Source organism: Falsiroseomonas algicola (genome assembly GCF_011040385.1).
Lineage (GTDB): Bacteria > Pseudomonadota > Alphaproteobacteria > Acetobacterales > Acetobacteraceae > Falsiroseomonas > Falsiroseomonas algicola.
This window is the reverse complement of record NZ_JAAIKB010000002.1, coordinates 280,189-336,735: the sequence shown is the minus strand read 5'-3', so window position 1 is coordinate 336,735 and position 56,547 is coordinate 280,189. Positions and strand designations below refer to the sequence as shown.

Annotated in this window: 52 protein-coding genes (2 of these 52 cut by a window edge); 20 read left to right on the top strand and 32 right to left on the bottom strand. The window is 70.6% G+C overall.

Translation table 11 applies throughout. The features are described 5' to 3' along the window. Positions 1-788, bottom strand: the 5' portion of a protein-coding gene (locus tag G3576_RS06915; protein ID WP_164693616.1) for a hotdog family protein. The gene continues 28 nt to the left of window position 1, outside the view; the window shows 788 of its 816 coding nt (coding positions 1-788); its start codon is at positions 786-788; its stop codon lies beyond the left edge, outside the window. A 9-nt stretch (positions 789-797) separates the two neighbouring features. Then, on the bottom strand, positions 798-3,173 hold the full coding sequence (locus tag G3576_RS06910) for a CaiB/BaiF CoA transferase family protein (protein WP_164693615.1): 2,376 nt from the start codon (positions 3,171-3,173) through the stop codon (positions 798-800). Positions 3,174-3,443: 270 nt separating this feature from the next. Here G3576_RS06910 and G3576_RS06905 point away from each other — a divergent pair, with 270 nt between their 5' ends. Then, positions 3,444-4,499: a LacI family DNA-binding transcriptional regulator gene (locus G3576_RS06905; protein ID WP_164693614.1), complete on the top strand. Its 1,056-nt coding sequence runs from the start codon at positions 3,444-3,446 to the stop codon at positions 4,497-4,499. 649 nt (positions 4,500-5,148) lie between these two features. On the opposite strand, the gene G3576_RS06900 is transcribed toward G3576_RS06905, so the two are convergent. Beyond that, on the bottom strand, positions 5,149-6,225 hold the full coding sequence (locus G3576_RS06900; RefSeq protein WP_164693613.1) for an LLM class flavin-dependent oxidoreductase: 1,077 nt from the start codon (positions 6,223-6,225) through the stop codon (positions 5,149-5,151). A gap of 103 nt (positions 6,226-6,328) precedes the next feature. Here G3576_RS06900 and G3576_RS06895 point away from each other — a divergent pair, with 103 nt between their 5' ends. The 3 genes from G3576_RS06895 to G3576_RS06885 all read left to right on the top strand — a co-directional run bounded on the left by G3576_RS06895 (position 6,329) and on the right by G3576_RS06885 (position 8,970). Beyond that, entirely contained in the window at positions 6,329-7,249 is a 921-nt protein-coding gene (locus G3576_RS06895; protein WP_164693612.1) for a LysR family transcriptional regulator, read from the top strand. 49 nt (positions 7,250-7,298) lie between these two features. Beyond that, positions 7,299-8,264 carry a Bug family tripartite tricarboxylate transporter substrate binding protein gene (locus G3576_RS06890; RefSeq protein ID WP_164693611.1) on the top strand — a complete coding sequence of 322 codons (966 nt, stop codon included), beginning with the start codon at positions 7,299-7,301 and terminating at the stop codon, positions 8,262-8,264. Positions 8,265-8,349: 85 nt separating this feature from the next. Then, positions 8,350-8,970 (top strand): TetR/AcrR family transcriptional regulator, encoded by a 621-nt coding sequence (locus G3576_RS06885; protein WP_164693610.1) that lies wholly within the window; start codon positions 8,350-8,352, stop codon positions 8,968-8,970. A gap of 3 nt (positions 8,971-8,973) precedes the next feature. Here G3576_RS06885 and G3576_RS06880 read toward each other — a convergent pair whose 3' ends face one another. Continuing rightward, positions 8,974-9,945, bottom strand: coding sequence for a Bug family tripartite tricarboxylate transporter substrate binding protein (locus G3576_RS06880; protein ID WP_164693609.1), 972 nt, complete (start codon positions 9,943-9,945; stop codon positions 8,974-8,976). A 359-nt stretch (positions 9,946-10,304) separates the two neighbouring features. Between G3576_RS06880 and G3576_RS06875 the strand changes: the two genes are divergently transcribed. Genes G3576_RS06875 through G3576_RS06855 form a run of 5 tightly spaced genes read left to right on the top strand, consistent with a single transcriptional unit; the run spans position 10,305 to position 16,144 of the window. Further along, positions 10,305-11,075 carry an enoyl-CoA hydratase/isomerase family protein gene (locus G3576_RS06875; protein ID WP_164693608.1) on the top strand — a complete coding sequence of 257 codons (771 nt, stop codon included), beginning with the start codon at positions 10,305-10,307 and terminating at the stop codon, positions 11,073-11,075. A gap of 3 nt (positions 11,076-11,078) precedes the next feature. Then, positions 11,079-13,199, top strand: coding sequence for an acetate--CoA ligase family protein (locus G3576_RS06870; protein WP_164693607.1), 2,121 nt, complete (start codon positions 11,079-11,081; stop codon positions 13,197-13,199). Beyond that, positions 13,196-14,386 carry an acyl-CoA dehydrogenase family protein gene (locus tag G3576_RS06865; RefSeq protein WP_164693606.1) on the top strand — a complete coding sequence of 397 codons (1,191 nt, stop codon included), beginning with the start codon at positions 13,196-13,198 and terminating at the stop codon, positions 14,384-14,386. The genes G3576_RS06870 and G3576_RS06865 overlap by 4 nt, the downstream gene beginning before the upstream one ends. A gap of 2 nt (positions 14,387-14,388) precedes the next feature. Next, entirely contained in the window at positions 14,389-15,357 is a 969-nt protein-coding gene (locus G3576_RS06860) for an acyl-CoA dehydrogenase family protein (protein ID WP_164693605.1), read from the top strand. 10 nt (positions 15,358-15,367) lie between these two features. Next, on the top strand, positions 15,368-16,144 hold the full coding sequence (locus tag G3576_RS06855) for an SDR family NAD(P)-dependent oxidoreductase (protein WP_207622696.1): 777 nt from the start codon (positions 15,368-15,370) through the stop codon (positions 16,142-16,144). 6 nt (positions 16,145-16,150) lie between these two features. On the opposite strand, the gene G3576_RS06850 is transcribed toward G3576_RS06855, so the two are convergent. Continuing rightward, positions 16,151-16,858 (bottom strand): alpha/beta fold hydrolase, encoded by a 708-nt coding sequence (locus G3576_RS06850; RefSeq protein WP_164693604.1) that lies wholly within the window; start codon positions 16,856-16,858, stop codon positions 16,151-16,153. Between the two features lie 464 nt (positions 16,859-17,322). On the opposite strand from G3576_RS06850, the gene G3576_RS06845 reads away from it, so the two are divergent. Next, entirely contained in the window at positions 17,323-18,663 is a 1,341-nt protein-coding gene (locus tag G3576_RS06845; RefSeq protein ID WP_164693603.1) for an NAD(P)/FAD-dependent oxidoreductase, read from the top strand. On the opposite strand, the gene G3576_RS06840 is transcribed toward G3576_RS06845, so the two are convergent. Then, on the bottom strand, positions 18,605-19,447 hold the full coding sequence (locus tag G3576_RS06840) for an IclR family transcriptional regulator (RefSeq protein ID WP_164693602.1): 843 nt from the start codon (positions 19,445-19,447) through the stop codon (positions 18,605-18,607). The genes G3576_RS06845 and G3576_RS06840 overlap by 59 nt on opposite strands. 69 nt (positions 19,448-19,516) lie before the next feature. Between G3576_RS06840 and G3576_RS32525 the strand changes: the two genes are divergently transcribed. Beyond that, positions 19,517-20,470 (top strand): cupin domain-containing protein, encoded by a 954-nt coding sequence (locus G3576_RS32525; RefSeq protein WP_328728590.1) that lies wholly within the window; start codon positions 19,517-19,519, stop codon positions 20,468-20,470. On the opposite strand, the gene G3576_RS06830 is transcribed toward G3576_RS32525, so the two are convergent. The 15 genes from G3576_RS06830 to G3576_RS06760 form a co-directional block, all read right to left on the bottom strand. Next, positions 20,455-20,814 carry a hypothetical protein gene (locus G3576_RS06830; protein ID WP_164693600.1) on the bottom strand — a complete coding sequence of 120 codons (360 nt, stop codon included), beginning with the start codon at positions 20,812-20,814 and terminating at the stop codon, positions 20,455-20,457. The two genes, G3576_RS32525 and G3576_RS06830, sit on opposite strands and share 16 nt — an antisense overlap. Before the next feature lie 124 nt (positions 20,815-20,938). After that, positions 20,939-21,889 (bottom strand): VOC family protein, encoded by a 951-nt coding sequence (locus tag G3576_RS06825; protein WP_164693599.1) that lies wholly within the window; start codon positions 21,887-21,889, stop codon positions 20,939-20,941. A gap of 13 nt (positions 21,890-21,902) precedes the next feature. After that, positions 21,903-22,892, bottom strand: coding sequence for a Bug family tripartite tricarboxylate transporter substrate binding protein (locus tag G3576_RS06820; RefSeq protein ID WP_164693598.1), 990 nt, complete (start codon positions 22,890-22,892; stop codon positions 21,903-21,905). A gap of 10 nt (positions 22,893-22,902) precedes the next feature. Continuing rightward, positions 22,903-24,048: an FAD-dependent monooxygenase gene (locus G3576_RS06815; RefSeq protein ID WP_328728587.1), complete on the bottom strand. Its 1,146-nt coding sequence runs from the start codon at positions 24,046-24,048 to the stop codon at positions 22,903-22,905. Beyond that, positions 24,045-25,115, bottom strand: a complete 1,071-nt coding sequence (locus tag G3576_RS06810) for an aromatic ring-hydroxylating dioxygenase subunit alpha (RefSeq protein WP_164693597.1) — start codon at positions 25,113-25,115, stop codon at positions 24,045-24,047. Before G3576_RS06810 ends, G3576_RS06815 begins: the two co-directional genes overlap by 4 nt. A gap of 4 nt (positions 25,116-25,119) precedes the next feature. Next, positions 25,120-25,347, bottom strand: a complete 228-nt coding sequence (locus G3576_RS06805; RefSeq protein WP_164693596.1) for a recombinase-like helix-turn-helix domain-containing protein — start codon at positions 25,345-25,347, stop codon at positions 25,120-25,122. A gap of 18 nt (positions 25,348-25,365) precedes the next feature. Further along, complete coding sequence (locus G3576_RS06800; protein ID WP_164693595.1) at positions 25,366-26,298, bottom strand: PDR/VanB family oxidoreductase; 933 nt, start codon at positions 26,296-26,298, stop codon at positions 25,366-25,368. A 2-nt stretch (positions 26,299-26,300) separates the two neighbouring features. Next, complete coding sequence (locus G3576_RS06795) at positions 26,301-27,983, bottom strand: thiamine pyrophosphate-binding protein (RefSeq protein WP_164693594.1); 1,683 nt, start codon at positions 27,981-27,983, stop codon at positions 26,301-26,303. An 11-nt stretch (positions 27,984-27,994) separates the two neighbouring features. Further along, on the bottom strand, positions 27,995-28,780 hold the full coding sequence (locus G3576_RS06790; protein ID WP_164693968.1) for an SDR family oxidoreductase: 786 nt from the start codon (positions 28,778-28,780) through the stop codon (positions 27,995-27,997). Positions 28,781-28,796: 16 nt separating this feature from the next. Further along, on the bottom strand, positions 28,797-29,609 hold the full coding sequence (locus G3576_RS06785; RefSeq protein WP_164693593.1) for an IclR family transcriptional regulator: 813 nt from the start codon (positions 29,607-29,609) through the stop codon (positions 28,797-28,799). Then, the gene (locus tag G3576_RS06780) at positions 29,599-30,402 is read right to left on the bottom strand and encodes an alpha/beta fold hydrolase (RefSeq protein ID WP_164693592.1); all 804 of its coding nucleotides are present in this window, start codon (positions 30,400-30,402) and stop codon (positions 29,599-29,601) included. Before G3576_RS06780 ends, G3576_RS06785 begins: the two co-directional genes overlap by 11 nt. Then, a complete protein-coding gene (locus G3576_RS06775) occupies positions 30,399-31,163 on the bottom strand; it encodes an SDR family oxidoreductase (protein WP_164693591.1) in 765 nt (254 codons plus the stop codon). Before G3576_RS06775 ends, G3576_RS06780 begins: the two co-directional genes overlap by 4 nt. Positions 31,164-31,235: 72 nt before the next feature. After that, positions 31,236-32,195 carry a Bug family tripartite tricarboxylate transporter substrate binding protein gene (locus G3576_RS06770; protein ID WP_164693590.1) on the bottom strand — a complete coding sequence of 320 codons (960 nt, stop codon included), beginning with the start codon at positions 32,193-32,195 and terminating at the stop codon, positions 31,236-31,238. 413 nt (positions 32,196-32,608) lie between these two features. Then, entirely contained in the window at positions 32,609-32,839 is a 231-nt protein-coding gene (locus G3576_RS06765) for a hypothetical protein (protein WP_164693589.1), read from the bottom strand. Between the two features lie 526 nt (positions 32,840-33,365). Next, positions 33,366-34,538: a M20 family metallopeptidase gene (locus G3576_RS06760; protein WP_164693588.1), complete on the bottom strand. Its 1,173-nt coding sequence runs from the start codon at positions 34,536-34,538 to the stop codon at positions 33,366-33,368. 146 nt (positions 34,539-34,684) lie between these two features. On the opposite strand from G3576_RS06760, the gene G3576_RS06755 reads away from it, so the two are divergent. Then, positions 34,685-36,304: an ABC transporter substrate-binding protein gene (locus tag G3576_RS06755; protein WP_164693587.1), complete on the top strand. Its 1,620-nt coding sequence runs from the start codon at positions 34,685-34,687 to the stop codon at positions 36,302-36,304. 1 nt (position 36,305) lies between these two features. Here the strand turns inward: G3576_RS06755 and G3576_RS06750 are convergent, their stop codons facing one another. From G3576_RS06750 to G3576_RS06740, 3 genes are all read right to left on the bottom strand, one after another. After that, positions 36,306-37,277: a Bug family tripartite tricarboxylate transporter substrate binding protein gene (locus G3576_RS06750; RefSeq protein ID WP_207622695.1), complete on the bottom strand. Its 972-nt coding sequence runs from the start codon at positions 37,275-37,277 to the stop codon at positions 36,306-36,308. Between the two features lie 63 nt (positions 37,278-37,340). Then, on the bottom strand, positions 37,341-38,210 hold the full coding sequence (locus G3576_RS06745; RefSeq protein ID WP_164693586.1) for a fumarylacetoacetate hydrolase family protein: 870 nt from the start codon (positions 38,208-38,210) through the stop codon (positions 37,341-37,343). 15 nt (positions 38,211-38,225) lie between these two features. Beyond that, positions 38,226-39,668, bottom strand: coding sequence for an amidase family protein (locus G3576_RS06740; protein WP_164693585.1), 1,443 nt, complete (start codon positions 39,666-39,668; stop codon positions 38,226-38,228). A 65-nt stretch (positions 39,669-39,733) separates the two neighbouring features. Between G3576_RS06740 and G3576_RS06735 the strand changes: the two genes are divergently transcribed. The 4 genes from G3576_RS06735 to hpxZ are packed head-to-tail and all read left to right on the top strand — an operon-like array spanning position 39,734 to position 43,705. Next, the gene (locus tag G3576_RS06735; RefSeq protein WP_164693584.1) at positions 39,734-40,636 is read left to right on the top strand and encodes a polysaccharide deacetylase family protein; all 903 of its coding nucleotides are present in this window, start codon (positions 39,734-39,736) and stop codon (positions 40,634-40,636) included. Then, positions 40,617-42,134: a TRIC cation channel family protein gene (locus G3576_RS06730; RefSeq protein ID WP_164693583.1), complete on the top strand. Its 1,518-nt coding sequence runs from the start codon at positions 40,617-40,619 to the stop codon at positions 42,132-42,134. The genes G3576_RS06735 and G3576_RS06730 overlap by 20 nt, the downstream gene beginning before the upstream one ends. A 12-nt stretch (positions 42,135-42,146) precedes the next feature. Next, positions 42,147-43,310: an amidase gene (locus G3576_RS06725; RefSeq protein WP_164693582.1), complete on the top strand. Its 1,164-nt coding sequence runs from the start codon at positions 42,147-42,149 to the stop codon at positions 43,308-43,310. Further along, complete coding sequence (gene hpxZ, locus G3576_RS06720; protein WP_164693581.1) at positions 43,310-43,705, top strand: oxalurate catabolism protein HpxZ; 396 nt, start codon at positions 43,310-43,312, stop codon at positions 43,703-43,705. The genes G3576_RS06725 and hpxZ overlap by 1 nt, the downstream gene beginning before the upstream one ends. A 1-nt stretch (position 43,706) precedes the next feature. Here the strand turns inward: hpxZ and G3576_RS06715 are convergent, their stop codons facing one another. From G3576_RS06715 to G3576_RS06690, 6 genes are all read right to left on the bottom strand, one after another. Beyond that, the gene (locus G3576_RS06715) at positions 43,707-44,360 is read right to left on the bottom strand and encodes a GOLPH3/VPS74 family protein (protein ID WP_164693580.1); all 654 of its coding nucleotides are present in this window, start codon (positions 44,358-44,360) and stop codon (positions 43,707-43,709) included. 87 nt (positions 44,361-44,447) lie between these two features. Further along, positions 44,448-45,437, bottom strand: coding sequence for a Bug family tripartite tricarboxylate transporter substrate binding protein (locus G3576_RS06710; RefSeq protein ID WP_164693579.1), 990 nt, complete (start codon positions 45,435-45,437; stop codon positions 44,448-44,450). Positions 45,438-45,599: 162 nt separating this feature from the next. Then, positions 45,600-46,262 carry a GOLPH3/VPS74 family protein gene (locus G3576_RS06705; protein ID WP_164693578.1) on the bottom strand — a complete coding sequence of 221 codons (663 nt, stop codon included), beginning with the start codon at positions 46,260-46,262 and terminating at the stop codon, positions 45,600-45,602. A 6-nt stretch (positions 46,263-46,268) separates the two neighbouring features. Continuing rightward, the gene (locus G3576_RS06700) at positions 46,269-47,852 is read right to left on the bottom strand and encodes a gamma-glutamyltransferase (RefSeq protein WP_164693577.1); all 1,584 of its coding nucleotides are present in this window, start codon (positions 47,850-47,852) and stop codon (positions 46,269-46,271) included. 60 nt (positions 47,853-47,912) lie between these two features. After that, the gene (locus tag G3576_RS06695) at positions 47,913-48,383 is read right to left on the bottom strand and encodes a hypothetical protein (RefSeq protein ID WP_164693576.1); all 471 of its coding nucleotides are present in this window, start codon (positions 48,381-48,383) and stop codon (positions 47,913-47,915) included. Positions 48,384-48,423: 40 nt separating this feature from the next. Further along, positions 48,424-49,191: a GntR family transcriptional regulator gene (locus G3576_RS06690; protein WP_164693575.1), complete on the bottom strand. Its 768-nt coding sequence runs from the start codon at positions 49,189-49,191 to the stop codon at positions 48,424-48,426. 205 nt (positions 49,192-49,396) lie between these two features. Here G3576_RS06690 and G3576_RS06685 point away from each other — a divergent pair, with 205 nt between their 5' ends. From G3576_RS06685 to G3576_RS06670, 4 genes are all read left to right on the top strand, one after another. Further along, positions 49,397-49,822 carry a tellurite resistance TerB family protein gene (locus G3576_RS06685; RefSeq protein ID WP_235951553.1) on the top strand — a complete coding sequence of 142 codons (426 nt, stop codon included), beginning with the start codon at positions 49,397-49,399 and terminating at the stop codon, positions 49,820-49,822. Between the two features lie 121 nt (positions 49,823-49,943). Next, positions 49,944-52,121 (top strand): malate synthase G, encoded by a 2,178-nt coding sequence (locus G3576_RS06680; protein WP_328728583.1) that lies wholly within the window; start codon positions 49,944-49,946, stop codon positions 52,119-52,121. Between the two features lie 295 nt (positions 52,122-52,416). Beyond that, on the top strand, positions 52,417-52,716 hold the full coding sequence (locus tag G3576_RS06675; protein ID WP_164693573.1) for a hypothetical protein: 300 nt from the start codon (positions 52,417-52,419) through the stop codon (positions 52,714-52,716). A gap of 27 nt (positions 52,717-52,743) precedes the next feature. After that, the gene (locus G3576_RS06670; protein WP_164693572.1) at positions 52,744-53,736 is read left to right on the top strand and encodes a S1C family serine protease; all 993 of its coding nucleotides are present in this window, start codon (positions 52,744-52,746) and stop codon (positions 53,734-53,736) included. 149 nt (positions 53,737-53,885) lie between these two features. On the opposite strand, the gene G3576_RS06665 is transcribed toward G3576_RS06670, so the two are convergent. Both G3576_RS06665 and G3576_RS06660 read right to left on the bottom strand, forming a co-directional pair. Next, positions 53,886-55,592 (bottom strand): putative 2-aminoethylphosphonate ABC transporter permease subunit, encoded by a 1,707-nt coding sequence (locus G3576_RS06665; protein WP_164693571.1) that lies wholly within the window; start codon positions 55,590-55,592, stop codon positions 53,886-53,888. Beyond that, on the bottom strand, positions 55,585-56,547 hold the 3' portion of the coding sequence (locus tag G3576_RS06660; RefSeq protein ID WP_164693570.1) for an ABC transporter ATP-binding protein. The gene runs 159 nt beyond the window's last position; only the last 963 of its 1,122 coding nucleotides appear in the window; its start codon lies beyond the right edge, outside the window; it ends in the stop codon at positions 55,585-55,587. Before G3576_RS06660 ends, G3576_RS06665 begins: the two co-directional genes overlap by 8 nt.

Below are 56,547 nucleotides of genomic sequence, written 5' to 3'. Positions count from 1 at the left end.
AGCTGCGTGCGCCGGAACCGCGCCGCGGGACGGCCATCGGCCAGCACAACCTCGTCGGTCACGACGTAGTGCTTGCCGCGCCGTACGAAGGTCTCGACGATCACGCTCGATGTCTCGAAGCGCTGGCCGGGCGTCAGGGCCGCGAAATGCCGCGCCTCGCAGCCCGTGAGCACGATGGGGCCTGGCCAGCGGAAGCTGCCATTCACCTCGAACATCGCGCGCCGCATCAGGAAGCCGGGATGCGCGATCCCCGTGCTGGCATAGATCGGATGCGTCTCATCGAAGGCCACCCGCGATTCCAGGATCTCCGCCTCCGTCGCCACCGATCCCGCCGTGCCACCCCGGCGCCCGGCAAGCCGGTCGTGAATGGTGACCGATGGACGCTCCTGCGGGAGCGGCAGCGGCAGCATCGGCCAGTCCGTCAAAGACGGCGCTTCGCCCGCAGATGGCGGCGCGATCCAGCCTTCTGCCGCCACCTGGCCATCGACGCCGATCATCGACAGGCGGATCGAGCCATCATCGCCGGGCGCGCAGGTGATGGTCACGTCGTCGCCGTTGTAGACGGGGCGGCGGAAGGTCGCCCCCATGGCACCACGGGCGATCCAATCCACGCCCCAGAGATCGACGGCGACGCGGCTGAAATGGCCATAGAGGAAGGCGCCCGGGACCAGCGCGGCGCGGTAGCCCATGCGGCGCGCCACGGCATCGTCATGCACGCTGCCGCTGTAGCGGGGATTGGCGTCCAGCCGAATGGTGAGCGCGATCGGATCGGCGATGGTGGCTGTCATGGCGTCGCCTCAACCGCCCGGCAACGGCGCGGTCGCCGTCGCCTTCGTGGCCCAGGCCAGCCTGATTTCCTCCGCGCTGAGGCCCGCGATGCGCGCCAGCACATCGTCGGTGTGCTGGCCGAAGGCCGGTGCGGCGCGGCGCTGGCTGCCAGGCGTGGCACTGAGGCGGAAAGGCAGGCCCGGATGCGGATGCTCCCCTGCATCGGGATGCGCCAGCCGATGGAAGAACCCGCGATGCGAGAGCTGGCAATCCTGCGCTACGTCGCGCGGCTTCTGCACGGCGGCGGCCGGCACGCCGGCGCTCTGCAGCTGGTCGGCGATCGCCTGCGCATCCCTGTCGCAGGACCAGGCCGCGATCACCGCGGTCAGCTCATCCTCATGCCGCTTGCGGTCGGCATGCGTCGCGAAGCGCGGATCGGCGGAGAGATCGTCTCGCCCCATCGCCTGGCACAGGTCGCGCCATTCGCGATCGTCACGAACGGCGATGGCGACCCAGGATTCATGGCCCGCACAAGGGAAGGCATCATGCGGCGCCGCATGCGGCAAGCGGTTGCCGTCACGGACGGGATCCTGGCCGGTCTCGGCCGCGGACAGGATTTCGCCGCCGATCAGATGCATCGCGGCCTCGACCTGCGGGACCTCTACATGCTGCCCCTCGCCGGTGCGCTGCCGGTGGCGGAGCGCGGTGAGGATCGCGGCCGCCGTGTTGAAGCCGCCGATGGGGTCGAGATATGAGGGGCCCGTCGTCTCCGGCTGGCCATCCCGGTATCCGACCAGGCTCGACATGCCGGCCGCCATCTCCATGGTCGGGCCAAGCGCTGCATGGTTGGACAGCGGGCCGGACAGGCCGAAGGCCGGCAGTTCCGCCACGATCATGTCGGGGCGCAGCGCGCGCAGGCTTTCATAATCCAGCCCGAGCTTGGCGAGCGTTCCGGGGCGGAAGTTGCAGATGACGACATCGCAGGCGGCGGCGAGGCGCTTCGCGATGGCGCGCCCTTCCTGCGTCTTGAGATCGAGGATGCAGGAGAGCTTGTTGACGTTCTGCGAGTTGAAGAGGAAGGAGCGGTCATAGGGCCGCTCCCCCGGCTCGCCCGCCGGGAAGTTGTCGGGGTTCGGGCGTTCCTTGTTCAGGCGCCAGGAATTCACGCGGTTCGGCGATTCGATGTGGATGCATTCGGCGCCGAGGAAGCCGAGGACGCGGCCCGCCATCGGCCCCGCCCAGGCGGTGGTCAGCTCCATCACGCGCAGGCCCGACAAGGGGCCGGTTCCGGCAGCAGCGCGCGGCGCCTGCACCAATCCCTCGCGGACGGGGCGCGGATCCCACGCAACCTTCCCCTGCCCCAGCGCAGGCGGGCCGCCGCGGACGCGGCGCGGCGTGCGCGACAGCCTGAAGGTCGGGCCGAGGATGCGCCGCCCGTCCGGCAGGCTCTCCCAGTAGCCGCGCTCTGCCAGGTGCTTCTGCACCGGCAGTTCCGTCAGTCGATAGGATTTGGCGGCGATGACGTCGGCGCGCTGCAGCCGGTCCACCAGCGCCTCGGCCTCCTCCCCGCCGAGATGCGCCTGGATGATCGCGAAGAGCTCCACCCAGTTCTGGCGGCGGATCACCGGATCGGCGAAGCGGTCGTCGGGGATGAGGTGCTGCAGCCCGACCGTCTCGCAAAAGCGCACCCAGCGGTGGTTGTAGATCCAGATGCAGACCCAGCCATCGCGGCAAAGGATCTGGCCGCAGGGATTGGTCCGATCCGCACGGGTGCGGAGCGTGCCGCTGTAGATGTGCTGGAAGGCGTGCGGGAAGCAGGTGGCCGCGGCGGTCTCGGCAGCCGTGATGTCGACATGCTGGCCGCCGCCGCGCTCCTCCCGCGCCTGCAGCGCCGCCAGCGCGCCGATATAGGCCGCGAGGCCGGCGGCGTAGGAGGAACGGTCCCCGCAGCCATAGAGCGGCTCGCGACCATCCTCGCCATTGTTGAACATCATGCCGGACAGCGCCTGGATGACGATCTCCGGCCCTGCCCAGCCCGCGCGCGGCCCTTCGCGACCGAAGGGCGTCACATCGACCGTCACGCAGGATGGCGACAGGCCGGACAGCGATCCAGGGCGCGACGACGGCAGGATCACGACATCGGCGGCGGCGAGCAGCGCCTCGCGCTCCCGCTCCGGCAGCGCCGTCAGCACAATGGAGTGCTTACCTGAATTGAGATGCAGGAAAGTCAGGGAGTCGCCACCGGTTACTGAGAAAGGCGGCTTTTGGCGGATGACGGAGCCGTCCGCCGGCTCGGCCAGCACGACCTCGGCGCCGAAATCGGCGAAGAGCCGCGCGCAGTACTGGCCGGCAATCGATTCAGAGGCATCGACCACACGGAGGCCATGCAGAGCATGGTCCGGCATTTCCTTGGCTCCCACTTCCTCCACCGTGCCGGCCGGTTGCCCCGGCTGCCGATGTCTTGCGATGACGCTAGATGAGCATGAAACCGCTTGCAACACCTCTTCTACACGCACTCACCACGAGCCGCGCAGGCCGGGACGCAAGCCATCAGCTGGCGTTTCGGGCAAATAAGTTCCGTCATGCGGCCATACTGTCGAGAATTCACGACCGATAAGTCCTGTGTCAGGCGGCCGCAGCCTTGCATCAATGATGCAATCATGGTTCATGTTGGCATGCATGAGCGCCCCCTGACCTCCCGCGATCTCGCCCAGTTGATCGGCGTGAGCCAGTCCGCCGTCTCACGCGCCTTCAACCCCGCCGCCTCCATCGCGCCGGAGATGCGTGCGCGCATCCTCTCCGCGGCCAAGCGGCTCGGCTACAGCCCCCACCCGATCGCGCGGAACCTGACGGGTGAACGCCGCGACGTGGTCGGCATCGTCATTTCCGATTTCGCCAACCCGTTCTACTCGACGCTGCTCGACCGGCTGACACAGCGGCTGCAGGAAGCCGGGCTCCAGGCCCTGCTGTTCAACGTCACGCCCGGCGCCGACGTGAAGCAGCAACTGGCCGCGCTGCGGCTGCACAACATCTCCTCCCTCATCGTCATCTCTGCGACCGTGCTGTCTGCGCGCGACTTGCTCTGGGCGGCGGAAGGGCGCCGCATGCTGCTTGTCAACCGCGTCGCGGGCGAGACGGACCTGCAATCCGTCAGCTGCGACAGCGTAGCCGGCACGCGTGACATCGCCGACCATTTCCACGCGATTGGCGTGCGCCGCGTGGCCTATGTCGGCGGGCTGGAACACACCGTCATTGCGCGCGAACGCCGCGACGCCTTCATCACTCGCATTGCCGAACATGGCATGACGCTGACGGAAGCCGTGACCGCCGGCGAATACAGCTACACCGCGGGTTGGCGGGCGGCGGAGGGCCTGTGCCTGTGGAGGCAGCCCGAAGCCGTGTTTTTCGCCAATGACATCCTGGCGACAGGCGGCATGGATGCGCTGCGGGACAGGCTTGGCCTGCGCATTCCGGCGGACATCAAGGTGGCAGGCTTCGATGATGTCGCCATGGCGTCCTGGCCACGCTACCTGCTTACTACCGTTCAGCAGCCAGTGGACCTGATCGTCGAGGAAGCCGTGAAGCGCGCCATGCCGGCCTCACCTCCCAGCGACGGTCCACAGGATCTGCGTATTCCGGCTAGGCTGATAGTCCGGCAGTCGACATCCGCCGAATCTCAAGAGACGATGCTGGGTCCGAACGGATCAGTCACAGAGCGGACGGCGCGGTGACGGCGAACGACTAGGCCACAGCGCGGAGCGGCCCACCGTTGCGTCGGAAGCGGGCCGTTACACCCCATGCGCGACCTCGGAAGACCGCGCGGCGGATGCGCTCACGGTATGAGCCTGCGCAGCCTCATCGATGTCGGTTCCCCGATGACGGATACGGCGTTGGCATGCCGTAGAAACTGAACCGTACGGGGCTTCAGCCCGCGTCATTGCAACGGCTGCCGGCACTACCGATTGTCAACGCAATGAGCGATATGCTTGGTAATTCCCGGCTGCTGCGGATGGCACCAGGAGCGACAGCAGCGGCGGAGGCGGGCCGCCCGATCACAAACCGGGCGTACCGCCTTCGTAGACGTCACGTGAGCGAAGACCCGCGCCATCGCATCGATCGGGCCGCAGCTCTGCGCAATCTCCATGCTGGCCAGCGAAGTGGTCTGGCAAGCGGCGTGCTGTCCGCCACCATGCCATCGAAAGCAGCAGGGCAGGCGGCACCGATCCCGGTTCACCGCCGCGCCGTTCGGATGGTTCAAGCCCCGGTTCCGCAGCCGCCAAACCTGTCGCACAGCGGTTGAAGCGGCTCGTCAAGAGCTGCAACTTGCCGGGATCGTCCATCGCCACCGCCCCGTCCTTCCCGATGGGGATTGGAACCGCCTCACTCCGCGGCCAGAGTCGCCACCGGCGCGTCCACGCCGAGTTCCTTGCGGATCGCGGGGATGATGCGCGTGCCCCACAGCTCGATCTGCTTCATCATGGTCTTGTGGTCGAAATCGCCGAGTTGCGTCTGGATGGCGACGTGCTTCGGTTTGAGGATGCGGATCTCCTGCACCATCCGCTCCACCACGCGATCCACGCTGCCGACCGGCAGGTTGTCGTGCATCTGGTCCAGCGTCAGGTCGTTGGGCGATTCTTCCTCCTTCACCAGGAAGCCGTCATCGGACTGGGCGCGACGGAACTTCAGTGCCTCCGAGATGCGGCGCTGGTAGCGCGCATTCTCGAGGTAGCTCATCACCTCCGCCTTGCTGTCGCTGACATAGGCGCAGCGCAGCAGGCCGAGCGTGGTGTCCTCTATCCGCTTGCCTTCCTTGACCGCGATGGCAGAGAGGTTGTCCCGCATCTGCTGGAGCCGATCGGTGCCGTTCAGCAGCGCGGTGACGAAGAGGTTGTAGCCCTCCCGGATCGTGCGGGCCTGCGTCTCGGCGTGGGAGGCCGCGACCCAGATCGGCGGCATGGGCTGCTGGACGCAGCGCATGCTGATGGAGGTCAGCGGCAGCTGGAAATGCTTGCCCTCGTAGCTGAAGCCCTTCTGCGTCAGGCCCAGCTTCATGATGTCCAGCAATTCGTGGAACATCGCGGGCGCGTCGGCGATGTCCACGCCGAAGCGATCGAATTCGAACTTCTGGTAGCCGGAGCCCACGCCGAAATTCAGCCGGCCATTCGTCACCGTGTCGCAGAAGCCCACTTCCGTGAGCAGCCGCAGCGGATGGTACATCGGCAACACGCAGATGGCGCTGCCCAGGCGGATGCGCTTCGTCTGCGACGCCATATGCGCCACCATCATCAGGGGCGAACCGCAGAGCCCGTAGTTGGAGAAGTGGTGCTCCGCATACCAGGCGGCGTCGATGCCGGCCTGGTCCGCGGCGATGGTCTGCTCGGTCGCGGCGAGCAGCACGTCGGCGGAGCTCTGATGATACCCGCGCTGCTGCATCAGGATGAAGATGCCGAATTCCATGGACCTGTCCCTCCCTTGATGGGAGGAGCCTAGGCCCTGGCCGATCCGCGCAACAATGGGTTAAGTGAGAGCAGCATCTGTGCGTTTTCGGTAAAGGTGGGCGATGCGGCGTCTGCAGGCGATGGAGCTTTTTGCCAGCGCCGTCCGGGAAGGCAGCTTCTCTGCCGCCGGTCGGCGCGCGGGGCTGTCGCCGGCTGCCGTTTCCCGGCAGGTCGCGGCGCTGGAGGCATCGCTCGGCACGCAGCTGCTGAACCGCACCAGCCGTTCCCTCGCTCTGACGGAGGCCGGCCGGGAATACTTGGCGCGGCTGGAGCCGATCCTGCAGGACATCGCGGAGGCCGAGGCCGCGGCCGCGGCGCTGCAGGCCACGCCACGCGGCACGCTTCGCGTCCATTCACGCCTCATGTTCGGCATGCGCGTGGTGGCGCCGCTGATCCCGGCCTTCCAGGAACGCTATCCCGAGCTGCGGGTGGAACTGCGCCTGGCGGAGCACGCCGCGCGGCTGGCCGAGGATGACATCGACGTCGACCTGCGCATCGGTGCGCCCCCCGAACGCCACCTGATGCAGCGCCGCCTGCTGCGCAGCGAACGCGTTCTGGTCGCCAGCCCGGACTACCTCACCCGCATGCCCGCGCTTCGCTCTCCGCGCGACCTGCTGGCGCATCACTGCCTCGCCTACTGGATGGGGCCGGAGGATGTCGTCTGGCGCTTCCTCGACCAGGGCGTGCTCGAGGAGCTGCGCATCGCGGCGCGCTTCTCCGCCAACAACGGCGAGGTACTGCGCCAGATGGCGCTGGCCGGCCACGGCATCGCGCTGCTGGATGACTATACCGTGCGGGAGGAGCTGGAGGCAGGCCGCCTGACGCGCCTGCTGCCACATCTACGCGTGACGAATACGGGCTTCGAACTCGGCATCTTCGCAGTCTTCCGCCAGACCAGCCTGCTTCCGGCCAAGACGCGTGCCTTCCTCGACTTCCTCGTCGCCGCACTGCCGCGCAGCCTGGGGCGCGCCGAGGCTGATTGACCGATCGGTCAGCTCCTGCCAAATGTCGTCCGAGGCAGGAGGAAGCGTGATGCAGCATCGCATGGGAAGGCGCGTGGCGCTGGCGGGTCTGGCCGGCCTGCCCTTGACTGGTGTGGCATGGGCGCAGGGTCGTCCGGTACGCATCGTCGTGCCCTACAGCGCCGGCAGCGGGCCCGATCTGTTTGCGCGCCGCCTCGCGCAGGGGATCGCGCCCCGGCTCGGCCAGGCCGTCATCGTGGATAACCGCGGCGGTGCCAGTACCATGCTGGGGGCGGAGCATGTCGCCGCCTCGCCCGCCGATGGGCTCACGCTGATGATGACGGCCTCCACCACCTTCGCGGCCAATCCGCATCTCTATCGGCGGCTGAGCTACGATCTTGCGCAGTTCCAGCCCATCACCATGCTGGCCCGAACCCGCCTCGCCCTCTATGCCAGCCCGACCTTCGCCACTACGGACATGGCCGGCGCCGTCGCCCTGGCCCGCGCAGCGCCGGAGCCCCTGCACTACGGCATCACGGGGCGCGGCAACTCCACGCACCTGACCGGGGAGGCGCTGAAGATCGCGGCCGGGATCGAACTGCTCGACGTGCCCTATCGCGGCACGCCCGCGATGCAGCAGGGCGTGATGCGGGGCGACATCCCGCTCGCGATCGACGGCATCCCTGCCTGGCTCTCCATCGCGCGGGATGGTCGCGTCAAGGTCCTGGCCGTGACCGGCGAAGGCCGCGTGGGCGCGCTGCCGGACGTGCCGAGCTTCGCGGAGGCAGGGCTGGCCGATACCGGCCAGCAGCACTGGTATGGCCTGTTCGCCCCGGCCGGGCTGCCGGCACCGGTGCTGGAGCGCACCCATGCGGCCGCCGTCGCCGCGATGGCGGATCCGGAGCTCTGGCAGGGCCTGGCGCATGAGGGTGCGACGATCGAGACGAACACGCCTGCTTCCTTCACCGCGCAGATCGCGACGGAAGCCGAAGCCTGGGGCCGCGTGATCCGACGCGTGGGCCTAGTCCTGGAGTAAGCCGGAACACCTGACCGTCCGGTCGATCCTTGCCAGGGCGCCGCAATAGCGCCAGATGGTCGGCCGGTGGAGCAGGAGGTGACGCATGGCGCGCGCGGCAGTGAAAGCCCAGGCAGCGGAGCCGCTGGACGGGGCTGAGCGCATCCTGCAGATCCTCTCGGAATCCGCGCGGCTCTTTGCCACCACGGGCTATGACGGCACCTCGATGCGGGACATCGCCGAGGCCTGCGGCATCTCCAAATCCCTGCTCTATCATCACTTCAAGGACAAGGATGAGATCTACGCCCGCATCACGCTGGGCTCCACGCGGGAACTCTACCAATTTGTCTTCGACCGCCTGCCGGAGGGCGCCCGGCCGATCGAGCGCATCCGCGGCTTCATGGTCGCGACCGGCGAATACTTCCAGCGCTACCGCTGGGCCTGGGTCGCCTCCACCACCGCTTTCTGGAACGACCCGGAGCAGCGCCGGCAGAAGGAGCGCATGATGTGGCGCGACCGCTACGAGAACCTGCTGCGCGGCCTGATTCAGGCGGCGATCGAGGCCGGCGAGTTGCGGCCGCTGGACGTGCCGCTGGCCGGCCGGCTGATCTTGTCTTCGCTCAACTGGATGCACCGCTGGTACAAGCCGGAGAAGGGAATGTCTGCGCCGCAGATCGCGGATGCCTATTTCGACATGATCCTCAACGGCCTGAAGGTGGAGGGCTGAGCGCTATTCCAGCCTGAGGCCGATACTGCGGATCAGCCCGCCCCAGCGGTCGCTCTCCGCGGCAAGCAGCCGCTCGAAGGCCACGGGCTCGATCTCTTCCATCGTCGCGCCCATGGCAACCATCTGGGCCGTCAGCGAATCCCCGCGCAGCCCCGCGCGCGTCGCCGCCAGGATTCGCGCCATCACCGCATCCGGCGTGCCGGCCGGTGCGAACAGGCCGTACCAGTAGCCCTGCGCCAGGTCGGGGAAGCCGGCTTCGGCGAAGGTCGGCACATCCGGCATCGCCTCCGCCCGCCTCTCCCCGGTGATGGCCAGCGCGCGGATCTCCCCGGCGCGCACCATGCCGGCGTAGGTCGCAAGCCCATCGAAGCCGACATCGACATCGCCGCGAATCAACGCCTGCGCCGCCGCCGTGCTGGCGCGGAAGGGCACATCCGTCATCGACAGGCCTGTCACCTGCTTCATGCGCTCGCCCGCCAGATGCGCGACGCCGCCCCGAAGTGTGGTGGTGTAGGTGATGCCGTGGGGCTGCCGGCGCGCATATTCGATCAACTCCGCCAGGCTGCCCACGGGCAGGCGCGGATTGGCGTAGAGCACGAGTTGCGCGCGCATCAGCTGCGTCACCGGCCGGAACTGCTCCAGCCGGTAGGGCAGCCGCGCGAGGAGATGCGGATTGACGGCGAAGGTGGTGGAGGAGGTCAGCAGCAGCGTATAGCCATCCGGCCGCGACTGCGCGACATGCTCCGTCGCAATCAGGGTGGACGCGCCAGGGCGATTGTCGATCACCACGGGCTGGCCCAGAGCCTCCTGCATGGCCGGCTGCATGGCGCGCGCCAGAATGTCGGGCTCCCCGCCTGCCGAGAAGGCCACGACGAGGCGGACGGGTCGTTCCGGCCAGTTCGACTGCGCCTGTGCCGGCCGGGCAAGGCCCAGCGCGCTGGCGGCCAGTGCCTGCCGCCTCGTGAGATCGCTCATCCTGTCGTCCTCCACCTGCGCCGCCCGTTGTTCCGGGCTTGATGCTTACCGTTCCGATCGCGCCGCCCGCACTGAACCGCCCTGCGCCGTCGAGGGAACGGCGCACGTGGTGCCACCCTGGGGCCGCCCTTGAACCTCGCGGCGACACGGGGGCGAGGGACCGCTTCCCATCGCGAATTCCTACAGACCGAAGGATAGGACCTGGCTGACCAATCGGTCAATGAAGGACTTCTGCGGTCCGCATGGCTTGCGCCGGCGCATGGCGATGGCCTAGAAGATCGGGGACTGACCGATCGGACAGTCCGGTCGACCGGACAAGCCGCCGCCAGGACAGCCGCAAAGAGGGGGAAGGAACGAGCATGGCTGAGGATATCGTGACTCTGGAGGTCACGGACCATGTCGCCCTCGTCACGCTCAACCGCCCGCCGGTGAACGCGCTGAACCGCGCGCTGCGCGACGCGATCATCGAGACCTTCGACGCCATCTCGGAACGCGACGACATCCGCGTGGCCGTTCTCACCGGCGCCGGCCGCGCCTTCTGCGCCGGCGCGGACCTTAAGGACCGCCCTGATCCCACCCGGACGGGCGCCTACCACGCACATAACCGCGTGACGCGGGAGACGGGCAACGCCATCCGCGAATGCGCCAAGCCCGTCATCGCTGCGGTCAACGGCGCGGCCCTCGGCGCCGGGCTCGGGTTGATGGCGGCCTGCGATATCTACTTCGTGGCGGAGGACGCGGTCTTCGGCATGCCGGAGATCGATGTCGGCCTGGCCGGCGGCGGCGCCATGCTGCGCACCATCTTCGGCCGGTCCACCATGCGGCGCCTGATGCTGACGGGCGACCGGCTGACCGGGGCCGAGCTCTACCGCCGTGGCATCGTGGAGGCCGCGCTGCCGCTGCCGGAGTTGCTGCCGGAAGCCATGCGCATGGCGACGCGCATCGCGGGCAAGAGCCCGCTGGCGGTCAACTACGCCAAGACTTCCGCCAACATGGTGGACCTCATGCCGCAGCGCGACGCCTATCGCTTCGAGCAGAACTTCACCGTGGCGCTGTCCCGCACCGAGGATGCGAAGGAGGCGCGGATGGCCTTCGTCGAGAAGCGCAAGCCGAACTTCAAGGGGCGCTGAGCCATGCCGCTGCTCGGCGCCGGCCTCGGCGCCATCCTCGCTCCGCGCTCCATCGCCATCATCGGCGCTTCGCAGGATGCCACCAAGATCGGCGGAAGGCCGGTGGAGCTGCTGCGCCGCTTCGGCTTCCCCGGCGCCATCTACCCCGTGAACCCCCGCGCGGCGGAGGTGCAGGGCCTGCCCGCCTATCCCACCATCCAGGCGGTGCCCGAGGTGCCCGACCTCGCCATCATCGCCGTCGCCGCGGAAGGCGCTCCCGATGCACTAGAAGGCTGCGCGGCCAAGGGTGTCGCGGCCGCCGTCATCTTCTCCTCCGGCTTCGCCGAACTGGGCGAGAAAGGCGAAGCGCTGCAGGCCAGGCTGCGGGAGATCGCGCACCGCACCGGCATCCGCGTGCTCGGTCCCAATTGCCTCGGAGCCGCCAGCATGGCGGAACGTAGCATCGCCACCTTCTCCGTCGTGCTGGAAGCCGGCATGCCGCAGGCGGGGCCGATCGGGATCGCCTCGCAGAGTGGCAATATCGGCAGCTACACCATGCTGCTGGCGCGGGAACGTGGCATCGGCGTCAGCCGCTTCCTGACCACGGGCAATGAATGCGACGTCAATATCGCCGATGGCATCGCCTATCTCGCGCGCGATCCGGCGACGCGCGTCATCCTCTGCGTGCTGGAGACCTGCCGCGACGCGCCGCGCCTGATCGCGGCGCTGGAGGAGGCGCGCCAGGCCCGCAAGCCTGTGGTGGTGCTGAAGATCGGCGCCTCCGAAGCCGGCCAGGCCGCCGCGGCATCCCATACCGGGGCGCTGGCGGGGTCGGATGCCGTGGCGGATGCGGTGCTGAAGCGCGCCGGCGCGGTGCGCGTGCACAGCGTCGAAGCGCTGCTCGACCTGGGCCATGCCGCCGCCGTGCTGGGCGACAGGCTGCCGGCCGGCCGCCGCACCATGCTGCTGACCGCCTCCGGCGGCTTCGGCGTGATGCTGGCGGATGCCGCCAGCGCGGCCGGGCTCGCCCTGCCCTCTCCCAGCGAGGCGACCCAGAGTCGCATCCTCTCCGTCGTGCCCTACGCTTCGCCCCGCAATCCCGTGGATGCGACGGCGCAGATGTCGAGCCGCCCGGAGATCCTGGCGGAGATTTTGGCCGCGCTGCTGGAGGATGATGGCTGCGACGCGCTGCTGCTGCTGCTGTCCGCGTCGCTCTACCTGCCCCGGCTGCGCGCCATCTACATGCCGACCCTGCGCGCGGTGCGGGAGAAGCATCCCGACCGCATCGTCATGCTCGCCGTGCACGGCCCTGCCGACGCCATCGCGGAACTGACCGCTATGGGCTTCCCCGTGGTCGATGGCGTCGATGCCTCCACCCGCGCGCTGGCAGGGCTCTGCGCGCTGTCGGACGCGCGGCGCGTCCCCGCGCCGCCGGCACCGCCCGCGCCTGGCCCGACGATCGATCTCCCGGCGCTTGCCACCGAAGCCGGCGCCAAGCAGGCGCTGGCCGCAGCCGGCCTGCCGGTGCTGCCGGAACGGGTCGTGGCCGATGCCGCCGGTGCCGTCGCGGCGGCGACGTCCATGGGCTTCCCCGTCGTCCTCAAGATCGTCTCGCCTGACCTGCCCCACAAGACGGAAGTCGGCGGCGTCGTGCTGGACCTGCGCGACGCAGCGGCCGTGGCCGAGGCGCATGACGCCATGTTCGCCCGCGTGCGCGCGGCGGCGCCCGCGGCGCGGATCGAGGGCATGCTCGTCTCCCCCATGGTGACCGGCGGGGTCGAGATGATCCTCGGCACCAAGCGCGATCCGGTCTTCGGGCCCGTCGTGCTGGTCGGCCTCGGCGGCATCTTCGCGGAGGTCCTGCAGGATGTGGCACTGCGCCCTGCCCCGGTCGAGGAAGCGGAGGCGATGGCGATGCTGCGCAGCCTGAAGGCCTTCCCCGTGCTCGATGGCGTACGCGGCCGGCCGAAGGCGGATCTGCGCGCCGCCGCTTCCGCCATCGCCGCGCTGTCGCGCTTCGCCGCGCAGCACGCGGCCGACATCGCGGAGATCGACATCAACCCCTTGCTGCTGCGGCCGGAAGGCCAGGGCGCGGTGGCGCTGGACGCGCTCATCCTGCCCGCGCGGATGGAGCACCCCGCATGATGGACGGCATGCTGCCCGAACTGACGGGCGAGAGTTTCCGCACCCATGTCCGCGACTGGCTCGCTGCCAATGTCCCCCCGGGCATGCTTGCCGACCAGCCCGGCTACACGACGCCGACGCTCGACCAGTGCCGCGCCTGGGAAGCGGCGATGCATCGCGCGGGGCTCGCCGGGATCACCTGGCCCAAGGCCTATGGCGGGCATGGCCGCACGCTACGCGAACACCTGATCGCGAACCAGGAGATTGGCGCCCTCGCCTTGCCGGAAAGCGTCAGTTCCATCGGCAAGGAACTGGCCGGCCCCATCATCCTGGCCATCGGGACGGAGGAGCAGAAGCGCCGCTACCTGCCCGCCATCCTGGAGATGCGGGAGATGTGGTGCCAGGGCTTCTCCGAGCCCGAGGCGGGGTCGGACCTGGCCGGGCTGCGGACCCGCGCGGTGCGCGATGGCGGGGGCTGGCGCATCACCGGCCAGAAGGTCTGGACCAGCGGCGCCGCCAAGGCCGCGCGCTGCCTGCTTCTGGCCCGCACCGGACCGCTCGAGGACCGGCACAAGGGCCTCGCCCTCTTCGCCGTGCCGATGGACGCGCCCGGCATCCGCGTGCGGCCGATCCGCCAGATCAACGACAAGGCGGGCGGCTTTGCCGAGGTCTTCCTGGATGACGTGCCGGTGGGGCAGGAGGATGCGCTGGGCGCGCCGGATGAGGGCTGGGCCGCCGCCATCCGCGTGCTCGGCATTGAGCGCGCCACCAACCGCATGTACCGCGCCTGGCGCTTCGAGAATGAGTTGCGCCACCTGATCGCCGCCTGCCGGCAGGATGCTGCGCTGATGCCGCTGCTGCGCGACGGCGCCTATCGCCGCCGGCTGTCGGATACGCTGATCGACATCGAGATCGTGAAGGGCAACGTCGAGCCGGTGGTGGAGGCGCTGGTGGCGGGTGAGCCGATCGGTGCCCGCGGCAGCCTCATGAAGCTGCATTGGAGCGAGGCGCATCAGCGCTTCGCCTCGCTGGCGATGGAGATGCTGTCTCAGGCAAGCCCGGAGGCGCCGCCCGCCGTCATCGCCGCGCAGAAGCGCTTCAAGGACATCTACCTCCAGGCGCGGGCGGAGACGATCTACGCCGGCACCACCGAGATCCAGCTCGGCATCATCGCCGATCGCGTGCTGAACCTGCCGCGGGGGAAATGAGCATGGACATCACCCAGGGCGGGCTCGATCCCGCAGAATTCGCGGACAGCGCGGCGCGCGCGGTTGCCGCCTGCGCGGGGCTCCACGCTGCTGGCATCGCGGCCCGGCTGGCGGAGGATGGGCTGCTCGGCATGCTGGCGCCGGAAGACGTCGGCGGGCTCGGGCTCGATTTGCGCTTCGCGCTGCCGGTTCTGCAGGCTGCCGGCGCGGGTGACCTCGCCTTCCCGCTGCTGGAGACGATGCTGCTCGCCCGTCACCTCGCCCCCGTGGCGCCCGCGGTGGCGGAAGCGATCGCCGGCGGCAGCGCGCGCGGCACCATCGCCTGGGCCGGCACCGCCCGGGCGGACCTGACCGGCACGGTCGGCCGTGCGCCGATGGCCGAAGGCACGGATTGGGTACTGGTACGCACGCCCGATGGCGCGGCGCTGGTCGCTGGCGGCGACGTCACCGCCACCGCGATGATCAGCCTGGACGAGACCGCCGCGGAGCATCGCGTGGCGCTTTCCGGCGCCAACCCGGCCTGCCGGCTCGATGCTGCCGCCTGGGAGGCACTGGCGGAGGAGGCACTGCCGCTGCGCGCCGCCGCCATGGTGGGCGCTTCCGAGACCTGCCTGGCGCTGGCGGTGGAGCACGTCACGAACCGGCGGCAGTTCGGCAAGCCCCTGGTGGCGAACCAGGCCATGCGCCATCTGCTGGCACGCCAGAAGCTGGCACTGGAGGGCATGCGCGGCGCGCTGACGCGCGCCACCGCGCGGCCCGGTGATGCGGTGGCGCGTCGCGCCGCCTTCCTCGCCGCCGCCACCCATGCGCCGCTGATCGCGGAGGGCGCCATCCAGGCCCATGGCGGCATGGGCTTCACCTGGGAGGTGCCGGTGCATCGCCACCTCCGCCGCATCCGCGCGCTGGAAGCGCAGGGCGAGGCGCCGCGGCTCCGCGAAGCGCTCGCGGCCACGCTGATCGATGCGAATTGAGGACGGGACGATGACGGACGATCAGGCGATGGCCGGGCTGCTGGCAGGGCGCGTGGCGCTGGTAACGGGCGCGGGGAACGGCATCGGCCGAGCCACGGCACGGCGGCTTGCCGCGATGGGTGCCATCGTCGGCGTGAACGACCTGAAGCAGGACTTCGTCGATGCCGCGGTGGCGGAGATCGAGCAGGCGGGTGGCCGTGCCATCGGCATCGCCTGCAACGTCGCCTCCCGCGACGGCATGCGCCAGGCGGTGCTGGGGCTCGCGGAGCAGGCCGGGCGCCTCGACATCGTCGTGAACAATGCCGCCTGGGTGCGCTACCAGGCCGTGCCGGACATCGCGCCGGAGACGGTAGAGCGCATGCTCGACATCGGCTTCAAGGCGGTGATCTGGGGCATCCAGGCGGCGGCGGAGGTGATGGACCCCGCGCGGGGCGGCAGCATCGTCAACGTCGCCTCCACCGCCGGGCTGCGCGCAACGCCCTCCTCCATCGTCTATAGCGGCATCAAGGCGGGCGTCATGGGCATCACGCGCGCCGCGGCGGCGGACCTGGGCGCGCGCGGCATCCGCGTGAATGCCATCGCGCCCTCCGCCGTGCCGACGGAAGGCACGGCGAAGCACCGCACGGCGGAGAAGGATGCGAAGCGAATCGCCCGCACGCCGCTCGGCCGGCTCGGCACGGTGGAGGACATCGCCAAGGCGATCTGCTTCCTGGCAACCGACCAGGCGAGCTTCGTCACCGGGCAGGTGCTGGCCGTGGATGGCGGGATCACCACGACCAACATGTGACGCCTGCTACGCCATGCGCAGCAGAGCCTCCGCGATCTCCGCCGGGCGTTCCAACGGCGTCAGGTGCCGCGCGCCCGGCAGCGGCTGAAGCCTGGCGCCGGGGATGCGGCGGACGATCTCCTCCGCCATCGAGGGCGGCGTCGCGCCATCCTCCGCGCCGACCATCACCAGCGTCGGCACGCGGATACTGGTGATGGCGTCCCGCAGGTCCGTCGTGCCCAGCATGCGGCAGGCGGCGCCGTAGGACGGCACGTCATTCGCCAGGAACACAGCATCGGCGGCGGCCTCGACCTCCGGATGGGCTTCGCGAAAAGCCGGGCTCAGCCAGCGGGCGTGCTGGAAGGGCAGCAGCGCCGCCATGCCGCCGGCCTCCGCCCGGGCGGCCCGATCCTCCCAGGCTTGCGGCGCCTCCGGCCCGTACCAGGCGGTGGTGTCGATCGCCACCAATCCGGTGCAGCGCCCAGCGTGCCGTGCCGCGAAGGCCAGGGCGATGGTCCCGCCCATGGAACAGCCGACGATCAGCGCGCGGTCCCAGCCGGCGTGATCCAGAACCGCCGCAAGATCATCGGCCATGCGCTCCACCGGGATGGGCCCGGCATCCCGGCCGGAGGCACCATGGCCGCGGCAATCCAAGGCCAGCATCTCGGCCTCGCCATCGACGGCCAGCGCGACGCCGTCCCAGAAGCGCCGGTCCAGCGCCAGAGAATGCAGCAACGCGATGCGCGGGACGCCGGGGCTGCGCGCCGAGGCAATGCCATAGGCCAGAGTGAGCCCATCAGTGCCTGTGGCATGACGGGTCGCGCTGAAAGGAGATACAAGCATCGCTGCATCCTGCTCGCCGGCACCTTGCCATCCGATCCAGCGCGCCGGATTTGGTCTCGCGCCTTTTCAAGCCAGGGTGGCGCCTGGCTCCGCCACCGCGATCACCTTCTGTCCGCACGTGCATCCCGTCAATCGCGGCGCAGCAGATGTGCTCGCTGCTGCGTGCGGGAGGCAGAATTGAGTCACGACCCTCTGGACAGCGAGGGCCCGAGGGAGAAAGACGATCCCGATGCAAGCCCCATGGACGCAGAGGCGGTTGTCGTGAACGCTCGGCTGGCGGAGAGACAAGGCAAGCACGCGGCGGATCGTCGGTCCGACGGCCCCTGGTGCGGCGGCGAGACGAAGGTCTCCCTCTGATGGTCGGCACGCGACTGCTCGAGACCGTCGAGAGCGACCCCACGCTGCCGGAGGCGGTGGACCTCGTCGTCATCGGCGCGGGCATGATCGGCGTCGCCGCGGCCTATGCGGCCGCCAAGGCCGGGCATTCGGTCGCGCTGCTCGAAAAAGGCGTCGTCGCCGGGGAACAGTCCAGCCGCAACTGGGGCTGGTGCCGCGTGCTCAACCGCGATGAGCGGGAGATCCCGCTCATGCAACACAGCATGGCGCTGTGGGACAGCCTGCCGGCGGCGATCGGCGCCGATATGCGCTTTCGGCGCGCAGGCCTGACTTACGTCACGAAGGACCCGAAACAGCTTGCGGGCTGGCAGGCCTGGCTCGACATGGCGCGCCCCTACCAGCCAGTGGCGCGCATGATTGACGCGGCGGAGGCGAAGCGCCTGACGCCGGGGAACGAGCAGGACTGGATCGGCGGCGTCGTCTCCCCGAATGATGGCCGGGCCGATCCCGCGAGGGCCACGCCGACGCTCGCCCGCGCGGCACGGGCAATCGGCGTCTCGCTGCACCAGAACTGCGCGGTGCGCGGGCTGGACACGACCGGCGGGCGCATCAGCGGCGTCTTCACGGAAAAGGGGCGCATCCGCTGCCAATGCGTGGTGCTGGCGGGCGGGGCCTGGGCCTCCATGTTCCTCCGCCGGCACGGCATCGACATGCCGCAGTCAAGCGTCCATTCCACGGTCTTCGCGACCACGCCGGCGAAGCAGGTCAGCCCCGGCCCGCTGCTCACGCCCGACTTCATCCTGACGCCGCTGCCCGATGGCGGCTACCTCGTCGCCGCCAAGGCGCGCGGAAGGCTGGAGTTGACGCCTGCCGGCATCCGCTACGCCCGCCACTTCCTGCCGGCGCTGCGCGCCAACTGGAAGCTGGTGGAACTCCGCTTCGGCCGGTCCTTCTTCGAAGGGCCGGATGCCTGGCATGGCCGCTGGTCCTTCGAGGCACCCACGGTGTTCGAGCGGATGCGCGTGCTCGATCCCGCACCGAAGATGTCGATCATCGAGCCCTCGCTGCGGGAGATCGTGGCGGCCTATCCGGAGCTCGCGGGCATCCAGGCCGCGCGGATCTGGGCCGGGTGGATCGATTCCACGCCGGATGCGGTGCCGGTGATCAGCCCGGTCGATGCCATGCCGGGCCTGGTCGTCGCGGCCGGGTTCAGCGGCCATGGCTTCGGCATCGGGCCTGGCGCGGGCCGCCTGGCGGCCGATCTCGCCATGGGCGCGCCCTGCATCGTGGACCCCTCCCCCTTCACCCTGAAGCGCTTCGCCCCCGGCGCGCCGCCGTCGGTGCCGCGGGCGGGGATCTGACGGGGGCGGGCGCGCCCAGGCTGCGGGAGATCTCCGCCGCGGCCTCCACCAGCGCCTGCCTCACCGCGTCCCGGCGGGCCGGCGCCCCGGCCTCCGCCAGCGAGGCCGTCACGTTGATGGCGGCGATGACGCGTTCCGAACCATCGCGCAGCGGCGCCGCGAGGCTTGCCACGCCGGCCTCGAAGCTGCCGAGATGCTCCACCAGCCCACTTGCACGGTCCGCCCTCGCCCGCCGGGCGAGCGCCGCCAGCGAACCGCCGGCGCGACGGGACGGCGCGTCCCGGTAAAGGTCCATCAAGGCCGCCTCCGGCAGGTCCGCCAGCAGCACGCGGCCCATCGCCGTTGCCTCCGCCGGAAGGCGGCTGCCGACATGGACGATGCTGGCCTGGCCGCGCCGCGTCGGCAGGCGCAGCAGGTAGAGGACGTCCCTCGCCTCCCGCACCGCCAGATGGGCGGACCAGCCGGTCTCGTCCCGCAGCCGCTCCAGCACCGGCAGCGCGACCTCCAGCACCGCCCGCGCCGCCAGGAAACCATCGCCCAGCCGCAGCACCGCGGGGCCGAGGCTATAGAGCCGCGTCGCCGGATCGTGCAGCAGGAAGCCCTGCTGCGTCAGCGTATAGACGATGCGGAAGATGGCGGAGCGCGTGACGCCGAGCCGCGCGGCCAGCGCGGCCTGGCTGTGCCGCGGTTCTTCCGCAGTGAAGAGTTGCAGCAGTTCCAGCCCACGCAGCAGCCCGGGCACCAGGTAGCGATCGGCGGGAGGAACGGCCGGCGTTTTACCCATGAAACGCAGGATACGCTGCCCGCGCGGCCGCCGCTATCGCTGTGACACCTTCCCATGAGGAGAAACGCCGTGAACGTCATCGCGCCCAAGCCCGCCACGCCACTCGCCACCGCGCTTCGCCGCAACATCGTGCGCCACACCGACAAGGTCTTCGACTGGGATGCCTTTCCCTCCAACCGCGGCTATCCCGACCTCGCCCGCGCCCAGATGCGCTATGTCGGTGCCGGCGGGTCGCCCAAGGTGGGGGAGGCCGGGACGCTGGCGCCGGAGCATTTCACCGTCAGCCTGATCCACAAGCCCGTCGGCAATTACGCCGCCTGCCACGCGCATGAGATCGAGGAGAGCTTCCTCGTCATCGAGGGCGTGCTGACCGTGGGCTGGGAACAGGAGGGCGAGGTGGTCGAAGTTCGGCTCGGCCCGAAGGACATGATCCTGAACGCGCGCGACATCGGCCATGGCTTCCGCAACGACGGCGTGGTGCCGGTGCTGATGTCGATCAGCGTCGATGTCGGCAAGCCGCTGCCGCCCCGCTACCTCTACCACCCGAAGACCGGCACCGATCCGGCACTGGCGCGCGCCTTCGGCGCCGCGCCGGGCAAGACGCTGCCACTTGATCCCGAGGGCACGCACCCGCTGCAGCAGATCATGGCGCAGAAGGTGATCCGCCATACCGAGGCGACGCCGATCCGGGAGGAGGCGGGCTTCACGCGCCGCGTCTATGTCGGCCCCGGCGGCGTCGCCAGCGAGACCTGCCGTAAGGAGATGTGGGAGGTGCCGGCCGGCGCGGGCGTGCAGCCCTTCGCCCGCGATGTCGAGGACGCCTTCATGGTGCTGGAGGGCAGCCTGACCGTGGGGTGGGAAGAGGATGGGCAGCAGGTGCAGGCCGTGCTTGGCCCGCGCGACCTGCTGCTGACGCCGGCCGGCCGCCGCCATTGGTTCCGCAATGACGGCGCCGGCCCCTGCACCGTCTGGGCCGTGATCGGCGACAGCGGGGCTGAGACGGTGCGCTACGCGCGCGCCTGATCGACCACCGCGTATTGGAAGAAATCGCCTCCGTCCGCGTAGAGCGTGACGGAGGCACCGCCGCCCGCCCGGCCAGTGAAGCGTTCCGCCGTCACCAGGTCCTGGCCCCGGAACAGCACGGCATCCTCCGCCGCCAGCGCCAGTCGATGCACGGCGCCCACCAGCAGCGTGCCATCCGGCGCGCTGCGCACGACCAACCCGCTTTCCATATCGGTGAAGCCTTCGGCCTCCGGCCGGATGGCGAAGCTCTCCCCGGTGCCGAGCGCGTGCAGCAGCACGGGGCAGCGGCCGGTGGCGCGGCGATGCGCCTCCGCCGCCACGATGCGCCGCAACTCAGGCGTCATCAGCCGGAACCAGACGTCCGGATGGCGGCCGCCCCTGGGCGGCCGAGGCCGCGACTGCGGCCCGCCGCCAATGCGGCGAGCCAAGGCCGCGGAGCGGCCGCCCGGCGCTTGAGGGTCATGCAGTTCACACGTGGCCGCGCCCGCTGTTGTCGGTGGCGACGACCTGGCGGCGCGTCGTGCCATCGATGCCGCCGGCGATCGCCCACTCCGCGAAGAGTTCCGGCTTGCGGGTGAATTCGCCGGGCTGCCACGCCTCCGTGCAGTAATCGTCGTCGGCGTAGTATTCGAGCGGCGGGCCGAGCGGGTTGTGGAAGTACCAGAAATAGGCGGAAGAGATGGGATGGCGCCCCGGCCCGATCTCCGTCTTCCAGCCCTTCTGCGCCATGGCGATGCCGCCGCCGATCACCTCATGCACGTCGGTCAGCGTGAAGGCCACGTGGTTCACGCCCGGCTTGCCCGGCCGGTTGAGGATGAAGACGTTGTGGTGCTCGCCCCGCATCTGGCAGCGCAGGAAGAGGCCATGGCCGGGGTACTGGTCGCTGACCACGAAGCCCATCGCATCGCGCCAGAAGGCGCTCATCGCCGCGAAATCAGCGCCGAACAGGACGATGTGGCCGAGCTTGATGGGCGACGCCTTCGCATGAACTGGCGAGCGCCGGTCGATCCGCCCCGGATTGCCTGGCGCATTGGCGGGCGTCGGCGTGACGGACACGGGCCTGCGCCGGCTGACGCGGAAGGCAAGGCCGAGGCCATTGGGATCGCGCGCGCGCGGCAACCCATCGCGCTCCTCCACCGCCACGCCATGCGCGCGCAGCCGCGCGAGCCCTGCCTCCAGCGCCGCCTGGTCCGGCGCGCCCCACACCACTTCCCGCAGCGTATTGCCCGGCTCGATCGCCGGGGGCAGTTCCGGCGCATGCTGCGGGCGGACGATCACCTGCCCGCCATCCTGCGTCTCGAAGACCAGGCGGTCGACCTCGATCGTCACGGGGCTGAGGCCCCAATCCTCCAGGAAGCGCTGCGCCGCCGCCATGTCGGCGACGCCAAAGACCACCGCATCCGCGCCCGAGAAATTCATGCTCGCTGCCTCCTCAATCCGGGGTGATACGGCGGGTGCGGATCACCTCCGCCCAGACCGCGCTTTCGCGCCGGATGCGCGCGCCGAGCACGGCCGGCGGCTCCGCCATCACGACCATGCCCTGCGCCGTGATGCTGCGTTCCGCCTCTGGTGCGCGGAGGATCGCCTCCATCGCCTCCGCCAGCGCCGCCACGACGGCGGGCGGCGTCGCGCGCGGCGCGAGCACGCCGTACCAGGAGGTGACGTCGATGTCGGGGAAGCCGCTTTCCGCCAGCGTCGGCACATCCGGCAGTTCCGCCGCGCGCTGCGCGGTCGTCATCGCGATGGCCTGCAGCCGCCCTTCCCTCACGCCGGGCAGCGCCACGGGCAGGTTGCTCGCCAGCAGCTGGATGCGGCCGCCGAGAAGGTCCGTCAGCGCCTGGGTCGTGCCGCGATAGGGGACGTGCTGCAGGTCGACGCCCGCCTTGCTGCGCAACAGCTCCATCGCCAGGTGCAGCTGGCTGCCGACACCCGGCGAGCCATAGGTGATCTGCCCCGGCTGAGCCCGCGCCAGGGCGAGAAGCTCCGCCACGGTCTTCGCGGGGAAGCCCGCCCGCGCGACGATGAGGTTGGGCGCGGTGGCCAGCATCGACACAGGCGCGAAGTCGCGTTCCACGTCGTAGCTGATGTTCGGGATCAGCGTCGGGTTGATGGTGAGGTTGCCGGCCGGGATCACCAGCAGCGTCGTGCCGTCCGGCGCCGCGCGGCGCACGATATCAATGCCGATGGTGCCCGCCCCGCCGCTGCGGTTGTCCACCGCCGCCGAGGCGCCGCCCCGCAGCTGGATGCCCTGCGCGATCAGGCGCGCCAGCACATCCACCGGCCCGCCCGGCGTGAAGGGCGCCACCAGCGTGATCGGCCGCCGCGGGAAGGCATCCGGCAGCGTGCCCTGCGCGCGGGCGGGCAGCACCGCCAGTGCCGTCCCCGCGACCAGCAGCCCGCGCCGCCCGATCGTCATGCTCATCGCCCTCTCCTCATGCCGCCTGACGGTCGTCCGCCGGAAGCGGCACCTGCCAGGAATCGTAGCCATAGACCCAATCCGCATTGCCGGCCTCCCGCAGCCAGGTATTGGCGCGGGAGCCCAGCTGGATGCGCGCCGTGCGGCCACGCCGCGCCTCCTCGTAGCGCCGGAAGGCCGTTTCGATGTCGCTGGTATCCGCCACGGCGCGCGCCAGCACGATCGCATCCTCGATCGCCATGCCGGCACCCTGCGCCATGAAGGGCATCATCGGATGCGCCGCATCGCCCAGCAGCGTGACGCGCCCGCGCGACCATTCGGGCAGCGGGTCGCGTTCCCAGAGCGCGGTCTTCAGCACCTCGTCACAGGCATCGAGCAGCGCCCGCGCCTCCGGATGGAAATCCGCGTAGAAGCCTCGCAACTCCTCGACGCTGCCGGGTTGCGTCCAGCTCTCATGCCGCCAGCTTTCCTGCGCCGTGGTGGCGAAGATGAAGATGTCCTGGCCGCGGTTGAGCGGGAAGGTGACGATCTGGCTTTCGGGCGTCGGGCCCCACCATTTGGTGAAGCTGTCGAGGTTGGGCACGCCCGCCAGCCGCGCCGCCGGCACCACCGCGCGGAAGGCGACGACGCCGGTGAAGCGCGGACTCTCCTGCCCGAACAGCGCCGCGCGGGCGACCGAGTGGATGCCATCCGCGCCGACCAGCGCGGAGACGACTTCGCTGCGGCCATCGGCGAAGCCGATGGTGACGCCATTCTCGGCTTCAGTCACGGAGACCGCCTTGCGGCCGAGGCGAAGAACCTCCGCCGGCAGCGCGGCCTCCAGCGCGCTCATCAAGTCGGCGCGGTGCAGCGTCAGCTGCGGTGCGCCGTAGCGGTCCTCCGCCTCCTCCGCCATGCCGAGGCGCGACGTCTCCTCCCCCGTATCCCACAGCCGGCTGATGCGGAAGCGCGGCCGTGCCGCCGTCTCCCGCAGCGCGGGGCCGAGGCCGATGCCATCCAGCGCGCGCACGGCATTGGGCGTCAGGTTGATGTCGGCGCCGACGCGGGCAAAGCGCGCCGCCTGTTCGAAGACAACGACATCCCGCCCCGCCTGCCGCAGGGCGATGGCGGCGGCGAGACCACCGATGCCCGCGCCGAGGACGCCGATCGGCGGCACCGTCACGTCCGCCCCGACGCGCGCAGTTCGACGAGTTGCGCACGCGCCTCGCGTGCGAGGTAGCGGCGCAGGCGGATCAGCCCGGCATCATGCTGGTACAGCATCTCATGCCGTTCGAGCCCGAGACCGACGCCATCCATCATCTCCCGGTCCTGCTCCAGCACCTGCCAGTGCCGCGGCTCCAGCTTGGTGCGGTAGAGGAAGCGCCAGACGTCCCGCACCCAGCCCTCGACCTTGCGGAAGCGCCAGAAGAAGCAGGCGGAATGCGTCTCGTCGATCGGGGTGATGACAGAGACGATGCCGAAGTTCCCGCCCGGCCCGCCGGTCTTGGGATAAGGGATTTCCAACCGGACGTAGAGCGCGCCGTCATCGAGGAACTCGCTCCAGTCGAAATTCACGTCGCGCTGAGTCGACTTCTCGAAGAAGAAGCCCTTCTCCGTGGCGCGCGTGACGAAGGTGGCGCTGGTGTCGCCTTGATACATCGTGTGGGAATTGGCGTGCAGGAAGGTCCCGTGCATCGGGTCCATGAGGTTGTCGTAGATGTAGCGCCAGGACGCGTTCCAGTCGGCGTAGCAGCAGAAGCTGCTGAACGCCCCGCCCGCCAGCTGTTCCGGCGGCACGAAGGGCGGGGCTTCCTGGTGCAGCGCATCGCCGAACCAGACGAAGATGGCGTCGGCGCATTCCACCGCGGGCCAGGTCCGCACGGCCTTCTTGCCTTCCAGCGGGCAGCCCGGCTGACCCGGCACGGCGAGCACGGTGCCGTCGGGCGAGACCTCCACGCCATGGTAGTTGCAGCGCAGCCGGTCGCCCTCATTCTGACCGCGGGAAAGCGGCACGCCGCGATGCGGGCAGCGATCGGTCTGCACATGGACGGCGCCGCGCGCATCGCGCCAGAGCACCAATTTCTCGCCGAGGCGCGTCAGGCCGACAGGCTTGCCGCCGGTCTCCACGAAGCGGCTGGGCAGGACCGGATACCAGCGGTTGCGCAAGCCGGTGGCGAGCGCCGCCTGCACCTCCTTGTCGGTCGGCGCTGCCACGGTCGCGACCGGGCGCGCGAGGGTCGTGCTGCTCATGGCCTCAATTCCCCAGCTGGCGCATCAGCGCAGTGAAGCCTTCCTCCGTCCAGGCGCCGCCCTCCTGCGGCCGGATGCGGGAGGCGTTGAGGGCGGCGACCAGCGCGGGCAACTCGTGGTGGCCCTGGCCGAAGGCGGCCTCGATGGCGCCGGCCAGCGCCATCTCCCAGTCGCTCGGCTCCCTCTCCCGGCTCTGATGCGGGTCGAGATGGGGGAAGCGGTAGGTTGCCATGGCTGCCTCCTGCCTTGCTCAGAGATCGAGGACGAGACGCTTGCCGCGCGCGCGCGACACGCAGGCCATCATCACCGCGCCCTCCGCACGCTCGGCGGCGGAGAGGATGCTGTCGCGGTGGTCGATTTCGCCTTCCAGCACGCGGCATTCGCAGGTGCCGCAGACGCCCTGCTCGCAGGAGGATGGCAGGTCGATCCCCGCGCCGCGCAGTGCGTGCAACACGCTGGTGCCGGCGGCGACGGAAAGTGTCAGGCCGCGCTGGGCGCAGACCAGGTCGAAGGACTCCGAGCCCTCATCCTCCGGTCGCGACCGCGCCGCGAACCATTCGAAATGAACCCTGTCCTGCGGCCAATGCGCCGCGGCCTGCTCCACCGCCAGCATCAGCCGCTCCGGCCCGCAGCAATAGAGCCGCGTCTCCGCCGGCACGGTCGCGAGACGCCGCGCGATGTCGAGGCGCTGCCCCTCGGAGGAGGCGAAGACCTCCACCGTACCGCCCGTGGCCCGGGCTTCCGCCAGGAAGGGCGCATCGGCAGCGCTCTTCGCGCAGAACAGCAGCGTGCCGCGTGGCCCGACCGCACGCAGCATCGGCAGCAGCGGCGTGATGCCGATGCCGCCGGCGATGAAGAGATAGTTCGTCGACGCTAACAGGGGAAAGTTGTTGCGCGGGAGGCTCGCTTCCAGCAGCGCGCCTGGACGCAGGGCGCGGTGGATGAGCTGCGAGACGCGCCCGCCCGCAACGGCGCGCACGCCGATGCGCCACCGCGCCACATCGGCGGGATCGCCGCAGAGCGAGTATTGCCGCGGTGGCAGACCGGGCAGCAGCAGGTCGATATGCGCGCCGGGCTCGAAGCGCGGCAGCACGCCGCCATCCGCCGCTTCCAGTTCCAGCGCGAACACGCCCTCCGCTTCCCAGCGCAGGCCGCGCAGACGAAGCGTGAGGGTGCCTGCCATGGTCAGCGCACGCTGCCCGCGGCGCCGGCGGGCGGGCCGGCGAAGCTCTCGGCAAAGGGCCCGATGGCGACCATGTCCACCTCGATCATCCGCAGCCCGGGCGAGGCCAGCGCGGCGTCGAGCGCGGGCGCGAAATCCTCAGCCGCCGTGATGCGCGCATGCGGCAGGCCGATCGCCCGGCAGACAAGGCCGAAATCCGGCGTCAGGATGTTCGCGTAGTCGTGCCGCCCACCATATTGCGCGTCCTGGATGTTGCGGATCACGCCATAGCCGCGGTCGTTCATCAGGATGAGGACGAGGTCCGCCTGCGTCTCCATCGCCGTCGCCAGTTCACCGAGCGAAAGCTGCGCCGCGCCATCGCCGACCAACACCACCGCCTTGCCGGCGCCGGCCAGCCCCGCTCCGATGCCCATGGCGATGCCCTGGCCGATGCCGCCACCCAGCGCATGCACGCCGAGATGCGGCGCCGCGAGGCGCACGAAGCGGTTGCCGAAAGTGGAGTTGGAGATGGTGACGTCGCGCACCCAGGGCAGGCGCTGCGCCTGCACACGGTCGCTCAGCGTCTCCGCCACCAAGGCATAGGGGCCGAGGGTGCGCAGCAGCGTCGCCTCGCTGCGGGCCCGCGCCTCGGCCACGCTGTCGAGGAAGGCAGGATCGGTCGCGAGCTTCGCCGGCAGCCGCGCCAGCAGCCCCTCCAGCAACAGCTTGGCGTCACCGGCGAGGAAGAGATCGACGGGATAGTTGCGCCCCGCCTGGGTCGGGTCCGCATCCGCCTGCAGAAGGCGCTTCGGCAGGCGCATGGCGTTGTTGCGCGTCTCGTTGCCGCGCAGCCGCGATCCGACCACCAGCATCAGATCGGCCTGGTCATAGAGCGCCTGCGCTTCCGGCGTCATATTGAAGGCGCCGAGGCTGCGCGGGTGGCCTTCCGGCACCACGGCGCGGCCATTGGTGCTGGTCACGGCCGCCATGCCACGTTCCACCAGCGCCGTCGCGGCCGCCGCCGCGCCGCGCGCCCCGCCGCCAAGCCAGAGCATCGGCCGCGCCGCCGCCGCGATCATCGCCGCCATCTCATCGAGCAGCGCGGGATCGGGCACCACGGATTGCGGCGCGATCCGTGCCGGCGCCGCGCGACGCCGGATCTTCAGCCGCTGCACGTCGATCGGCAGTTCGAGGGAGACGGGGCCCGTTGGCGCGCTGAGCGCCAGCTGCGCGGCGGCGAGCAGCGCATCCACGGCCTGGTGCGGTTCCCAGGCCCGGATATAGGCCTTGCTGATCGCCTTCAGCATGTCGGGCTGCCGCGGCACGTCGTGGATCGCGGCGCGGTCGCGGTCCATGAAGGGGCGGTCGATCTGCGTGGTGATGTGCAGCACCGGCGATCCCGCCGTCAGCGCCTCCACCTGCGCCCCCGCCGCATTCCCGGCCGCCGTGCCCGTGCTGGTGATGCAGACGCCGAGCGAGCGCGTCACGCGCGCATGCGCATCGGCCATGTTCATCGCGCCCGCCTCCCCGCGCGCGGGGATGAAGCGGATGCGGCCCTGCCGCGCGATCGCGTCCAGCAGCGGCATGTTGTGGATGGAGATGACGCCGAAGGCATGCGTGACGCCGATATCGGCCAGCGCGCGGGCCAGCAGGTCGCCGACCGGCTCCTCGATGGCCGCCACCGTCTCCGCGGGCAGATTGTCCATGGCGTTTCCCCTCAGATGCCGCGGGACAGGCCGCCGGAGACTTCCAGGCTGGCGCCGGTGATGTAGCTGGCCGCGGGCGAGCCCAGGAACAGGATCGCCCGCGCGGGCTCCTCCGGCTCGCCGAGGCGTGCCAGCGGGATGCCTTTCTGCCGCGCCAGGTTGCCGTACCAGGTGGCGCGGTCCTGCGTCGTGTCCGGCCGCACGGCGAAGCGGCGCTGCCACTGCCCGGAATCCACCAGGCCGAGCAGGATGGAATTGACGCGGATATGCGGCGCGAATTCGTGGGAAAGCGACTTCAGCAGGCTCTGCACGCCCGCCCGCGCGGCGGAGGTGCAGACCATGTGCGGTTCCGGCTGCAGTGCAAGCAGGGAGTTGACGCCGACGATGGCGGGTGCCGCTGCGCGATCCAGCAGCGGCTTGAAGGCGCGGATCGGCAGCACCTGGCTGAAGAACTTCAGCTCGAGCTCCTGCCGCCAATCCTCGTCCGTCGTGGCCGCGAAGGTGGAGACGCGCCCCTGCCCCGCATTGTTGACGAGCAGATCAAGCACGCCGCCGCCCCAGCCCGCCACGGCCTGCGCGAAGGCCGCGACCTGGTCCTTGTCCAGCACGTCGCAACGCATTGCGAGCAGGCGGTCCCCGCCGTCCAGCGCAGCCTGCGCCGCATCGAGCCGCGCCCCATCACGCCCGCAGATGGCCACGCGCGCGCCTTCCCCGAGCAGCAGCCGCGCGGTCGCCAGCCCGATGCCCGAGGTGCCGCCGGTGACGACCGCGACGCGGCCGGCATAGCCGAGGTCCATGATCAACAAGCCCCCTTCATGCGGCGGAGCCCATCGGGCTCGCCCCCGCCCAGCCGAGCCGCGCGGAGATCTCCGCCGCCGCCGCCGCCACGGCGCCGCCGATGCGCGCCCGACGTTCCGCGCCCTCGAACTGCGCGATCTGACCGCTGACATTGATGGCCGCCACGGGCGCGCCGGAAGCATCCCGCACCACCGCGGCGACCGAGGCGATGGTCGGCTCGAACCGCCCCTCGCTCCAGGCCAGGCCGGTGCTGCGGTCGGCCTCCAGCAGCGTGAGCAGCTGCGGCAGCGTCGTCGGCGTATGGGCCGTCACGGCCTGCAGCGTGGCCCTGCCGAAGATGCGCCGCACCTCCTCCACCGGCAGATGGGCCAGGATGATGCGGCCCATATTGGCGGCATGGGCGGGCAGCCGGCTGCCGACGCGGATGTTGCTGGCGAAGGCGAAGTTGGGGGTGCGGCGGATCATGTAGACCACCTCCCGCCCATCCAGCACGCCGAGATGGGCGGAAATGCCAAGGGTCTCGGCCAGCTGCCCCAGGATCGGCCCCGCCACCTCCATCAGGTCATCCGCCGCGAAGGCTCGCGCCGCGAGGCCGATGAGGCCGGTGCCGATCTGCCAGCCCGCGCCCTCGCCGCCGCGCGGTGCGATGAAGCGCTCGGCCTCCAGCGTGCGCAGCAGGCGCAGCAGCGTGGTGCGGCTGATGTCAAGGTTGCGCGCCGTGCGCGCCATGTTGGTCACGGCGTCGCCTTCCGCGATGCAGCGCAGCAGCCTCGCCGCCCGCTGCACGGGGGGCGAGATGTAGGGATCCTCCGCCGCGTCATCCGACATGGAGGATCTCCTCCAGCAGCGCGGCCGCCGCTGCGGGCGCTTCCTGCGGCAGCGCATGACCGCAGTCCGGGACAAGGCGCAACGCGCCCGCGGGGCGTCGCAGGGCAGCGTGCAGCTTTTCCGCATTCGCGGGCGGCGTCACGACATCCTCGGCACCGACGGCAACGAGACAGGGCGCATTGATGCGCGCGGCATCCGCGACCAGGTCGCCCGCCCCAAGCGCACGCACCGCCTGCGCGTAGCCCGCGGGGTGCACCGCTGCCATCGCGGCCTGCACGCCGGCCAGCACATCGGGCTGCGCCGCCGGCCGCGCCAGCAGCCGCGCCGCACGCGCGGCCGCGAAGGCTGCGGGGCCCATCCGATCAAGCTCGTCGATGCGCGCCTGCACGCCGGTCGGCAGCGCCTGCCCGGCCGCGACGCCATAGCCCAGCGCCGGCGACAGAAGCGCCATCGCGGCGACGCGCCCTGGGTGGCGCGCGGCGAAGGCGCCGGCGAAGAGTGCACCCAGCGAATGCCCGACCAGCACCACCCGATCCAGCACCAGCGCGTCCAGCAGCCCCGCCAGACGTGCCGAGTAATTCGCCGGCGCCGGCGCCTGCGGTGCCACGGGCCTGGAGGCCGCATAGCCCGGCGCATCCCAGGCAATGACCGGCGTCGCGGCCGGCAGAGCCTCGATCAGCGCCGCCCAGCTTTCCGCCCGACTGCCGATCCCGTGCAGCAGTACCAGCGGCACGCCCTGACCCGTGCAGCGCAGGAAGCTCGTGCCATCCGCCATGCCGCGCTGCATCGTCATGCGAAGACGAAGCCCGCATTCACCGGCAGCGTCTGGCCCGTGAGCGCGATGGCGCCGGGCGTCAGGAGGAAGACGATGGTAGCGGCGATATCCTCCGGCACCTGCGGCCCCGGGACGGCGCGCCCCTCCTCATACAGGCGGTGGCGCGCCTCCGGTACGTATTCCGTCGCCTCGCACCGCATGATGCCGGGCGCGACCGCCGTGATGCCGATGCCGCGCGGGCCGAGTTCCCGCGCCAGCGACCGCGTCATCGACAGCACCGCGCCCTTGGAGGAGGTGTAGGCCAGCAGCCGCGGCGCGCCCCAGAGTGCGGTGTCGGAGGCGACGTTGACGATGCGCCCGCTGCCGGAGGCCTGCAGCATCCCCGCGCAGGCCCGGGTCACGAGCCAGGTGCCGCGCACATTCACGCGCATCGCCCGGTCCCAGGTCTCGATCGTCAGCGTGTCGAATTCCGGCCCGCCGATGCCCGTCGCGATGGCGGCATTGTTGACAAGGCCGTGCAGTACGCCCTCCTCCGCCGCGATCGCCTCCCCCATCCGCGCCACGCTGTCGGGATCGCCGAGGTCGACAGGCAGGAACCGCGCCGCTGCGCCACCCGCGCGCAGCGCCGCCGCGGTGGCCTCCCCGGCTTCCTCCAGTACATCCGCCACCACCAGCCGCGCGCCGGCGGCGGCACAGGCCTCCGCGATGGCACGGCCGACGCCGCGAGCGGCGCCAGTGACGAGAATGATGCGACCGGCAAGGGTCTGCGGATTGTTCATATATGAACAGTTCGTTCTCTTGTGAACGAAGACTGCGCTGTCGGCGCAGCCCTTGTCAACCGAGATGCCCGGTCACTCGGCGCTGATGTTGAACTCGCGGACCAGGCGGCCGAAGCGTTCGGAATCGGTGCGCACGGCCTGGGCCAACCGCGCCGCATCGCCACCGGCCGGTGGGATGCCCAGCGTCTGCATCCGCTCCACCACATCCGGCATGCGCAGCACCTGGTTCATCATGGCGTTCAGCGCCTCCACCGCCGCTTGCGCCATGCCGCGCGCACCGAACAGCCCGTACCAGGCCGTCACTTCCACGTCGAAGCCGCGCTCCACCATGCTCGGCACCTCCGGCAGCAGGCCCGCGCGGTCGCGGGAGGAGACAGCGAGCGCCACCATCGAACCGGCACGCACATGGTCGCCGACGACCGCCGGCGTCACGAAGCCCACCGGCACCACGCCGGCCAGCAGGTCCGTCACCAGCGGCGCCGTCCCGCGATAGGCGACCTCGCTCAGCTGGATGCCCGCCGTGCGGTTGAACAATTCGCCCAGGATGTTCATGGGCGAGCCGGAGCCCGGGGAGCCGTAATTGCCGACGCGGCCAGCGCGGGCGGCGGCAACGAGGTCCTCCAGGCTGCGCAGCCCGCTCTGCCGCGACGCCATCAGCACCAGCGCGTTTGTGCCCGTCATGATGATCGGGGAGAAGTCGGCGACCGGGTCGTAGGTCTGGGTCCGGCGCATGACATGGGGCGCGATCGCCAGCGTATTGGGCGCCATCAGGAGCGTGTCGCCATCCGGCTGCGCGCGGGAGACGCTGACGGCGCCGATGGTGCCGCTGGCGCCGCTGCGGTTCTCCACCACGACCGATCGCCCCATCAGCGGCGAGAGCTTCTGCGCATACAGTCGCGCCAGCACATCCGCCTCTCCGCCCGGTGGGAAGCCGACGACGATGGTGACCGGCCGCGCCGGCTGCGCCACGGCCGGCGCAGCGAACGTCACGGCAAGGGCGGTGGCGAGGGTCCTGCGGCGAAGCGGCATCATGGGTCGGCCCTTGGTGGCGGTTGCTGGAATGCGCCGGCGGGCGGCGCGGCTGAGGGAACGCGCTGGACGGCGGCATCCGCGTGATGCACAGCCAAAGACTCGTTCATATATGAACATGTCGTTCGCAGATGAGCGTAAGAGAGCCTTGACGGCAGCGTCAACGGCCTTCTTGCGCGCCACCGCGTGGCCAGAGGCCTGCCTGAACCCAAGGCGGATGGCAGCGGATCGCACTGTGGGAGTTAGCCGTGCGGGTGCCACAATGCCGGTGCGACAAGGCAACAGGAACCATGGGGGTCGCCGAAGCACCCCGAGGCGCCGTCAGGCAGGCCGGGCGTGCGCCGTCCTCCACGGCATCATGGTCCAGACGGTGCGGCCGGCTACTCCAGGCCTGTCAGGCCTCGGAATCTGGGCGGTCAGTGCAGGCCGGAACGGGTTGCCTCATCCTCGGCCGTTTCAACAGGCTGAGGCGTCGGCGTGATCTTGGTCTGCGCCAAGGCCTTGGCGAGGTCGCTCAGCGCCTCCAGCGTTCGGGCCGCCGCCCGATATTGCGCGCTGCCGATCGGCGCCTCCGCACAGACTTTCACCGCCGCGCGACGGGCGGCATCCGCGGCCTGCATGGCGGCCAGGCGGGTCTCGGTGGTCATCAAGCGGGGGTTGCGAGCCATACCGCCGGCGTATCCGGCAACCCGCACCGGAATCTGAACAGGGCGGCTTCCATGCCGGAAGGGTGCCTGCCTCCCCTGCCGCACAGCGACATCTCGACCCGGCGAGGTAAGGAGCGTCCTTCAGACAGCCTTGAGCGGACAGTCGTGCAGACAGTGATCCGCCTGCGCCGCGAGGCACCGCGCCATCATGCCTTCGCGTTGCATGGGGCCAGCGCAGTTCAGCAGCGGGAAGCTCGGCCGGCGCAACGGGCGAGCGGCACGCGCCCTCGCGCCGGTCTCTTCCTCGGCGATGCACAGGGCCTCGTCTTCATCAGGCGCCAGGACGCATCCCGGCGGCCGATCATCGAACATGACCCACCAAGCGCCCACCACGCACGCCCTCCATTGTCAAGATAACTTGACAACGGAGCGGCGGAACCGCAAGCGCGCCTCACAATACTGGAACATGAAATCCGCGTCATGCCGTCGCGGCACGGGCGGAATCGAATTCGTCGCGTCCTATCCGTCACGCCGGGCCCAGGCGCAGGATGGCGCGCGCCATCGCCTGCGCGCGCGGGACCAGGCTCGCCACCTCCAGATATTCCTCCGGCGTATGCGCCCGGCCACCCACGGGGCCCACCGCGCAGAGCGTCGGCGCGCCCATGGCCGCCGTGAAGCCGCTATCCGCGCAGCCCCCGCTGAACTCGCCTTCCGGCACGAAGCCGGTCTCCCGCGCCGCGTCGCGGTAGAGGTCGAAGAGGCGCTTCGCCTCCGGCGACTGCGTCAGCGGCAGGAACTCGCCCTTGATCGTCAGCGTCGCGCGGGTGCCGGGGACGAAACTCTTCGCGATGATGGCCTCGATCTTCGCCATGATCTCGTCGCGGTCGGCAGGCTCGACATAGCGCAGGTCGATCTGGCCCTGCGCCCAGGGCGCCACCGTGTTGACCGACTGCCCGCCGGAGACCAGGCCGACATTCAGCGTGATGCCGCGCGTGAGGTCGGTCAGCGCATGGATCGCCGTGATCTTGGCCGCCAGCTCGCCGATCGCGCTGATGCCCGCCTCGAAATTGCCGCCGGAATGGGCCGCCTTTCCCTCGATGTCGAAGACGGAAAAGACGCCGCCCTTGCGGCCCGTGACGATGCCGCCGGTCGGGCGCCCGGGCTCGGAGTTGAACACCACCCGCGCGGCCCGCGCCTCGGCCTCGATCACCGGCCGGCCCTCGGGGCTGCCGATCTCCTCATCGCCCGTGAAGAGCGCCACCAGCGGGCCCGGCGCGCCGCCGAACTTCCGGAAGGCGGCGAGCACGAACATGTTCATCACGAGCCCCGCCTTCATGTCGGCGACGCCCGGGCCATAGGCGCGGCCGCCCTCGACCTTGAACGGCCGCCGCTCCGGCTCGCCCTTCGGGAAGACCGTGTCGCGATGGCCCATCAGCACGATGTTCTCGCGCGCATTGCCGCCGCGCGTCAGGTCACCGCCCTCGACGATCGCGCGGATGCAGTCGCCATGCTTCTGCTGGGGCAGCACCTCGGTCGGGATGCCCTGCGCCTCCATGAAGCGGCGCACCTGCGCGCCGACGCGGTCGACGCCTTCCTTGTCGTAGCTGCCGCCATCGGTATCGACCATTTCCCGTAGTGTCGCGACCATGGCGTCCTGCTGCTGCGATAGCCAGGCGAGGATCTCGGTCTCTTGCGACATGCGGTGCTCTCCGTCAGCGGGGGGGCGCAGGCTGGCACCGGGGGCGCGGGCTGGGAAGCCCATGGTCCCGCAGCCTTCACCGCCGCGTCATCGCGCGGTCACGGCGCGGGCCTAGCGTCCCGCCGCCTGAGGAAGGGATGCCCGCCATGATCCAACGCCGCCACCTGCTGAGCGCCGCCGCGCTCGCCCCGCTGCCGCGCTTTGCCATCGCGCAGAATGCCGGCCCCGATCGCCGCCCCTCCATCACCATCGCGGTGCAGATCGTCTCCATCTCCGGCACGCTGGAGCCGATGCGGGAACAGTCGAATGTCGGCTTCCGCGTCATGCCGAGCTTCAGCGAACCGCTGATCGGCATCGACTGGCTCGACACCGAAAGGGCGGAGCCGGTGCTGGCCACGGCCTGGCGCCGGATCGATGCCCGCACCCTGGAACTGACGCTGCGCGACGATGTCCGCATGCATGATGGCCGCGTCATGGAGGCGGAGGATGTCGCCTTCACCTTCGGCCAGGATCGCATGTGGACCGGCCTGCCCGCCGACAATCGCGGCCTCTTCGTCTCCACCACCGCCGGCGCCGCGGGCAAGACGCCGCCGCCCGAGGCCGTCGCGATCAGCCGTGCCCATTTCCCGAATTTCGAGCGGATGGAGGTGGTGGATCGCCGCACCGTCCGCTTCGTCAACGCCGTGCCAGACGTGACGCTGGAAGGGCGCCTGACGCGCACCACCGGCGCCATCTTCTCCCGCGCCGCCTTCGCCCAGGCCTCCTCCTGGCTGGAATGGGCGCGCAAGCCGGTCGGCACCGGGCCCTATCGCGTCGCCTCCTTCCGCCCCGGGCAGGATCTGGTGCTGGAGGCGCATGACGAATACTGGGGCGGCCGCCCGCCGCTGCGCCGGATCCGCTTCGTGGAGGTGCCGGACGTGGCCGCGCGCGTCGCCGGGCTGATGGCGGGCGACTGGGACTTCATCTGCGACCTGCCGCCCGACCAGATCCAGGGGATCGAGCGCAGCCCGCGCCACCAGGTCGTGGGCGGCCCCATCAACAACATCCGGCTGATCGTCTGGGACAAGACGCATCCCGTGCTGGCGAACCCGCTGGTGCGTCGCGCCATGTCCCACAGCATCGATCGCCAGGCGATCGTGGACAGCCTCTGGTCCGGCCGCACCCAGGTGCCGAAGGGCCTGCAATGGGATGTCTATGGCGACATGATGCTGCGCGACTGGGAAGCGCCCCGCTTCGACCTGGCGGAGGCGCGCCGCCTGCTGCGGGAGGCGAACTACCGGGGCGAGCCGATCCCCTACCAGCTGCTCAACAACTACTACACTGCGCAGGTCGCGAGTTCGCAGATCCTGGTGGAAGGCTGGCGCGCCGCCGGGCTGAACGTGCAGGTGGAGATGAAGGAGAATTGGGGCCAGATCCTCGGCCGCTTCCCCGGCCGCGGGCTCTGCGACAATTCCAACACCGCGGTCTTCAACGACCCCGTGGCGCCGATGTCCGTCTATGCGCCGGGCGGCCAGACCTGGGCCGCCGGGCAGTGGCAGAATGAGGAAGCGCCGCGCCTGATGGAGGCGCTGCAGACCGAGACCGACCTGCAGCGCCGCCGCGCCACCTTCCGCCGGCTGCTGACGCTGACGGAGCGCGAGGACCCCGCCTATACCGTGCTGTTCCAGACCGCGAACTTCACGGGCAAGCGCAGGGATCTGCCCTGGCGGGCGAGCAAGTCCTTCGTCATGGACTTCTCCCAGCGCAACTGGGGCGGCGTGGGCTGACCTATTCGACCCTTCCGATACGCTGCACGGCGCGCACCAGCCGCGCGCTGTCCTCCGCGAAGAAGGCGGCGAAGTCCGGCGCATCCATGTAGCGCACTGGCGCGCCGGCGGCGGTGAAGGCCTGCACGAGTTGCGGGTCCTGCACCGCCTGGCGCATGCCATCCCGCAGCTTCTGCATCACCGGCGCCGGCGTGCCCGCGGGCGCGAACATGCCGGCCCAGATGTAGAATTCCACATCGGCGAACCCCTTCTCGATGAAGGTGGGCACATCCGGGAAGGCGGAGACGCGCTCCCTCCCCCAGCAGCCCAGCACGCGGATCCGCCCGTCCCGCGCATGCTGCGTCAGCGTGCCGGGTGCCGAGGCCAGCGCCTGGATCTGCCCGCCCAGCAGCGCCGTGATGGCAGGCCCGGCGCCGGTGAAGGGCACATGCAGCAGGCGGATGTTGGCGGAGGCCGCCAGCATCTCCATCGCCACATGCAGCGTGCCATAGGTGCCGGAGGAGCCGTAGGGGATGTTGCCCGGATTGGCCCGCGCCGCCGCGATGAACTCCTCCATGGTCCGCCACGGCGCGGAAGCCGGCACGGCCAGCATGGTCGGGTCCGCATTCACCAGCGCGACCGGCGCGAACTGGTCGGCGGTATAGGGCGGCGTGCGGTTGAACAGCCGCTCCGCTTCCGGGATCACGGCCAGCGAGGACAGCGCCATCACCAGCGTGTAGCCATCCGGCGCGCTGCGGGCGACGAAGCCGTTGCCGATGGCCCCCGCCGCCCCACCGCGGTTCTGCACCACTACCGGCTGCCTCAGGATCTTCTCGAGTGCCGCGGCCACGGGGCGGGCGGCGAGGTCGGCCTGGCCGCCCGGCGGGAAAGGGACCACCAGGTTGATGGGGCGGGTCGGGTAGTCCGTGCCCTGCGCCTGCGCCGCGAAGGGCATGAGCGCGGAGCCAGCCAGCAGCGAGCGGCGATCAATCATTTTCTTGTTCCTCCCGGTGGTGTCGCAGCCCCTCCCCCGCAAGCGCGGGGGAGGGAGAATCAATCAGGCAACGGGGTTTTCCAGGATGCCGATGCCCGGCACCTCGATCCGCACCACGTCGCCCGCCTTCATGAACTTCGGCGGGTTGAAGCCGATGCCGACACCGGCCGGCGTGCCCGTGGCGATCACGTCACCCGGCTCGAGCGTGATGGCGGCGCTGATCGCCTCCACCAGGGTCGGGATGTCGAAGATCAGGTCGGAGACGGGGGCATGCTGCCGGCGCTCCCCGTTCAGCCAGGTGGTGAGCGTCAGCGTCGTCGGGTCCGGGCACTCATCCGCCGTAAGGATGGCCGGGCCCATGGGCGCGAAGGTGTCGAGTCCCTTGCCGAGGATCCACTGGCTGTGGCGCTTCTGCAGGTGCCGCGCCGTGACGTCGTTCACGATGGTGTAGCCGAAGACGTGCTTCAGCGCGTCCGCCTTCGAGATCCCGCGCCCGCCCGTGCCGATGACGACGCCGAGTTCGCCCTCGTAGTCCAGGCCCCCGGTCGGGTCCATCGCGCTCAGGATCGGCTCCCCATCGGCGATGATGCTGGTGTGCGGCTTGCTGAACACCACGGGGAAGGGCGGCACCACGTCCTTCGCGCCGCCATCGAAGCCCGATCCCGCGAATTCCTTCGCGTGCTCGTGATAGTTCTTGCCCACGCAGAAGATGTTCTTGGGCGTGCGCGGGATGGGCGCCAGCAGCTTCGCGCCCGCCACCACGGGCGCCTTCGCGGCCGCCGCCTTGGCCGCCGCCAGCGCGCCGGCGGCGATCAGCCCGATCATGTCCCGCGGCAGGCCGGCATCGGCGGCCGCCAGGTCCAGCACCTGCCCCGCCGCATCCAGCGCGCCCACGCGCGCGCCCTTGGAATCCGTGAACGTCACCAGCCGCATCGCGCGGTCCCCCGGTCAGTTGAGCTTGGCCCGCATCTGCCCGGATTCCGAGGGATTGGCCAGGGGCAGGCTCGCCGCCGTCTCCAGCGCCCGTGCCGCGCGGAAGGCGAGGTCGTCGCGGTAGAGCGCCGCCGCCACCTGCACCGCCCGCGGCATGCCAGCCTCATCGAGGCCGATCGGGACGGCGATGGCGGGCTGGCGGGTCAGGTTGAAGGCGAAGGTCCAGGGCGCCCAGTCCCGCCACAGCGCCTCCACCGGGCGGATGGTCGGCGCATCCGCATCCAGCGCCGCGGTCGGCGTCGCCGCCGTCAGGATCAGGTCATAGCGCTGGTGGAAGCGCGCCATGGCATGCCCGCATTCCACCCGCAGCATGTCGGCGCCGAGGAAATCGGCCGCCCCCATGTCGCCCATCCTGCGGGCCACCTCCTCGATCCCCGCATCCAGCTGACCGCGCTTCTCCTCCGCCGTGCCGGTCCAGATGCGGGCGATCGCGACACCCCAGACGCGGGAGAAGATGGCGCGGGTATCCGGCAACTGCGGATCGGCTTCCTCGACGATGGCGCCCTGCTCCGCCAGCAGCTTGGCCGCGACCTGCAGCGCGGCCTCCCCTTCCTCATCCAGCGGCGGCTCGAAGCCGAGGCGCCGCACCACCGCCACCCGCAGCCCGGCCACGCCCTGGTCCATGCCCGTGCGCCAGTCCCGCGGATCATCCGGCAGGCAGACGGGATCACGGAGGTCATGCCGCGCCATGGCGGACATCATCAGCGCGGCATCGCCGACGCTGCGCGTCATCGGCCCCGCGCAGGCGACGGCGGAGAAGGCGCCATGCGGCCATTGCGGAATGCGCCCATAGCTCGGCTTCACGCCCACCAGCCCGCAATAGGCGGCGGGGATGCGGATCGATCCGCCGGCATCCGTGCCGATATGCAGCGGCCCGAAGCAGGCCGCCCCCGCGGCCCCGGCGCCGGAGGAGCTGCCACCGGGCGTGCGCTGCGGGTTCCAGGGGTTGCGCGTGATGCCATGCAGCGGGCAGTCGCCAGGCGTCTTCCAGCCGAATTCCGTCGTCGTGGTCTTGCCGATGATGACGGCCCCCGCCGCCTTCAGCCCGACCACGGCGGGCGCATCCTCGGTCTGCGGCGCCGGGTCCGTCACCAGGCTGCCGCGCCGCGTCGGAAAGCCCGCCATGTTCAGCAGGTCCTTCACCGTGCAGGGCACGCCATCCAGCATGCCCATGGGCCGCCCGGCCGCCCAGCGCGCCTCGCTCTCCCCGGCATCCTTCAGGGCGCGCGGGTTCATGGCGGCGAAGGCGTTGACCCAGGGGTTGTAGCGGGCGATCCGCTCCGTCACCGCCTTCAGCGCCTCCACGGGCGACAGGGCGCGCCGGGCATAGAGCGAGAGCAGCTGCTCCGCCGTCATCAGCGCGGGATCGGCCGGCAAGGGGTCGGTCAGTGTGGTCATGCGGGGCTTCCAGGGGGGCTCGGTGCCGGGCAGCATGGCGCCACGCAGCCCGAGAGGAAACCCCGATGCCCGAACCGACTCCCCCTTGGGAACTGACCGAGCCCGAGTGGCGGAAAATCGTCGGCCGCGCCCGCGCCGGCCGCAGCCTGCGGCCTTCCTCCTGGCCCGGCGGCGCCCGCTGCTGCGTGACGCTGTCCTTCGACGCGGATCATGAGACCGGGCCGCTGCGCGACTCCGACGACAGCCCGATGCGGATCAGCCAGGGCCAGTATGGCAGCCGCCAGGGCATTCCCCGCATCCGCGCGCTGCTGGCCAGGCACGGCATCCCGGCAACCTTCTTCTACCCCGCCGTCAGCGCCATGCTGCACCCGGAGGAGATCCGCGCGGTCGCCGATGAAGGCCACGAGATCGGCATCCATTCCTGGATCCACGAGGCCAATACCAAGCTGCCGCAGGGCGTGGAGCGGGACCTGACCCTGCGTTCCGCCGACATGCTGGAGAAGCTGTCGGGCCAGCGCCCGGTCGGCATCCGCACGGCGTCCTGGGACTTCTCCATCGATACGCTGTCGATCATCAAGGAGATGGGGCTGCTCTACGATTCGTCGCTGATGGCCGACGACGATGCCTATGAGCTGCTGGACCAGGACGAGCCGACCGGCATCGTGGAGTTGCCGCCCGAATGGATCCGCGACGACGCCGTCTACTTCAACATGCTCCGCTTCAGCGGCCTTCGCCCCTATACCCCGCCCTCCGCGGTGGAGGAGATCTTCACGGCGGAATTCGACGGCGCCTATGCCGACGGCGGCATGTTCCTGCTGACCATGCACCCGCACATCATCGGCCACCGGTCGCGCCTGCCGCTGCTCGACCGCCTGATCACGCGCATGAAGAAGCATGAGGGCGTGTGGTTCGCGACCCATGCGCAGGCCGCGCAATGGTGCAAGGACCATGGCGGCGAGGCTCGCTGAGCTGCGCCGGCTGCTGGCCGCGCTGCTGCTGCTGCTGGCGGCCATCCCGGCCGCCCTGGCGCAGGATCGCGTGCTCCAGGCCGGCTGGTATGCCGGGGAGCCGCAGCAATACATGCGCCAGGGGGAGCTGACCGGCCTGGACGTGGAGATGGTGCGCGCCATCGCCCGCCAGGCGGGGGAGGAGGTGCGCTTCCTGCCCATGGGCTACCTGCAGCTGCTGGATGCGGTGGCGGCAGGCCGCATGGATGTCGCGACCGGCATCCCGGAGACGCCCGAACGCGCCGCGCGCTACGCACTCTCCCTGCCCTATCGGCGGGATGTGAACGTGCTGATCATGCGCCGCGGCGAGGCATCGCGCGTGCGCGCAGCCAACCCCACCGAACTCGCTGCCTTCCTGCGCGCGGAGCCGCGCTTCCGGCTCGGCGTGCGGGCTGGCTTTTCCTACTACGATGCCGGGCTCGACGCCTTCATCGCATCGCCGCCGATCCCGGGCCTGGTGCGGCCGGCCAATGACGACGCCACCAACATCCGCCGCCTGCTGGCGGGCGAGATCGACGGCTTCCTCGCCGAACGCCTCTCGGTCGCACTCGACATCACGCGCCTCGGTGCCGCCGCGGCGGTGGAGGAGGCGGCGATGCGGATCGTCATCCCACTGCACCTCGCCTTCAGCCGGGACACGGTGCCGGCCTCCATGCTCGGCCGCTTCGACGCGGCGATCGAGATGCTGACCGAAGACGGCACGCTGGACCGCATCGCGGCCCGCTTCCGCTTTCCCATCCTGCTGTCGCTGACGATCGACAGCCGCTGGTTCCTGGTTCTGCAGATCACGGGCACCGTCGCCAGCGCGCTGGCCGGCGCGCTGGCCGCACGGCACAGCGGCTGGTCGCTGTTCGGCGCCTTCGTCCTGGCCGGCGTGACGGCCGCCGCGGGCGGCGTGCTGCGGGACCTGCTGATGGGCCGCTACCCCCTCGGCATCCTGCGGAATCCGCTGTTCCTGCAACTCATCTTCGGCACCGTCATGACGGTCTGGGCCGTCACCCATGCCTGGGCGCTTCTGCGCGGCCGCGCCATCCTGGCCTTCTGGATCGCGCAGGTCACGGTCGCGCTGCGCCGCCGCCGCGCGGATCGCTGGCTGTTCGACTTCGCCGATGCGCTGGGCCTCGGCGCCTCCACCGTTCTCGGCGTCACCATCGCCTTCGGCATGGGGGCGGACCCGCTCTGGCTCTGGGGCCCGGTGCTCGGCACCATCACGGGCGCGGGCGGCGGCATCCTTCGCGACGTGCTGCGCGGCGGCGGCAGCATCCCCAACCTCACCACGGGCTTCTACGGGGAGGTCTCCGTGATCTGGTCCCTGGCGCTGACGGGCTACCTGATGGCCCGCGGCCCGGGCGTGGAGATCGATGAGGTGGTGCCCGCCGTCATCATCGCCGTCATCGGCTGCGTCGTGACGCGCATGGCGGCGCTGGCCTTCCGCTGGGCCCCGCCCCGTCTTGCCTGAGAAGGAGCCCGCATGACCTCCCCCTTCGTCCCCGGCACGTCCGTGCATGTGGAAGGCCGGCCCGGCGGGCCGCTCGCCGGCCTCACCTTCGCGGCCAAGGACCTCTTCGACGTTGCGGGACACGTCACCGGCGGCGGCAATCCCGACTGGGCGCGCCAGAATCCGGTGCCCTCGCGCCATGCCTGGGCCGTGCAGGCGCTGCTCGATGCCGGCGCCACGCTGACGGCCAAGACGATCACCGACGAGGTCTCGCTCGGCATCCTCGGCGAGAATGCCTTCGAAGGCACGCCGCTGAACCCCGCCGCGCCCGGCCATGTCCCCGGCGGTTCCTCCTCCGGCTCCGCCAGCGCGGTGGCTCAGGGGCTTTGCGACACGTCGCTCGGCACGGATACGGGCGGCTCCGTCCGCGTGCCGGCCAGCTTCTGCGGGCTCTACGGCATCCGGCCGACGCATGGGCGGCTCGACCTGACGGGGATGATGCCGCAGGCGCCGTCATCCGACACCGCCGGCTGGTTCGCGCGGGATGCCGCGACCTTCGCCCGCGTTTCCGCCGTGCTGCTGCAGGAGGCGATCGGGCCGGCGGTGCCGGACCGCTTGGTGATTGCGACCGACGCCTTCGGCTTCGCCGACCCCGCTACCGCCGAGGCCCTGGAGCCGCTGCTCGACCGGCTGAAGCGCCTGGTGCCGGAATGGCGGGAGGAGGTGATGGCGCCCCAGGGCCTTTCCACCTGGTCCCGCGCCCAGCGCACGCTGCAACCCGTGGAGGCCTGGCAGACCTTCCGCCCCTGGGTGGAGCGCGACAATCCGCGCTTCGCCTTCGGCGTCGCCCGCGGCCTGGTGCTGGCGTCGATGACGCCGGAATCGGAGTTGGGCTGGGCCGCGCTGGTGCGGCGGGAGGCCCGCGGACGTCTGCGGCACCTGCTGCCGCCCGGCACCATCCTCGCCATGCCGACCACGCCCTTCCCCGCGCCGAAAGCCGGGTTGCCGCTGCCCGACCTCGATGGCATCCGCGCCGCCATCAACATGCTCTGCGCCCATGGCGGGCTGGCCGGCCATCCGCAGGTGAGCATCCCCGGCGCCACCGTCGATGGCCGGCCCATCGGCCTTTCCCTGCTGGCCGCCCGCGGCGCCGATGCGCTGCTGGTCCGCACCGCCCTTGCCCTGGAGAAGAGCTGATGGACGTCAACATCCCCGAGGTGGTGGAGGAGATCCGCACCCTGTTCGAACGCTACGAACAGGCGCTGATCGACAAGGATGTCGATGTGCTGGACGCCACCTTCTGGAACAGCCCCCACACCATCCGCTACGCCATCCATGAGAATGGCTATGGGTTCGAGGAGATCCACGCCCACCGCGTCCGCCGCCCGCCCGGCCCCGGCATCAAGCTGGCACGCCGGCGGCTGGTGATCACGACGCTGGGGCGTGACATGGCGACCGTGAACCTGGAATTCGACATGCGGGGCCGCACGACGACGGGCCGGCAGAGCCAGACCTGGGTGCGCTTCCCCGACCTCGGCTGGAAGGTGGTATCAGCGCATGTGTCGGTGACGGAGGCGACGCCCGCCTATTGAGTCAGTGGATCGCCCCCTGCCGCATCAGCGCGGCATAGATGTCGCGCGTCGCGGCGCCGAGCGAGCGCGACAACTCCTCCAACGCCGCGATCCGTTCGACACGCGGCGCCGCCTTCGCGGCTTCCTCCGCTGACAGCAGCAGCGGGACCAGTGCCGTGGCGCGGGCGAGCCCGATCAGCAGCGCATCGCGGGGGTCGGGGATGCTGTCATCCAGCAGCACGTGCCGCAGCCGGGCCCGCACCTCCTCCACATCCGCCCTGCCCTCGACCTTGGGATAGCGCCGCTCCGGAAAGACCCAGAGGAAACGATTCTCCACCCGGCGAAGCACGCCGCCCTGCACCAGCCGTTCCAGCAGTTGCGTGCGCAGCAGCCCGCCCCCCTTGGCGAATTCCTGGATCCAGCCGCGGCTCGTGCGCGCCGGGCCTGGCGCCGCAAGCCGCGCCAGTACGCCGTCCAGAACCGGATCGCCCGTCGGCTGCGCGCTGACGACGGAAAGGCCGTCGAGGTCCGTGTCGATCCGCCCCGCCAGCGCCAGCTCCATCAGGATGGCGCCCACCACCGCCAGATCCCCGGCAGGTCCGGGCAACCCGACCGGCTTCCCCGTCTGGTCATCGAGGAGGAGGAGAAGGATCTCCTCCGGCATCGTCAGCGCCATCGCATCCATCCCAGGCATTGGTGGGAATGGTGCACGAAAAAGGGGCGGCCGTCAGGCCGCCCCCGCTTCACCACCGTGGGCTCGTTCTCAGCTGACGGTGATGTTGAACTGCCGCGCCACGGCAGTCCATTCGCTGATCTCGCGCCGCATCAGCGCGATGAAATCCGCGCCCGCCGGCGGCGGGTTGCGCGGCATGGTCTGCAGTTCGACGAAGCGGGACGCCAGCTCCGGCCGCGCCAGGATCGGCGGGATGATGGAGGTCAGCTTCTCCACGATCGGCGCCGGCAGGCCCTTCGGCCCGGACAGGCCGAGCCACTGCGCGGAGGTCAGCTTGGGATAGCCGAGCTCCGCGAAGGTCGGCACGTTCGGGAACATCGCGAGGCGCTGCGCGGTGGAGACCGCCAGGGCGCGCAGCGACCCGTCGCGCATCTGCTGCGTGTTGGTGGTGATGGGGTCCACCATGCATTCGATGTTGCCCGCCAGCACGTCCTGCATGGCCGGCGCGCTGCCGGCGTACGGGATGTGGTCGAGGTTGGGCGCGCCGGCCTCGGCCGACAACATCGCGCCCAGCAGGTGCGGGGCGGAGCCGATGCCGGAGGAGCCGTAGCGCACGGGCCGCGTCTTCGCCGCCGTCACCAGCTGCTCCAGCGTCTGGAACGGGGAGTTGGCGCGCACCAGGATGATGTTCGGCGCCTCCACCAGCTGCATGATGTGGGTGAAGTCGTTGATCGGGTCGAAGGGCAGGCTCGGCCGCGTCGCGGTGCTGAACACATGCACGGAGGCATGGCTGACGAGCAGCGTGTAGCCATCGGCCGGCGATTTCGCGACCATGTCGGTGCCGATGATGCCGCCCGCGCCCGGCCGGTTCTCCACCACGATGTTCTGGCCCAGCGCCTGGGCCATGGCCGGCGCCATCAGGCGGGCGACAGTGTCCACCAGCCCGCCCGGCGGGAACTGGGCGACCAGGCGGATGGTGCCGCGGCTGGGCCAGGCGCCCTGGGCGCGGAGCGCGGCCGGGGCGGCCAGCGTCCCGACGGCGCCGGCGGTCAGGCCCAGCAGGTGACGACGTTGCAACATGGATGCGCTCCCAGAGGTCAAACCAACCGGGGATTTCGCACAAATTTCAGGCATGCCGCCTGATCACCTGTGGGACGCCCCCTGTCTGCCCTCTGGATAGGCAAACCGCGTGCCGCGCCATGACCGTAACCTGACAGGCCGGCCACGCTTTGGCAGGCTGCGCTACACCTCCCGCTGCGTGGTCCCCATCCCGACGCCGCGGATATCGGCCACCGCCACGGCCAGCGACCGGTTCAGGCTCTCGATCCGCGTCACCACCTCCAGCCAGGGCTGCACCCCGGCGAGTTCGGCGGCGGAGAAGATCAGCGGCAGCAGCCCCGCCGCCCGGGCCAGCCCCAGCAGCAGCGCGTCATGCGGATCCGGGATCTCCCCCTGCAGCAGCAGGGCACGGAGCCGCGCCCGGGCTTCCGTCACCTCCGCGCGCCCCTCTGCCTTGGGGTAGCGCCGGTCCGGCAGGATCCAGAGCACCCGCTGGTCCACCCGCCGCAGGATGCCGCGTGCCACCAGCCGGTCCAGGATCACGCCGCGCGCCTCCGCCGCATCGCGCGCCAGCAGAGGGATGGCGCCGCGCGCGTCCTTCGGCGCATCCGGCGCCGCCAGCCGGGCCAGCGCGCCATCCAGCGCCGCATCGCCGGTCGGCGTGGCATCGACCAGGATCAGCCGGTCCCGGTCCGTATCCACCCGCCCGGCCAGCGCCAGCTGCATCAGCAGCGCGCCCGCCAACGCGCGGTCCGGCGCCATGCCCGAACGGCCCACCGGCCGCCCGGTCTCGTCATCGAGGGAGAGGAGCGTGATCTCCTCCGCCAGGGTCAGGGCGCCATCCATCGCGGCTCAGCCCTGGGCGAGCGCCGCGGACCAGGGCGACATCACGTCCGTGATACCCTGGCGCGTGCCGTCGGCCGCGATGCGGATCAGGTTCGGGCAGGCGAAATTCACCGGCAGCACGGCATGCTCCACCACCTCCAGCGGACCGAGCGCGGCCAGGGCATCGAGCGTCTGCTGCGGCAGGCGACGATCGGCCGTGGCGCCTTCCGGCCCGCTGACATCGATGCGCGGGAAATGCGCCGCGGCCTCGGGGTCCATCGCGAAGCCCGCCACCAGCGCCAGGGTCTGGTACACCGCCGCCAGGATGCGCCGCCCGCCGGAGGCGCCCAGCGCGATCTCCGGCACGCCCTTGGCATCGGAGACCAGCACCGGGGACATGTTGGTCAGCGGCCGCTTGTTGGGGCCGATGGCGTTGGGCGTGCCCGGCCGCGGGTCGAACCACATGACGCCGTTGTTCATCAGCACGCCCGACCCCGGCAGCACCACGCGGCTGCCCATGGAGGAGAGCAGCGTCGTCGTCATCGCCACCATCATGCCGTCCGCGTCGCAGACCGTGAGGTGGGTGGTGCAGCTGTCGGCGCCCTTGGGCTCGGCATCGCCCAGGCCTTCCAGGCGCTCCGCATAGGCGGCCTGCATGGCCTTGGCGAAGGCGAGGTGCCAGGCCGTGCCGGGCTCCGCGCCCGACCAGTCCGCGCCCTCCATCAGCTCCATGACCCGCCGGAAGGTCGGCGTCGCGGTAAGGCCGTTGGAGAGGTGGAGGGTCCGCCCACGCCACGGCACCGACACCGCCGGCAGCACCCGCGCCCGGCAGCCCGCGAGGTCGGCGGCGGACAGCACGCCGCCCATCGCCTTCACGTCGGCGGCGATGGAGGCAGCGATGTCGCCCTCATAGAAGTCGCGGAATCCCGCGCTCTGCAGCCGCTCCAGCGTCGCCGCCAGGTTGCCAAGCTGGAAGAAGCCGGGCGTGCCCTGGTAGGGCGCGACAGGCGGCAGGCCGCCCGGCAGGTAGATGCGCGCGGATTCGGCATACAGCTTCAGGGTGGAGGCCGCATTCGCGATCTTCAGCGTGGTGAACCAGTCCTGCGCCAGGCCCCGCTTCGCCAGCGCCACCGCCGGCGCCAGCACGTCCCGCGCCGGCAGCCGGCCGCGCTTCTCATGCAGCAGCGCGTAGCCCGCGACCGAGGACGGGATGACGAAGCTCATCGGGCCGTGGATGTTGCGGTCGCCCTCCACCTCCGGCCAGGCGAAGAGATCCTGCTTCATCCGCCCCGTGGTCGGGAAGTCCTTCGCATCGAGGCCCGCGGGCGAGACGGGCCCGAAATCGAAGGTCTCCGCCGCGCTGCCGGGCGCCGCCACCTGGGCGAAGCCGATGCCGCCGAGGCCGCTGTTCCAGGGCTCCATGGCCGCCAGCGCAAAGGCCATGCCGACCGCGGCATCCGCCGCATTGCCCCCGGCCTCGAGGATCGCGATCCCCGCCTCCGCCGCATCCCGCGACTGGCTGGCGACCATGCCGCGGCCCCCCGTCGCGGCGGGCTTCCGCACCTCCCAGTGCTGGCTGACATGGGCGGGCGGCGAATAGGTGAGCGTCATCGGGCAGGGTCCTCCGTTGGCGGGAGGATCGGCCGGGGGCGGCGGGCGGGCAAGCCCGCCTCAGCGCGCCTTCTGGCTGTCCGCGAGGCCCTTGCCCATCAACAGCCCCATCTCCCCGGGCCGGTCGCTATAGGCGCGCATGGTGCGGTAGGGCACCTCGGTGATCTCCGCGATCAGGTTCAGCTTCTGCGCCACGTCCAGCGCGCTGAACTTCCCCGCCCGCGGCCGCTTCTCATACAGCGCGGCCACGGCCTGCACGGTGCGGGGCGGGATCAGGCCGAGGACCCGCACATGCTCCGGCGTGATGTCGGCCACGATCAGGGTCCGGTCCACCATGGAATAGGGCACTGGTGCCGCGGCCCGATGCGCGGGCGTCGCAGCCGCGGGCGCCGTCAGGCTCAGCTCGCCGGCCGGGAAATCCAGCTCCGCGCCATTCTCCTGCTCGATGAAAACGCGGTCGCCGTCGCAGTCCAGCACCACGCCGCTCCGCTTGCCGTCGCGGTGCCACACCGTCTGCCCGACCTTGAACATGCGCCGATCTCCTGCTGGGTGACGGCGCGGGATGGCGCCGTCAGCTCCGCTTCTTGCTGACCCGCCGGCGTTCCACCTGGCGCTCGAAATCGAGGTCCTCGTGCCAGGCGAGGTGGGCATCGAGGGCGGCCTGTGCGCCGGTGGCGTCGCCGCCGGAGAGGCGCTCCAGGATCTCCCGGTGTTCCTGCGCGATGCGGGGCTTGGGGCGGACATCGTGGCCGAGGCCCCAGACCACGGAAAGCTGCCGCGCCACGCTCAGCCACAACCCGTGCAGCACGCCATTGCCGGACAGGCGGCAGAGCTCCCCGTGGAAGGCCTCGTCCGCCGCCACGATCGCGGCCGCATCCGGACCTTGCGCCGCCGCCTCATACCGCTCCGCCGCCCGCCAGGCGGGCGCCAGGCGCTCCGCCGTCGCGGGGCCGCTCGCGGCAATCTCGCGCAGCGCCAGCGTCTCCAGCGCCGTGCGCACGCGCATCAACTCGGCCACGTTGCGGTTGGTGATCTGCATCAGCCGCATGCCCTTGTAGGGCGTGCTGACGACGATGCCCTGCGACTCGAGCAGGCGCAGCGCTTCCCGTACCGGGACGCGGGAGATGCCGAGGTCGCGGGCGATCTCCGCCTCCACCAGCCGGTCGCCTGGCAGGAAGATGCCGCGCGCCGCGGCGGCGACGATGGCCTCCGCCGCCTGCTCCACCATGGTGCGGGGCTGCACGGGGGCGAGGCGCGGAACCTCCGCCACGCCATCGGGGGACGGCGCCTCGGAGACGTCGGGGGAGAGGGTGATCACGATGCGGGGGGCCTCGGTCAATCGTATCCATTCTAAATTCAATCTATTGGTTCGAGTAGCCCCTTGATCCCGTCAACCAATGATACCGCCGCGGTAACATGCGAGTGTCGCTTTCCTGCAACAGAATTCCCCCTTGCCCGCCGCGCGAATCCCTGGCTGTTGCGGCCGCGGCGCGACCGGCACCGCCAGAGTCCTGGCGCGCCACCCAACCCTGCCGGGAGAATCAATGATGTTCGGGATGTTCAAGTCGCAGGCGCCGGCCTTCGACCTCACGCCGCGCAACTGCCTGGTCGCCAGCCTGCTCTACTGCATGGCCTCGGACGGGGAGATGGACCAGGAGGAGATCGGTCACCTCCTCTCCGTCATGGGGCCGGGCGCCACGCGCCAGGCGCTGGACAATGCGCTGCGCTACTGCCGCGCCACGCCCGCCGAGCAGTTCGCGGCCGCCGCGGCGCCGAAGCTCCGCCACGACCAGAAGCTCTGCATCCTCCTCAACATGATCGACAGCGCCATGTCGGACGGCCAGGCGGAGCCCGAGGAGCAGCGCCTGGTCATGGGCTTCGTCCAGGCCTTCGGGATCAGCGAGGCGGAGCTTGAGCCACATTTCCGGAGCCTGACCGCGAAGAACGACCGCGCGGTGCTGGATCGCTGATCCGGCCGGCAGGGGGATGGCTGCCCGCAGTCATCCCCCTTGCCACATCAGCCAAATGCCCGCAGATGGCGCCCGGACGACGACCCGGGGCGCCGGGGTATGCAGGCAGGGAGATGATCCGGTGGCAGAGACCGTGAAGATCGGCAAGCTCGGCATGGAGGCGACCTTCCGCGCCTTCATCGAGGACGAAGCCCTGCCCGGCACCGGGATCGAGCCCGCGCGCTTCTGGTCCTCCTTCGAATCCATCCTCGAGGAATGGGCGCCCCGCAACGCGGAGCTGCTGGCGAAGCGCGACGAGCTGCAGGCGAAGATCGATGCCTGGCACCGCGCCAACCCCGCCCGCCCCGTGGACCTGCCCGCCTATACCGCCTTCCTGAAGGAGATCGGCTACCTGGCCCCCGCGCCGGAGCCCTTCACTGTCGGCACCACCGATGTGGATCCCGAGATCGCGACCATGGCGGGCCCGCAGCTCGTCGTCCCCGTCTCCAACGCCCGCTACGCGCTGAACGCCGCCAATGCCCGCTGGGGCAGCCTCTATGACGCGCTCTACGGCACGGATGCGATCCCTGAGGCGGACGGCGCCGAGAAGGGCCGCGGCTACAACCCGAAGCGCGGCGCCAAGGTCATCGCCTTTGCCCGCCGCGTGCTGGACCAGGCGGCGCCGCTGGCCGGCGGCGCCAGCCATGCCGACAGCACCAGCTACGCGATCGAGGGTGGCACCCTCGTCGTCACGCTGAAGGACGGCACCAAGGCGCATCTGGCGCGCCCGGGCCAGTGCATGGGCTACCAGGGCGAGACCTGGGCACCCAGCGCCATCCTGCTCTCCAACAACGGGCTCCGCATGGAGCTCCACATCGACCGCGGCAGCGCGATCGGGCGCGAGGATCCGGCGGGGGTCAGCGACCTGGTGATGGAAGCCGCGCTGACCACGATCATGGATTGCGAGGACAGCGTCGCCGCCGTCGATGCCGCGGACAAGATCGACGTCTACCGCAACTGGCTCGGCCTGATGAAGGGCGACCTGACGGCGGAGCTGGAGAAGGGTGGAAAGACCATCACGCGCCGCCTGAATGCCGACCGGGTGTGGAAGACGGCCAATGGCGGCGCCATCACGCTGCATGGCCGCTCCGTCATGCTGGTCCGCAATGTCGGCCACCACATGATGACGGATGTCGTCACCCTCGACGGCGCCGAGATCCCGGAGACCGCGCTCGACGCCATGGTCACGGTGATGATCGCGCTGCATGACATCCAGCCGCCCGGCCGCGGCAAGCGCATGAACAGCCGCACCGGCAGCGTCTATGTCGTGAAGCCCAAGATGCACGGGCCGGAGGAGGTCCGCCACGCCGACCTGCTCTTCAAGCGCGTCGAGGATGCGCTCGGCCTGCCGCGCTACACCGCCAAGCTCGGCATCATGGACGAGGAACGCCGCACCACGGTGAACCTCGCCGCCTGCATCCGCGCCGTGAAGGACCGCGTGGTGTTCATCAACACCGGGTTCCTGGACCGGACCGGGGATGAGATCCACACCGCCATGGAAGCCGGCCCGGTCGTGCGCAAGAACGACATGAAGGGCCTGCCCTGGATCAAGGCCTATGAGGAGTGGAACGTCGATGTCGGGCTCGCCGCCGGGCTGCGCGGCCGCGCCCAGATCGGCAAGGGCATGTGGGCCATGCCGGACATGATGGCGGCGATGCTGGACCAGAAGGTCGGCCACCCCAAGGCCGGCGCGAACACCGCCTGGGTCCCCTCCCCCACCGCCGCCACGCTGCACGCGCTGCACTACCACCAGGTGGACGTCCCCGCCCGCCAGGCGGAGATCGCCGCCGGCGGCGCCCGGGGCAAGCTGGAGGACATCCTCACCGTCCCCGTCGCCACCAACACCAACTGGGCGCCGGAAGACGTGCAGGCGGAGCTCGACAACAACGCCCAGGGCATCCTGGGCTACGTCGTGCGCTGGGTGGACCAGGGGGTCGGCTGCTCCAAGGTGCCGGACATCAACGATGTCGGCCTGATGGAGGACCGCGCGACGCTCCGCATCTCCTCCCAGCACATCGCCAACTGGCTCCGCCACGGCATCGTGACGCGCGCCCAGGTGGAGGAGACGCTGAAGCGCATGGCGGCGGTGGTGGACCGGCAGAACGCCGGCGATCCGCTCTACACGCCCATGGCGCCGGGCTTCGACGGGCCGGCCTTCAAGGCGGCCTGCGACCTGGTCTTCGACGGGGCGACGCAGCCCAATGGCTATACCGAATTCATCCTGACGCGGCGGCGGCGGGAAGCGAAGGCGAAGGGATAACCCCCTCACCCAACCCTCTCCCCTTTGGGGAGAGGGCTTTTCGAGGCTGCCGCCGCATGATTCCCGGGCTGGTGGCGCCCTGAGACGTCGCCTAGAGCATTTTCAAGTCGGGCGGAAACGCCCGACGACTCGGAAAATGCGTGAAAACAAATTGCTAGACCCGTTTCAGCGTCGCTGCCGACGCTGAAACGGGTCTAGCCTCGCAGCGCGATCACACTGCGGAGAGCGGACACTGGCCCGATACGCCTTCCTGCTGCTGCCCCTGCTGGGCGCCTGCGCCACACGGTCCGAGGTGGTGGAGCTGTCGCCGGACGTCTTCGGCCTGACGACCCACGCCTCCACCCCCGCCACCGCGGCGCGGCGCGGCGTCGAGCTGGCGCAAGCCCACTGCGCCCAGCGCGAACGCGGCTTCGACATCGTCCGCAGCGAGATCTGGCCGAACGAATACCGGATCGCCTTCCGCTGCCCGCGGATCATGCCGGACCCGGTGGCGGAGGCGCTGGCCACCCCGGCACCGCTGCCGCCGCTTCCCGATCCCGCCCCCGCAACCCCGCCCAACCGCCGGGGCGTTCCCAGCAGCCCCGGGCTCTTCTAGTATGCCGCCTTGGCAGCGGAAGCAGTGATGGCGGACGAGGACTGGACCATTCCCCCGGAAATGCGGCCCGACCCGGCCGATTACCGCTTCGACCTGGCGCGCACCCTCGCTGCCGTGGTGTCCATCAAGTCGCGCGTGCCGGCCGACGCCTTCTCCGCCCGCACGCTGGGGACGGAGCGCGAAGGCAGCGGCGTGGTGATCGGCGACAAGGGGCTGGTGCTGACCATCGGCTACCTCATCGGCGAAGCCGACAGCATCTGGATCACCACCTCCACCGGGCGCGTCGTGCAGGGCCATGGCCTGGCCTATGACTTCGAGACGGGCTTCGGCCTGGTCCAGGCGCTGGGCAAGCTGGAGGCACCGGCCATCCCGCTCGGTGCCGCCAACCCGCCGGAAGCCGGCAGCAACACCATCCTGGCCGCCGCCCCCCATTCCGGTCGCAACGCGGCGGAAGGCGGCGCGCTCGCCTGCTCCATCGTCGCCAAGGAACCCTTCGCCGGCTACTGGGAGTACCTGCTGGAGGAGGCGCTGTTCACCGCCCCGGCCCATCCCTCCTGGGGTGGCGCGGCGCTGATCGGGGAGGATGGGGCGCTGATCGGCATCGGCTCCCTCGTGCTCCAGCATCGCGATTCCAAGGGCCGCCGCCTCGACCTCAACATGGCGGTGCCGATCGGGCTGCTGCACCCGATCATGGCGGACCTGACCACCTATGGCCGGGTCAACAAGCCGGCCCGGCCCTGGCTCGGCGTCTATTGCGCGGACCAGGAGGAGGGGATCGTCGTCGCCTCCGTCGCCAGCAAGGGGCCGGCGGAGAAGGCGGGTATCAAGCCGGGTGACCGCATCATCGGCATCGAGGGCGAGGACGCCCCGGACTTGGCGGCACTCTGGCGGCGCCTCTGGTCGCTGGGCGATGCGGGCATCACGGTGCAGGTGGCGGTGGAACGGGATGGGCGGCGCCTCAGCCTGCCCGTCATCAGCGCGGACCGGACCAGCTTCATGAAGGCGCCGCGGCTGCATTGACGGAATACTGTGACCTTTAGGTCACTAACCCCTTTATGCCGTTTAAGCCGATTATGCGCGTTTAGCACCGATTTCGCGGTGTCACTGGACGCGCTTCCGCCTTGATGAGGGGATCATAGCGGGAACGGAAGCGCGCTTCCAGCACTTCCTCAGCGTTGCCGCCACCCCTGCGTCGCCCGCGCCGTCAGCCCGCCCACCGCCATCTGCGCCAGCTTGGCCAGGATCGCCACCCCCAGCAGCACGCAGGCCATGGCGGCCGCGGCGCTGGCCTGCCCGGCCTCACCCATATGGACGACGGAGACGGAGGCCGGCTTGGTGGCAGGCCCGTAGAGGAAGATCACCGCGCTGACCGTCGTCATGGCGTTGACGAAGAGATAGACCCAGATCTCCAGGATGGCCGGCAGGCAGATCGGCAGCGTCACGCGGCGGAAGGTCTCCGCCACCGGCACCTTCAGGCTCGCCCCCACCGCTTCGAACTCCGGGTCCAGCTGGCGGATGGCCGTCGTCGCCGTCAGGTGGCCGACCGTGTAGAAATGTACCAGCGAGTTCAGCACCAGGATCGCCAGCGTCCCGTAGAGGAAGCCGAGCGGGTTGGCGGGGTGGTTGAAGAACAGGATGTAGGCGAGGCCCAGCACCAGCCCCGGGATCGCCAGCGGCACTGTCGCCAGCAGCCCGACCGCGCCCCGCAGCCCGGCATCGAGCCCCGTCAGCCGTGGCGCCCTTTCCATCACATAGGCGCCGAGGAAGACGACGGCGGTGCCGATGCAGGCGGTGGCGAGCGCCATGCGGATGGAGGTCTCGACCGCGCCCCAGCCGGAGGAATCGAAGCGGCCGAAATCGTAGTTGTCGAGCGTCAGCGACAGGTTCCAGGGCCAGAAGCGGATCAGCGATCCCCAGGCCGCGACGGCGACGATGCCGACCAGCAGGCCGGCCATGGCCAGGCAGAACAGCGTCAGCGGCAGGTCCCGCGCCAGGCGGGCCTTGGGCACCAGCGGCACGGCGCGGCCGGTCAGCGTCGCGGCGCGCTTGCCCTCCGCCCAGCGCTGCAGCGCGAAGGCGGCCAGCGCCGGCAGCAGCAGCACGAGGCCCACCACCGCGCCCATGTTGAAGTCCTGCAGCCCGACCACCTGCTTATAGACATCGGTGGCGAGCACCGGGAACTGCCCGCCGATCACCTTCGGGATGCCGAAATCCGTGACCACGGCGGTGAAGGTGACGACGGCGGCGGAGACCAGGCCGAAGCGCGCGCTCGGCAGGGTGACGGTGGCGAAGACGCGCGCGCGGCCCGCCTTCAGCGCCTCCGCGGCCTCATAGAGCCGGGCATCGGCGGTGGCGAGCGCGACGGAGAGGATGATGGCCGCCGAGGGGAAGGTGCTGAAGACCTGCGCCACGATGATGCCGGGCGCGCCGTAGATGTTCTCCATCGGCAGCATCCAGCGGAGCATCCCCTGGTTGCCGAAGAGGTAGATGAGGGAGAGCGCCGGCAGCAGCGAGGGGGCGAGGATCGGCAGCAGCATCACCGCGCGGAACAGCGGCTTGAAGGGCAGGCGCGACCGCGTCAGCGCATAGGCATAGGTGAAGGCCAGCGGCACCACGATCACCATCGCCAGCCCCGCGGTCCAGACACTGTTCCAGGCGGAGCGCAGCAGGGCGGGCGTGCTGACATAGGTCGCGAAATTGGCCAGGCCGACGAAGTGGCCGGCCTGGTCCTCGAAGGCGCGGGAGAGCAGCACGGCCATGGGCAGGCCCAGCGCCAGCAGCAGGAAGGCGCCCGCCAGCCACAGGCCCGCGCGCATCAGGCGCTGGTCGGCGGAGGCCTCCACCCGCACCAGCGGGCCGGCCAGGGCCTCACTCATCGGCGGGGAAGACCATGATGCGGTCGGGCGGCACGGCGGCCAGGACCTCCGCCCCCGGCAGCGCGCCGGCATCCCGCACCTGGTCGGGCGGCAGGTCGGCCTCCAGCCGGAAGGCACCGCGTTCAAGCGAGAGGCGGCAGGTCGGGCCGAGGAATTCGAGATGCGTGACCGTCATCGGCACGGCGCCCGGCAGCCCCGCCGCCGCGACGCCGAGGCGCACATCCTCCGGCCGCACGAAGGCGCGCAGCGTGGTGCCGTAGAGCAGGCCGCGCGCGGCCTCCGCCTGCAGCGTCACGCCATGGGCGGTGATGCTGCCGGGGGCGGCCTGCACCACCGCATCGAAGGCGGAGGAACGGCCGACGAAGCTGGCGACGAAGGCGGTGGCGGGCGACCGGTAGACCTCCTCCGGCGTGCCGATCTGCTGCACATGGCCGCGGCTCATGACCAGTATCCGGTCGGAGACGGCCATCGCCTCCTCCTGGTCATGGGTCACCATGATGGTGGTGACGCCGAGCCGGCGCTGGAGGTCCCGGATCTCCTGCCGGAGATGCAGCCGCACGATGGCATCGAGGGCGGAAAGCGGTTCGTCCAGCAGCAGCAGGCCGGGTTCAGGCGCCAGCGCGCGGGCGAGTGCCACGCGCTGCTGCTGCCCGCCCGAAAGCTGCGCCGGGTATTTGAGCGCGTGCTCCGCCAGGCCGACGAGGTCGAGGAGTTCGGCGACGCGCGCCTTCACGCGCTTCGCAGGCCAGGCGGGCCCACGCAGGCCGTAGGCGATGTTGTCGGCCACGGAGAAATTCGGGAACAGCGCGTAGGATTGGAAGACGATGCCAAAATCCCGCGCCGCTGGCGGCAGGCCGGTGATGTCCCGCCCCGCCTGGCGGATCACGCCCGTGGTCGCGGGGTCGAGCCCCGCGATGGCGCGCAGCAGCGTGGTCTTCCCACAGCCCGACGGGCC

Coding starts and splice junctions, on each gene's coding strand:
- G3576_RS06910 (WP_164693615.1), bottom strand. CDS start 3,173: ATGCCGGACCATGCTCTGCATGGCCTCCGTGTGGTCGATGCCTCTGAA.
- G3576_RS06905 (WP_164693614.1), top strand. CDS start 3,444: ATGCATGAGCGCCCCCTGACCTCCCGCGATCTCGCCCAGTTGATCGGC.
- G3576_RS06900 (WP_164693613.1), bottom strand. CDS start 6,225: ATGGAATTCGGCATCTTCATCCTGATGCAGCAGCGCGGGTATCATCAG.
- G3576_RS06895 (WP_164693612.1), top strand. CDS start 6,329: ATGCGGCGTCTGCAGGCGATGGAGCTTTTTGCCAGCGCCGTCCGGGAA.
- G3576_RS06890 (WP_164693611.1), top strand. CDS start 7,299: ATGCAGCATCGCATGGGAAGGCGCGTGGCGCTGGCGGGTCTGGCCGGC.
- G3576_RS06885 (WP_164693610.1), top strand. CDS start 8,350: ATGGCGCGCGCGGCAGTGAAAGCCCAGGCAGCGGAGCCGCTGGACGGG.
- G3576_RS06880 (WP_164693609.1), bottom strand. CDS start 9,945: ATGAGCGATCTCACGAGGCGGCAGGCACTGGCCGCCAGCGCGCTGGGC.
- G3576_RS06875 (WP_164693608.1), top strand. CDS start 10,305: ATGGCTGAGGATATCGTGACTCTGGAGGTCACGGACCATGTCGCCCTC.
- G3576_RS06870 (WP_164693607.1), top strand. CDS start 11,079: ATGCCGCTGCTCGGCGCCGGCCTCGGCGCCATCCTCGCTCCGCGCTCC.
- G3576_RS06865 (WP_164693606.1), top strand. CDS start 13,196: ATGATGGACGGCATGCTGCCCGAACTGACGGGCGAGAGTTTCCGCACC.
- G3576_RS06860 (WP_164693605.1), top strand. CDS start 14,389: ATGGACATCACCCAGGGCGGGCTCGATCCCGCAGAATTCGCGGACAGC.
- G3576_RS06855 (WP_207622696.1), top strand. CDS start 15,368: ATGACGGACGATCAGGCGATGGCCGGGCTGCTGGCAGGGCGCGTGGCG.
- G3576_RS06845 (WP_164693603.1), top strand. CDS start 17,323: ATGGTCGGCACGCGACTGCTCGAGACCGTCGAGAGCGACCCCACGCTG.
- G3576_RS06840 (WP_164693602.1), bottom strand. CDS start 19,447: ATGGGTAAAACGCCGGCCGTTCCTCCCGCCGATCGCTACCTGGTGCCC.
- G3576_RS06830 (WP_164693600.1), bottom strand. CDS start 20,814: ATGACGCCTGAGTTGCGGCGCATCGTGGCGGCGGAGGCGCATCGCCGC.
- G3576_RS06825 (WP_164693599.1), bottom strand. CDS start 21,889: ATGAATTTCTCGGGCGCGGATGCGGTGGTCTTTGGCGTCGCCGACATG.
- G3576_RS06820 (WP_164693598.1), bottom strand. CDS start 22,892: ATGAGCATGACGATCGGGCGGCGCGGGCTGCTGGTCGCGGGGACGGCA.
- G3576_RS06810 (WP_164693597.1), bottom strand. CDS start 25,115: ATGAGCAGCACGACCCTCGCGCGCCCGGTCGCGACCGTGGCAGCGCCG.
- G3576_RS06805 (WP_164693596.1), bottom strand. CDS start 25,347: ATGGCAACCTACCGCTTCCCCCATCTCGACCCGCATCAGAGCCGGGAG.
- G3576_RS06800 (WP_164693595.1), bottom strand. CDS start 26,298: ATGGCAGGCACCCTCACGCTTCGTCTGCGCGGCCTGCGCTGGGAAGCG.
- G3576_RS06795 (WP_164693594.1), bottom strand. CDS start 27,983: ATGGACAATCTGCCCGCGGAGACGGTGGCGGCCATCGAGGAGCCGGTC.
- G3576_RS06790 (WP_164693968.1), bottom strand. CDS start 28,780: ATGGACCTCGGCTATGCCGGCCGCGTCGCGGTCGTCACCGGCGGCACC.
- G3576_RS06785 (WP_164693593.1), bottom strand. CDS start 29,609: ATGTCGGATGACGCGGCGGAGGATCCCTACATCTCGCCCCCCGTGCAG.
- G3576_RS06780 (WP_164693592.1), bottom strand. CDS start 30,402: ATGACGATGCAGCGCGGCATGGCGGATGGCACGAGCTTCCTGCGCTGC.
- G3576_RS06775 (WP_164693591.1), bottom strand. CDS start 31,163: ATGAACAATCCGCAGACCCTTGCCGGTCGCATCATTCTCGTCACTGGC.
- G3576_RS06770 (WP_164693590.1), bottom strand. CDS start 32,195: ATGATGCCGCTTCGCCGCAGGACCCTCGCCACCGCCCTTGCCGTGACG.
- G3576_RS06765 (WP_164693589.1), bottom strand. CDS start 32,839: ATGACCACCGAGACCCGCCTGGCCGCCATGCAGGCCGCGGATGCCGCC.
- G3576_RS06760 (WP_164693588.1), bottom strand. CDS start 34,538: ATGTCGCAAGAGACCGAGATCCTCGCCTGGCTATCGCAGCAGCAGGAC.
- G3576_RS06755 (WP_164693587.1), top strand. CDS start 34,685: ATGATCCAACGCCGCCACCTGCTGAGCGCCGCCGCGCTCGCCCCGCTG.
- G3576_RS06750 (WP_207622695.1), bottom strand. CDS start 37,277: ATGATTGATCGCCGCTCGCTGCTGGCTGGCTCCGCGCTCATGCCCTTC.
- G3576_RS06745 (WP_164693586.1), bottom strand. CDS start 38,210: ATGCGGCTGGTGACGTTCACGGATTCCAAGGGCGCGCGCGTGGGCGCG.
- G3576_RS06740 (WP_164693585.1), bottom strand. CDS start 39,668: ATGACCACACTGACCGACCCCTTGCCGGCCGATCCCGCGCTGATGACG.
- G3576_RS06735 (WP_164693584.1), top strand. CDS start 39,734: ATGCCCGAACCGACTCCCCCTTGGGAACTGACCGAGCCCGAGTGGCGG.
- G3576_RS06730 (WP_164693583.1), top strand. CDS start 40,617: ATGGCGGCGAGGCTCGCTGAGCTGCGCCGGCTGCTGGCCGCGCTGCTG.
- G3576_RS06725 (WP_164693582.1), top strand. CDS start 42,147: ATGACCTCCCCCTTCGTCCCCGGCACGTCCGTGCATGTGGAAGGCCGG.
- hpxZ (WP_164693581.1), top strand. CDS start 43,310: ATGGACGTCAACATCCCCGAGGTGGTGGAGGAGATCCGCACCCTGTTC.
- G3576_RS06715 (WP_164693580.1), bottom strand. CDS start 44,360: ATGGCGCTGACGATGCCGGAGGAGATCCTTCTCCTCCTCCTCGATGAC.
- G3576_RS06710 (WP_164693579.1), bottom strand. CDS start 45,437: ATGTTGCAACGTCGTCACCTGCTGGGCCTGACCGCCGGCGCCGTCGGG.
- G3576_RS06705 (WP_164693578.1), bottom strand. CDS start 46,262: ATGGATGGCGCCCTGACCCTGGCGGAGGAGATCACGCTCCTCTCCCTC.
- G3576_RS06700 (WP_164693577.1), bottom strand. CDS start 47,852: ATGACGCTCACCTATTCGCCGCCCGCCCATGTCAGCCAGCACTGGGAG.
- G3576_RS06695 (WP_164693576.1), bottom strand. CDS start 48,383: ATGTTCAAGGTCGGGCAGACGGTGTGGCACCGCGACGGCAAGCGGAGC.
- G3576_RS06685 (WP_235951553.1), top strand. CDS start 49,397: ATGATGTTCGGGATGTTCAAGTCGCAGGCGCCGGCCTTCGACCTCACG.
- G3576_RS06670 (WP_164693572.1), top strand. CDS start 52,744: ATGGCGGACGAGGACTGGACCATTCCCCCGGAAATGCGGCCCGACCCG.
- G3576_RS06665 (WP_164693571.1), bottom strand. CDS start 55,592: ATGAGTGAGGCCCTGGCCGGCCCGCTGGTGCGGGTGGAGGCCTCCGCC.